Origin of the sequence: Serratia odorifera, assembly GCF_041448735.1 — a bacterium.
GTDB classification, from domain to species: domain Bacteria; phylum Pseudomonadota; class Gammaproteobacteria; order Enterobacterales; family Enterobacteriaceae; genus Serratia_F; species Serratia_F odorifera.
Window position 1 is genome coordinate 55,702 of the sequence record NZ_JBGMUT010000005.1, and the last position, 57,671, is coordinate 113,372.

General features: G+C 56.2%; 52 protein-coding genes (2 of these 52 only partly in view). 28 read left to right on the forward strand and 24 right to left on the reverse strand.

The window, feature by feature from the left end; all coding sequences use genetic code 11:
- From ACCC84_RS14445 to ppnP, 4 genes are all read left to right on the forward strand, one after another.
- A protein-coding gene (locus ACCC84_RS14445) for an OPT/YSL family transporter (protein WP_004954749.1) crosses the window boundary here: on the forward strand, nucleotides 1–889 show its 3' portion. The gene continues 680 nt to the left of window position 1, outside the view; the window shows 889 of its 1,569 coding nt (coding positions 681–1,569); its start codon lies off the left edge, out of view; the stop codon is at nucleotides 887–889.
- Nucleotides 890–925: 36 nt separating this feature from the next.
- Nucleotides 926–1,855 carry a DUF1177 domain-containing protein gene (locus tag ACCC84_RS14450; RefSeq protein WP_004954747.1) on the forward strand — a complete coding sequence of 310 codons (930 nt, stop codon included), beginning with the start codon at nucleotides 926–928 and terminating at the stop codon, nucleotides 1,853–1,855.
- 2 nt (nucleotides 1,856–1,857) lie between these two features.
- Nucleotides 1,858–2,535, forward strand: coding sequence for an AroM family protein (locus ACCC84_RS14455; RefSeq protein WP_371902017.1), 678 nt, complete (start codon nucleotides 1,858–1,860; stop codon nucleotides 2,533–2,535).
- A 211-nt stretch (nucleotides 2,536–2,746) separates the two neighbouring features.
- Nucleotides 2,747–3,037, forward strand: a complete 291-nt coding sequence (gene ppnP, locus ACCC84_RS14460; RefSeq protein ID WP_004954742.1) for a pyrimidine/purine nucleoside phosphorylase — start codon at nucleotides 2,747–2,749, stop codon at nucleotides 3,035–3,037.
- Between the two features lie 64 nt (nucleotides 3,038–3,101).
- Here the strand turns inward: ppnP and rdgC are convergent, their stop codons facing one another.
- Complete coding sequence (gene rdgC / locus ACCC84_RS14465) at nucleotides 3,102–4,013, reverse strand: recombination-associated protein RdgC (RefSeq protein ID WP_004954739.1); 912 nt, start codon at nucleotides 4,011–4,013, stop codon at nucleotides 3,102–3,104.
- A gap of 174 nt (nucleotides 4,014–4,187) precedes the next feature.
- Between rdgC and mak the strand changes: the two genes are divergently transcribed.
- A complete protein-coding gene (gene mak, locus ACCC84_RS14470; RefSeq protein ID WP_198773373.1) occupies nucleotides 4,188–5,096 on the forward strand; it encodes a fructokinase in 909 nt (302 codons plus the stop codon).
- A gap of 34 nt (nucleotides 5,097–5,130) precedes the next feature.
- On the opposite strand, the gene licT is transcribed toward mak, so the two are convergent.
- The 3 genes from licT to sbcD form a co-directional block, all read right to left on the reverse strand.
- The gene (gene licT, locus ACCC84_RS14475) at nucleotides 5,131–5,973 is read right to left on the reverse strand and encodes a BglG family transcription antiterminator LicT (protein ID WP_039991063.1); all 843 of its coding nucleotides are present in this window, start codon (nucleotides 5,971–5,973) and stop codon (nucleotides 5,131–5,133) included.
- 183 nt (nucleotides 5,974–6,156) lie between these two features.
- Nucleotides 6,157–9,414, reverse strand: coding sequence for an exonuclease subunit SbcC (gene sbcC, locus ACCC84_RS14480; protein ID WP_198773372.1), 3,258 nt, complete (start codon nucleotides 9,412–9,414; stop codon nucleotides 6,157–6,159).
- Nucleotides 9,411–10,637: an exonuclease subunit SbcD gene (sbcD, locus tag ACCC84_RS14485; protein ID WP_004954729.1), complete on the reverse strand. Its 1,227-nt coding sequence runs from the start codon at nucleotides 10,635–10,637 to the stop codon at nucleotides 9,411–9,413. The genes sbcC and sbcD overlap by 4 nt, the downstream gene beginning before the upstream one ends.
- A 211-nt stretch (nucleotides 10,638–10,848) precedes the next feature.
- Here sbcD and phoB point away from each other — a divergent pair, with 211 nt between their 5' ends.
- The 6 genes from phoB (at nucleotide 10,849) to proY (ending at nucleotide 18,443) form a co-directional block, all read left to right on the forward strand.
- Nucleotides 10,849–11,538, forward strand: coding sequence for a phosphate response regulator transcription factor PhoB (gene phoB, locus ACCC84_RS14490; RefSeq protein WP_004954725.1), 690 nt, complete (start codon nucleotides 10,849–10,851; stop codon nucleotides 11,536–11,538).
- Nucleotides 11,539–11,562: 24 nt separating this feature from the next.
- Nucleotides 11,563–12,879 carry a phosphate regulon sensor histidine kinase PhoR gene (gene phoR, locus ACCC84_RS14495; protein WP_004954723.1) on the forward strand — a complete coding sequence of 439 codons (1,317 nt, stop codon included), beginning with the start codon at nucleotides 11,563–11,565 and terminating at the stop codon, nucleotides 12,877–12,879.
- 16 nt (nucleotides 12,880–12,895) lie between these two features.
- Nucleotides 12,896–13,831: a PstS family phosphate ABC transporter substrate-binding protein gene (locus ACCC84_RS14500; protein WP_004954720.1), complete on the forward strand. Its 936-nt coding sequence runs from the start codon at nucleotides 12,896–12,898 to the stop codon at nucleotides 13,829–13,831.
- 266 nt (nucleotides 13,832–14,097) lie between these two features.
- Nucleotides 14,098–15,204, forward strand: a complete 1,107-nt coding sequence (locus tag ACCC84_RS14505) for a cobalamin-independent methionine synthase II family protein (protein WP_004954716.1) — start codon at nucleotides 14,098–14,100, stop codon at nucleotides 15,202–15,204.
- Nucleotides 15,205–15,652: 448 nt separating this feature from the next.
- A complete protein-coding gene (gene brnQ / locus ACCC84_RS14510; protein WP_039991061.1) occupies nucleotides 15,653–16,972 on the forward strand; it encodes a branched-chain amino acid transport system II carrier protein in 1,320 nt (439 codons plus the stop codon).
- Between the two features lie 70 nt (nucleotides 16,973–17,042).
- Complete coding sequence (gene proY, locus ACCC84_RS14515) at nucleotides 17,043–18,443, forward strand: proline-specific permease ProY (protein WP_039991060.1); 1,401 nt, start codon at nucleotides 17,043–17,045, stop codon at nucleotides 18,441–18,443.
- A 32-nt stretch (nucleotides 18,444–18,475) separates the two neighbouring features.
- Here the strand turns inward: proY and ACCC84_RS14520 are convergent, their stop codons facing one another.
- Nucleotides 18,476–18,745 carry a hypothetical protein gene (locus ACCC84_RS14520; RefSeq protein ID WP_371902018.1) on the reverse strand — a complete coding sequence of 90 codons (270 nt, stop codon included), beginning with the start codon at nucleotides 18,743–18,745 and terminating at the stop codon, nucleotides 18,476–18,478.
- Between the two features lie 132 nt (nucleotides 18,746–18,877).
- Nucleotides 18,878–20,143, reverse strand: coding sequence for a mechanosensitive ion channel family protein (locus ACCC84_RS14525; RefSeq protein WP_371902019.1), 1,266 nt, complete (start codon nucleotides 20,141–20,143; stop codon nucleotides 18,878–18,880).
- Between the two features lie 249 nt (nucleotides 20,144–20,392).
- Between ACCC84_RS14525 and malZ the strand changes: the two genes are divergently transcribed.
- The gene (gene malZ, locus ACCC84_RS14530; protein ID WP_371902020.1) at nucleotides 20,393–22,213 is read left to right on the forward strand and encodes a maltodextrin glucosidase; all 1,821 of its coding nucleotides are present in this window, start codon (nucleotides 20,393–20,395) and stop codon (nucleotides 22,211–22,213) included.
- Between the two features lie 47 nt (nucleotides 22,214–22,260).
- On the opposite strand, the gene ggt is transcribed toward malZ, so the two are convergent.
- From ggt to ACCC84_RS14545, 3 genes are all read right to left on the reverse strand, one after another.
- Nucleotides 22,261–24,024, reverse strand: a complete 1,764-nt coding sequence (ggt, locus tag ACCC84_RS14535) for a gamma-glutamyltransferase (protein WP_004954702.1) — start codon at nucleotides 24,022–24,024, stop codon at nucleotides 22,261–22,263.
- Nucleotides 24,025–24,280: 256 nt separating this feature from the next.
- On the reverse strand, nucleotides 24,281–24,883 hold the full coding sequence (locus tag ACCC84_RS14540; protein ID WP_198773369.1) for a peroxiredoxin C: 603 nt from the start codon (nucleotides 24,881–24,883) through the stop codon (nucleotides 24,281–24,283).
- Nucleotides 24,884–25,129: 246 nt separating this feature from the next.
- A complete protein-coding gene (locus ACCC84_RS14545) occupies nucleotides 25,130–25,711 on the reverse strand; it encodes an ACP phosphodiesterase (RefSeq protein ID WP_371902021.1) in 582 nt (193 codons plus the stop codon).
- Nucleotides 25,712–25,815: 104 nt separating this feature from the next.
- Here ACCC84_RS14545 and queA point away from each other — a divergent pair, with 104 nt between their 5' ends.
- The 5 genes from queA (at nucleotide 25,816) to secF (ending at nucleotide 31,403) form a co-directional block, all read left to right on the forward strand.
- A complete protein-coding gene (gene queA / locus ACCC84_RS14550) occupies nucleotides 25,816–26,886 on the forward strand; it encodes a tRNA preQ1(34) S-adenosylmethionine ribosyltransferase-isomerase QueA (RefSeq protein WP_004954694.1) in 1,071 nt (356 codons plus the stop codon).
- 174 nt (nucleotides 26,887–27,060) lie between these two features.
- Entirely contained in the window at nucleotides 27,061–28,185 is a 1,125-nt protein-coding gene (tgt, locus tag ACCC84_RS14555) for a tRNA guanosine(34) transglycosylase Tgt (protein WP_039991058.1), read from the forward strand.
- A gap of 33 nt (nucleotides 28,186–28,218) precedes the next feature.
- Nucleotides 28,219–28,551, forward strand: a complete 333-nt coding sequence (yajC, locus tag ACCC84_RS14560; protein WP_004949246.1) for a preprotein translocase subunit YajC — start codon at nucleotides 28,219–28,221, stop codon at nucleotides 28,549–28,551.
- Nucleotides 28,552–28,576: 25 nt separating this feature from the next.
- Entirely contained in the window at nucleotides 28,577–30,424 is a 1,848-nt protein-coding gene (secD, locus tag ACCC84_RS14565) for a protein translocase subunit SecD (protein WP_071586624.1), read from the forward strand.
- A 10-nt stretch (nucleotides 30,425–30,434) separates the two neighbouring features.
- Nucleotides 30,435–31,403, forward strand: coding sequence for a protein translocase subunit SecF (gene secF, locus ACCC84_RS14570; RefSeq protein ID WP_004954684.1), 969 nt, complete (start codon nucleotides 30,435–30,437; stop codon nucleotides 31,401–31,403).
- Nucleotides 31,404–31,513: 110 nt separating this feature from the next.
- On the opposite strand, the gene ACCC84_RS14575 is transcribed toward secF, so the two are convergent.
- A complete protein-coding gene (locus ACCC84_RS14575; protein WP_004954678.1) occupies nucleotides 31,514–32,062 on the reverse strand; it encodes a SadB/YajI family lipoprotein in 549 nt (182 codons plus the stop codon).
- Nucleotides 32,063–32,249: 187 nt separating this feature from the next.
- Between ACCC84_RS14575 and nrdR the strand changes: the two genes are divergently transcribed.
- From nrdR to pgpA, 6 genes are all read left to right on the forward strand, one after another.
- Entirely contained in the window at nucleotides 32,250–32,699 is a 450-nt protein-coding gene (nrdR, locus tag ACCC84_RS14580; RefSeq protein WP_004954675.1) for a transcriptional regulator NrdR, read from the forward strand.
- 11 nt (nucleotides 32,700–32,710) lie between these two features.
- The gene (gene ribD / locus ACCC84_RS14585; protein WP_004954672.1) at nucleotides 32,711–33,823 is read left to right on the forward strand and encodes a bifunctional diaminohydroxyphosphoribosylaminopyrimidine deaminase/5-amino-6-(5-phosphoribosylamino)uracil reductase RibD; all 1,113 of its coding nucleotides are present in this window, start codon (nucleotides 32,711–32,713) and stop codon (nucleotides 33,821–33,823) included.
- A 116-nt stretch (nucleotides 33,824–33,939) separates the two neighbouring features.
- Nucleotides 33,940–34,410 (forward strand): 6,7-dimethyl-8-ribityllumazine synthase, encoded by a 471-nt coding sequence (gene ribH, locus ACCC84_RS14590; RefSeq protein WP_004954670.1) that lies wholly within the window; start codon nucleotides 33,940–33,942, stop codon nucleotides 34,408–34,410.
- Nucleotides 34,411–34,430: 20 nt separating this feature from the next.
- On the forward strand, nucleotides 34,431–34,847 hold the full coding sequence (nusB, locus tag ACCC84_RS14595) for a transcription antitermination factor NusB (protein WP_039991056.1): 417 nt from the start codon (nucleotides 34,431–34,433) through the stop codon (nucleotides 34,845–34,847).
- A gap of 157 nt (nucleotides 34,848–35,004) precedes the next feature.
- Nucleotides 35,005–35,982: a thiamine-phosphate kinase gene (gene thiL / locus ACCC84_RS14600; protein WP_039991055.1), complete on the forward strand. Its 978-nt coding sequence runs from the start codon at nucleotides 35,005–35,007 to the stop codon at nucleotides 35,980–35,982.
- 8 nt (nucleotides 35,983–35,990) lie between these two features.
- Nucleotides 35,991–36,485 (forward strand): phosphatidylglycerophosphatase A, encoded by a 495-nt coding sequence (gene pgpA / locus ACCC84_RS14605; RefSeq protein ID WP_198773365.1) that lies wholly within the window; start codon nucleotides 35,991–35,993, stop codon nucleotides 36,483–36,485.
- Nucleotides 36,486–36,519: 34 nt separating this feature from the next.
- On the opposite strand, the gene ACCC84_RS14610 is transcribed toward pgpA, so the two are convergent.
- The 4 genes from ACCC84_RS14610 to xseB all read right to left on the reverse strand — a co-directional run bounded on the left by ACCC84_RS14610 (nucleotide 36,520) and on the right by xseB (nucleotide 40,715).
- Complete coding sequence (locus ACCC84_RS14610) at nucleotides 36,520–37,494, reverse strand: aldo/keto reductase (RefSeq protein WP_004954661.1); 975 nt, start codon at nucleotides 37,492–37,494, stop codon at nucleotides 36,520–36,522.
- Nucleotides 37,495–37,594: 100 nt separating this feature from the next.
- Nucleotides 37,595–39,460 carry a 1-deoxy-D-xylulose-5-phosphate synthase gene (gene dxs, locus ACCC84_RS14615; RefSeq protein ID WP_004954659.1) on the reverse strand — a complete coding sequence of 622 codons (1,866 nt, stop codon included), beginning with the start codon at nucleotides 39,458–39,460 and terminating at the stop codon, nucleotides 37,595–37,597.
- 82 nt (nucleotides 39,461–39,542) lie between these two features.
- Nucleotides 39,543–40,445 carry a (2E,6E)-farnesyl diphosphate synthase gene (gene ispA / locus ACCC84_RS14620; RefSeq protein ID WP_004954657.1) on the reverse strand — a complete coding sequence of 301 codons (903 nt, stop codon included), beginning with the start codon at nucleotides 40,443–40,445 and terminating at the stop codon, nucleotides 39,543–39,545.
- Nucleotides 40,446–40,451: 6 nt separating this feature from the next.
- Complete coding sequence (gene xseB / locus ACCC84_RS14625; RefSeq protein ID WP_004954655.1) at nucleotides 40,452–40,715, reverse strand: exodeoxyribonuclease VII small subunit; 264 nt, start codon at nucleotides 40,713–40,715, stop codon at nucleotides 40,452–40,454.
- 160 nt (nucleotides 40,716–40,875) lie between these two features.
- Between xseB and thiI the strand changes: the two genes are divergently transcribed.
- From thiI to ACCC84_RS14640, 3 genes are all read left to right on the forward strand, one after another.
- Nucleotides 40,876–42,324: a tRNA uracil 4-sulfurtransferase ThiI gene (gene thiI / locus ACCC84_RS14630; RefSeq protein ID WP_004954653.1), complete on the forward strand. Its 1,449-nt coding sequence runs from the start codon at nucleotides 40,876–40,878 to the stop codon at nucleotides 42,322–42,324.
- 456 nt (nucleotides 42,325–42,780) lie between these two features.
- Nucleotides 42,781–44,244: a filamentous hemagglutinin N-terminal domain-containing protein gene (locus tag ACCC84_RS14635; RefSeq protein ID WP_371902022.1), complete on the forward strand. Its 1,464-nt coding sequence runs from the start codon at nucleotides 42,781–42,783 to the stop codon at nucleotides 44,242–44,244.
- Between the two features lie 49 nt (nucleotides 44,245–44,293).
- Entirely contained in the window at nucleotides 44,294–45,907 is a 1,614-nt protein-coding gene (locus tag ACCC84_RS14640; protein ID WP_371902023.1) for a ShlB/FhaC/HecB family hemolysin secretion/activation protein, read from the forward strand.
- Nucleotides 45,908–45,943: 36 nt separating this feature from the next.
- On the opposite strand, the gene yajL is transcribed toward ACCC84_RS14640, so the two are convergent.
- Nucleotides 45,944–46,540 (reverse strand): protein deglycase YajL, encoded by a 597-nt coding sequence (gene yajL, locus ACCC84_RS14645; RefSeq protein ID WP_233092331.1) that lies wholly within the window; start codon nucleotides 46,538–46,540, stop codon nucleotides 45,944–45,946.
- Nucleotides 46,509–47,414, reverse strand: a complete 906-nt coding sequence (panE, locus tag ACCC84_RS14650) for a 2-dehydropantoate 2-reductase (protein ID WP_039991051.1) — start codon at nucleotides 47,412–47,414, stop codon at nucleotides 46,509–46,511. Before panE ends, yajL begins: the two co-directional genes overlap by 32 nt.
- A gap of 179 nt (nucleotides 47,415–47,593) precedes the next feature.
- Here panE and ACCC84_RS14655 point away from each other — a divergent pair, with 179 nt between their 5' ends.
- Nucleotides 47,594–48,085: a YajQ family cyclic di-GMP-binding protein gene (locus ACCC84_RS14655; RefSeq protein WP_004954641.1), complete on the forward strand. Its 492-nt coding sequence runs from the start codon at nucleotides 47,594–47,596 to the stop codon at nucleotides 48,083–48,085.
- A 68-nt stretch (nucleotides 48,086–48,153) separates the two neighbouring features.
- Here ACCC84_RS14655 and ACCC84_RS14660 read toward each other — a convergent pair whose 3' ends face one another.
- The 8 genes from ACCC84_RS14660 to ACCC84_RS14695 form a co-directional block, all read right to left on the reverse strand.
- Nucleotides 48,154–49,518 carry an MFS transporter gene (locus tag ACCC84_RS14660; RefSeq protein ID WP_371902024.1) on the reverse strand — a complete coding sequence of 455 codons (1,365 nt, stop codon included), beginning with the start codon at nucleotides 49,516–49,518 and terminating at the stop codon, nucleotides 48,154–48,156.
- Nucleotides 49,519–49,709: 191 nt separating this feature from the next.
- Nucleotides 49,710–50,600, reverse strand: coding sequence for a heme o synthase (cyoE, locus tag ACCC84_RS14665; protein ID WP_004954635.1), 891 nt, complete (start codon nucleotides 50,598–50,600; stop codon nucleotides 49,710–49,712).
- Nucleotides 50,601–50,617: 17 nt separating this feature from the next.
- Nucleotides 50,618–50,956, reverse strand: coding sequence for a cytochrome o ubiquinol oxidase subunit IV (locus ACCC84_RS14670; protein ID WP_004954632.1), 339 nt, complete (start codon nucleotides 50,954–50,956; stop codon nucleotides 50,618–50,620).
- On the reverse strand, nucleotides 50,956–51,570 hold the full coding sequence (locus tag ACCC84_RS14675) for a cytochrome o ubiquinol oxidase subunit III (RefSeq protein WP_004954628.1): 615 nt from the start codon (nucleotides 51,568–51,570) through the stop codon (nucleotides 50,956–50,958). The genes ACCC84_RS14670 and ACCC84_RS14675 overlap by 1 nt, the downstream gene beginning before the upstream one ends.
- Nucleotides 51,560–53,551 (reverse strand): cytochrome o ubiquinol oxidase subunit I, encoded by a 1,992-nt coding sequence (gene cyoB, locus ACCC84_RS14680; RefSeq protein ID WP_039991049.1) that lies wholly within the window; start codon nucleotides 53,549–53,551, stop codon nucleotides 51,560–51,562. Before cyoB ends, ACCC84_RS14675 begins: the two co-directional genes overlap by 11 nt.
- A gap of 4 nt (nucleotides 53,552–53,555) precedes the next feature.
- Nucleotides 53,556–54,509 (reverse strand): cytochrome o ubiquinol oxidase subunit II, encoded by a 954-nt coding sequence (gene cyoA / locus ACCC84_RS14685; RefSeq protein WP_004954621.1) that lies wholly within the window; start codon nucleotides 54,507–54,509, stop codon nucleotides 53,556–53,558.
- A gap of 439 nt (nucleotides 54,510–54,948) precedes the next feature.
- Entirely contained in the window at nucleotides 54,949–56,427 is a 1,479-nt protein-coding gene (gene ampG / locus ACCC84_RS14690) for a muropeptide MFS transporter AmpG (protein WP_004954618.1), read from the reverse strand.
- A 53-nt stretch (nucleotides 56,428–56,480) separates the two neighbouring features.
- Nucleotides 56,481–57,059 carry a lipoprotein gene (locus tag ACCC84_RS14695; protein WP_004954616.1) on the reverse strand — a complete coding sequence of 193 codons (579 nt, stop codon included), beginning with the start codon at nucleotides 57,057–57,059 and terminating at the stop codon, nucleotides 56,481–56,483.
- Between the two features lie 312 nt (nucleotides 57,060–57,371).
- Here ACCC84_RS14695 and bolA point away from each other — a divergent pair, with 312 nt between their 5' ends.
- Nucleotides 57,372–57,671: the 5' portion of a transcriptional regulator BolA gene (gene bolA, locus ACCC84_RS14700; protein WP_004954613.1), read on the forward strand. 15 nt of this gene lie beyond the right edge of the window; 300 of the gene's 315 nt are visible here — the first part of the coding sequence; it begins with the start codon at nucleotides 57,372–57,374; the stop codon falls past the right edge of the window.

Sequence of the window (57,671 nt, forward strand, 5' to 3'; positions counted from 1 at the left end):
GCTGGTGGCGTTGATCCAGGTGATCCAGGTGATTCGCAACAAGCGTCTCGACGCCGGCTCCAGCCACACGCAGCCGGATAGCGAGGTGCGCAAGGCGCTGGGCCTCGGCGCGGTGGGCTACGTGGCGATCGCCGCGCTGCTGGCGCTGGCGGGTGGATTGTACAGCGAAATGTCACTGACCCTGCTGGTGCTGTTTGTGATTTATGCCGCCTTTGCCGCCTTTGTACATGAATTGATTGTCGGCATTGCGGCGATGCACTCCGGCTGGTTCCCGGCGTTTGCCGTGGCGCTGATAACCCTGATTATCGGCATTTTGATCGGTTTCCCGCCGTTGGCGCTGTGTATTCTGACCGGCTTCACCGCCGCAACCGGGCCGGCGTTTGCGGATATGGGCTTCGATCTCAAGGCCGGTTTTATCCTGCGCGGGCATGGCAAAGACCTGCAGCAGGAGCTGTTGGGGCGGCGTATTCAATTGGGCGCGGCGTTGATTGCCTTTGTGGTGGCCATTCCGGTGGTGTACTTCTCCTACAGCAGCTATTTCTTGCAGGATCTGGTGCCGCCGGTGGCGCGGGTGTATGCCAAAACCATCGAGGCCGGTGCCCAGCCAGGGATCGCCTGGAGCCTGCTGGTATGGGCGATTCCGGGCGCCATCGTACAGTGGATCGGCGGGCCGAAGCGCCAGCTTGGCGTACTGTTGGCCACCGGCTTGCTGATCAACAACGCATTGGCCGGCTGGGCGGTGATCGTCGGGATCGCGCTGCGCATCCTGATTATCAAGCGCTGGGGAGACAAAGGCCGTACGCCGATGGAAATCATGGCCGCCGGTTTTATTGCCGGCGACGCCCTGTACAGCTTCTTTAACTCGCTGTTTTCCAGCAAGGGTAAATAACTCGCCCGTTACATCACTAGGTGAAAGGTTGACATTATGAGCTTGCAACAAACCCTACAGGTTTTTGAATTAATTGATAATGCTTTCGTCAGCGGCCAGGACGTGGTCGATCTGTTTGCCGGCTATCCCGGCGTTACGGCTACCACCCGGCGCGCCAGCGGGCCGAAAGGCTCGACCGACTTCGTACGTATCGACATCCCCGGCAGCGCCGGCAAGAGCCAGGGAGGCGATGCGCCAACCCTGGGTATTGTCGGGCGTTTGGGGGGCATTGGCGCCCGGCCGACGCGCATTGGGCTGGTTTCCGACGGCGACGGCGCGATTGCCGCCATCAGCAGCGCGTTGAAGCTGGCCGAGATGCAGCGCAAGGGCGATGTGCTGGCGGGCGACGTGGTGGTTACCACCCATATTTGTCCGAATGCACCGACCCGGCCGCACGATCCGGTGGATTTTATGGATTCGCCGATCGATGACGTCACGATGAACGACAATGAAGTGGTGGCGCAAGCCGATGCGATCCTGTCGATCGATACCACCAAAGGCAACCGTATTATCAATCACAAAGGCTACGCGTTGTCGCCAACGGTGAAAGAGGGCTATATCCTGCGGGTTGCGGAAGATCTGCTGCGTATTATGGAAATGACCAGCGGTCGCCCGGCGGTGACCTTCCCGATCACCACGCAGGACATTACGCCATACGGCAACGGCGTACACCATCTCAACAGCATTCTGCAACCGTCGACCGCCACTGGCGCGCCGGTGGTCGGCGTGGCGATTTGCAGCGAATCGGTGGTGCCTGGCTGCGGTACCGGCGCCAGCCATGAAGTGGACATTGCGTTGACCGTCAAGTTTGCGGTGGAGGTGGCGAAGGAATTTGGCCGCGGAACCTGCCGTTTTTATGACGTCGATGAATATGCCCGGCTACTGTCGCTGTACGGTAGCCTGAGCCACCTGCAAACAAGGAAATAATCATGAGCGCTTCGTTTGCCACCCTGACTATCGGCCAGGCGCCGCGCAGTGACATCATGCCGCTGCTTTCTGCCTACCTGCCCGAATCCTCGACGACGCACATTGGGCTGTTGGATGGCCTGACTGCGGATCAGGTGGCGGCGCGTTATGCTCCGCTGCCGGGAGAGAAACGGCTGGTGACGCGCTTGCTGGACGGTTCACAGGTCACACTGGCAGCAGCGCGTGTGGAGCAGGGGCTGCAGCAGAAGATCCGCGAGCTGGAACAACGGGGGTGTGAGGTGATCCTGCTGCTGTGCACCGGCGAGTTTGGCCATTTGCAGGCCGAACAGGCGCTATTGCTGGAGCCGGATCGCATCATCCCCCCGCTGATCGCCGCGATTGTCAGCCAACATCGGGTGGGCATTGTGGTTCCGGTGGCGGAGCAAATCAACGAACAGGCCGGAAAATGGCAGCAGTTGGCGACGCCGCCGTGCTTTGCCGTTGCCAGCCCCTATCTGGCCGACGAGGCGCGGCTGGAACAGGCGGCCAACGCCTTGCAGCAGCAGGGGGCCGAGGTGGTGGTGCTGGATTGTATTGGCTATCACCAGCGGCACCGGGACTTTCTGCAGGCCCGGCTGGATATTCCGGTATTGCTGTCCAACGTACTGGTCGCCAAGCTGGCGGCAGAGCTAATTGACTGATTCAAAAAATAATAAAATCGCATTCTATCATCCGTCCGGGGCCGTCAGGCCCCGTTTTTTCATCTCGGGCCACAGGCTTTGTCGAGCGGTTTGCCAATCACAGCATTTTCCTCTGCGCAGCGATCGCATTTCACGTTGAAAACCAGTGACAGCATAGGCGCGATGCCCCAATATGGTTGTTCCACAAAGATAATTACGCGGGTGCAAGTCTATGCTGAATGTGAATGAGTATTTTGCCGGAAAAGTAAAATCAATCGGTTTCGACAGTAGCAGCATCGGTCGTACCAGCGTCGGAGTGATGGAAGAAGGGGAATATACCTTTGGCACCGCCCAGCCGGAAGAAATGACGGTGATTACCGGTGCGCTGAAGGTGCTGTTGCCGGGGGCGCCGGACTGGCAGGTGTTTATGCCTGGCGAGAAGTTTTTTGTGCCGGGGCACAGTGAGTTCAACGTGCAGGTTGCCGACGCGACGGCCTATCTGTGCCGTTACTTGAGTAAATAAACCCGCAATCAATGGCAAGGGGCTCGCGATGCAGAGCCCCTGAGTGCCGTTCCTTCAGGTCGGATTAACGCTGCGCTTCACCGCCCAGTGCTTCAATGGTGTTCTGAATCAACGCCGCCAGCTCGCTGGTCATCAAAATAAAATCGGCGTCGAAGCGTTGAGCGAAGTCATCGCGATCGATATCGTCGTTCTGCTCACGCAGCGCGTCGGCGAACTTCAGGCGTTTTAGCGAACCGTCGTCAGCAATCACCAACTGAATACGCTCTTGCCAGTCCACGGCCAGCTTGGTGACCAGTTTACCGGCTTCGATATGCACCGCGATTTCATCGCTGATCAGGTTCTGCTTCTTGCAACGGATCACTCCGCCGTCTTCCAGAATGGCTTTTAACTCGGCTTCATCCTGAATGATAAACCCGGCTGGCAGTTCACCAGAGCGCACCCACTCGGTCAGCGTCAGCTCAATCGGACTTTCCATGGTCAGCGGTACCACCGGCAGAGAACCCAGGCTCTTGCGCAGCAGCGCCAGAGTATCTTCGGCGCGTTTGGCGCTGGCGGCATCAACCATGATCAGACCGTTGACGGTATCGATCCACATATAGGTCTGATTGAAGCGGCTGAATGCGCGCGGCAACAGGCTGTGCAGCACTTCGTCCTTCAGCGCGTCTTTTTCTGTTTTCTTCAGCTTGCGGTGCTGTTCGCCTTCCAGTTTGTCGATTTTTGCCTGCAATTCCTGCTTGATAACCGGCGAAGGCAGAATTTTTTCTTCCTTGCGGGCACAGATCACGATCTGGCCGTTGATCGCATGCGTCAATGCATCACTGTGTGAGCCCATTGGGGAGACCCAGCCGGTTTTTGCCATATCCTGGCTGCCGCACGGCGTAAAGGAAAACGCGCCAAGCTGTTTTTCCATTTCATCCGCGTTTAGCGCAACCTCGCGGCTTAAACGGTAAACCATCAAATTCTTAAACCACAGCATAAAGTTATCCCTGGCTGGGCGTGCTTTCCGCACGCTGATTCATCAAAAGCAGGGCGGCATGATACCCAATTGACGCTGAAAAATCGCCTCATTCCTCTGATTTGCGTGCGCGCAGCTATTGCGGCACACTCGGCGCAATACGATAAATGTCAGCAGCGCATTGAGGAGAAAATCGTGCGGATTGGTATCGATTTGGGTGGAACAAAAGTTGAAGTGATTGCTTTGGCGAACGACGGGCGCGAGCTGTTTCGTCACCGTATCGCCACGCCGCGAGATGATTATCAGCAAACGCTGCGGGCGATAACCGGGCTGGTCAAAATGGCCGAAGACCACACCGGCGAACAGGGTTCGGTGGGCGTTGGCATTCCCGGAACGCTGTCGCCGTTTACCGGGCTGGTGAAAAACTCCAACTCGACCTGGCTCAACGGTACGCGATTGGATAAAGATCTGTCTGCGATGTTGCAGCGTGACGTCAGGCTGGCCAATGACGCCAACTGTCTGGCGGTTTCCGAGGCCACCGACGGCGCCGGCGCCGGCCAGAAAGTGGTGTTTGCGGTGATTGTCGGTACCGGCTGCGGGGCTGGCGTGGCGATTAACGGCCAGGTGCATGCTGGCGGTAACGGTATTTCCGGCGAGTGGGGGCATAACCCGCTGCCGTGGCTGGATGATGATGAACTGCGCTATCGCGCTGAAGTGCCGTGTTATTGCGGTAAGCAGGGCTGCATCGAAACCTTTATATCGGGAACCGGCTTCGCCACCGACTATGCGCGTCTGAGTGGGCAGTCGCTGACGGGGCAGCAAATCATGGCGCTGGCCGAGCAGCAGGATGCGTTGGCGGAACGGGCGATCGCCCGCTATGAAATGCGTCTGGCCAAGTCGCTGGCACAGGCGATCAACCTGTTCGACCCGGACGCTATCGTCCTGGGGGGCGGCATGAGCAACGTGGAACGGCTGTATCAAACCGTACCGCAGTTGGTAAAACCCTGGGTATTCGGCGGCGAATGTGAAACGCCGATCCGCAAGGCGATGCATGGCGATTCCAGCGGCGTGCGCGGCGCAGCCTGGCTGTGGCCGCAACGGTAATCGGGCGTTGGGGGAAGGGCCAGCCCTTTGCCGGTTATGTGCCGCTGATTTCGCTGCGTACCCGTTCAATATGAATGGTCAGAAACATCATCTCTTCACCGGTCAACTGATGCTGATAATTGGCTGCAATATGCTGATTGATTTTCCCGGCACAGGCAAATGACTCGCGGTATTTGGCTTTGACCAGCTGATACAGCGAGTCGTCCTCGCTGTCGACGTAGTTGCTGCCGAGCAGGCGTTGAGCGAAGAATTTCAAATGCGTCACAAACCGGTGGTAACTGAGCGCATCCTCATTGTAATCAAAGCGGAAATGGTATTTGACGATATTCAGTATTTCCTGCATTACGCGGGTGATATGCAAGGTGTTTTTCATTTCGTCGTTAAGCTGCGCATTCACCAGATGTAGGGCGATAAAGCCGGCTTCGTCCTCTGGTAGCTCGGCGTTTAACCTTTGCGCGATCAGCGCCAGCGCCTCTAGCCCGACGGCAAACTCGGCAGGGTAGAGTTTTTTGATTTCCCACAGCAGGACGTTGCGAATGTCCAGCCCCTGCGCATGGCGTTGCAGCGCGAAATGAATGTGATCGGTCAGCGTGATATAAACGATGTTGTGCAGTTTGCCCGGCAGGCGCTGGCGGGCCAGGCTGATGATCTTGTCGGCAGTCGTGATGCAGGTCAGCGGAATTTCAGCCAACAGCGCCTGGTAACGTTCGGTCATCGCGCTGCCGTTGGGGGTGAACACTTTTTCGATCAGGCTTTCATCCAGCCTGTCGCCGATGTTCTTTTTAAAGCCGATCCCTCGCCCCATCACCACCGTTTCTTGTTGGCGATCGTCGAGCGTAATAACGACGTTGTTATTGAGTATTTTCTCTATTTTCATGCATTTTCCGCCGTTACAGACCGTTAAAAAACAAAAAACCTGACGTCCAAGAGCATCCTGGAGGTCAGGTTTTGCCTGCATGCGCAGTAACAATCCTACTGCCAGTCATGATAAACGTTCTTACTGGCGGCTCAACGTATTTCCGCGTGGACTGCCGCCGCGATCACATTTCCATCCGGCCTGTCAGGGATGTTCCACCTGGTATTGCGCCTCGAGGCGGCTTACTCCCAGCCCGTTGACTTTCTTTACCTTGATCTGCACTGGAATACGTTCTTTCATCGCCTCGACGTGGCTGATCACGCCGATGGTTTTGCCGGAGGCGTTCAGGCTGTCGAGTGCATCCAGCGCGGTATCCAGCGTTTCTGCGTCCAGCGTGCCGAAACCTTCGTCCAGGAACAGAGAATCGATGCTGGTTTTATGGCTGACCAGATCGGACAACGCCAGCGCCAGCGCCAGGCTGACCAGGAAGCTTTCGCCGCCGGACAGGGTGCGAGTATCGCGCAACGCGTCGGCCTGCCAGGTATCCACCACCAGCAATTCCAGCGCGTCGCTGGTTTTGCGTTGCAGCAGGTAGCGGCCATGCAGCCGGCCAAGCTGATTATTGGCCAGATACACCAGATGATCGAGCGTTAGCCCTTGCGCAAACTTGCGGAACTTGTCGCCTTCTTTTGACCCAATCAACTGATTGAGCAGGCTCCAGTCATCGTACTGTTGCTGGCTTTGGGCGATCTGCGCCAGTAGTGCCTGCTGGTCGTTGCGGCGTTGGGCATCGCTTGCCAACTGATGGCGCAGCTCGCCCTGGCGGAACTGCAACGTCTTCAGTTGTTGCAGTAATGCCTGATGCTGAGCGGCGAGCGCTTCGCCGTCGCTCCGCGGGTCGGCAAGCGCGTTCGGCTGCTGCTGTTGATGCTGTTCCAGCGTTAGTATCGCCTGTGCCAGCAGCGCGTCAGCCTCGACGCGGCGTTGCTGCAAGTGCTCCTTGTGCTGTTGCAGGCGTTGGCGTTCGGCCTCGTCCAGCAAGGCGGCACTAAAGGCCGTTACATCGCTGAATTCGCTGGCGGCCAATGCCTGTTGCCAGCGCGTCTGCGCATGTTGCAGGCGTTCGGCCAACTGCGCCAGCTGCTGCTGCAACCCGGCCAACTGGCCGGTCAGGCGATCGCGTTGTTCCTGTGCCTGCTGCAAGCGCTCGCTGGCCTGGCTGCTGCTCTGCTCGTCGGCGGCTTGCCGTACCCGCAGGTTTTCGCGCACCTGCGCGACCTGCTGCTCGCCGAACAGCGTCAGCCGTTGCGCACGCAGCGTCGCGTGTTGCTCCTGCGCCTGCTGCCATTGCTGTTGCAACCGTTGTTGCTGGCGTTGTGTTTCAGCGAGGTTTTTTTCCAGCAGGTTGCAACGTTCGTTGAGCAAAGCGCTCTGCTGCTCGGCCTGTTGCTGTTGCGTTTGCAGCGTGACCAACGCGTCCTTGGCCTGCTGTACCGCCAACGCCGCCTGTTCATGCTGGGTCAGCAGTTGGCCGCCTTCACGCTCTTGGTTTTCACATTGTTCCAGCCAGTCGTGCAGACGTTGGCTATCCTGCAAACCGAAACTGAACGCCAGCGTGGCGGTCAATTGCTGCCAGCGCTGCTGATGCGCCGCCAACTGCTGTTCATCCAGGGTGATGGCTTGCTGTTGGCGCTGTAGCTGTTGCCTGAGGCTGTCATGGCGAGCACGCAGCTCAACGCCCTGCTTATAAATGACCTCGGTCTGCGTCTTGATGCCGTCCAGCCGTTGGGCGGTTTCCGACGGTTGCAGCGTTTCATAATGGCCGATCGACGGATGTTTGGTCGAGCCACACAGCGGACAGGGCTCGCCGGGTTGCAGACGACGGCGCTCGGCTTCCAGACTGACGATCTGCTGCTCCAGCCGCAGCGTTTTTTCCACTTCCTGCTCAAGCGATTTTTGCTGTTGATAGAGTAGACGGGCCTGCTCCAGCTGTGGCTCCAACTGGCTCAGTTGCTGCTGACCGTCGTTGAACTCCTGTCGCTGTTGTTGCAGCCGTTGGCTAATCTGTTGGCTCAGCGTCGAGAGGCTATAGAGCTGTTGGCGCGTCGGCCGCAGTTCGCCGAGCTGGCTTAAGCGCTGACGCAGCGTTGCCAGCGGTGTTTGCGCCTCCAGCGCCTGTTGCCGTTGCTGCTGCGCTGCCAGCGCCTGGTTCAGACTAACCGATGTGCCTTGATGCTGTTCCGCCTGCGCCGCCAACTGGCTGCGTTCGGCGTTGATCGTTGCCAGCGTGCGTTGCTGCTGCGCGCACTGCCGTTCGGCATCGTCGAGCGTTTGGCGCAGTTCGTGGCGATTTTTTTCTAGTTGAGCAATCTGGTGATCGAGCGGCACCACCTGCTCATCGATCAGTTGCTGTTGCTGCTGGCGCAGTAACGTCTGTTTTTGTTGCTCGGCTCGCGCTTGCTCCAGCGCCTGCTGCAATGGCGCCAAGGTGGCGTTGTGCTGCTGCCGTTGTTGCTCGAGTTGGGCAATCTGTTGTTGCAGCGTCTGATGCTCGCTGTGACAGCGCTGGTGTTCGTTGAACAGCGGTCGCAGTTTCTCTGCCGGTTCGCTGCGCGCCAGCGCTTGCAGCTGTGGTTCAGCCTGGCGCTGTTGTTGCTGCACCTCGCTCAGCCGTTGCTGATATTCCTGCTGTTTGTTCTGCGCCTGCTGCCACTGTTGCAGCCAGTTCAGCGCCTGTTGAACCTGCAGCGCCTGTTGGTTCAGCGCGGCTTCTTCGCTGCGTAATGCGTTGAGCTGGGTTTCCAGCTGTTGGCGTTGTTCATCGTCCAGCAGTGCTATGCCGCTGGCGCGTTGTTGCAGGGCATCGAGATCCAGCCGTGCCTGTTTATGCTGTTCAAATACCCGTTCTGACAGCTGGCCGTAAATCTCGGTGCCGGTCAGTTCCTCCAGCAGTTCGGCGCGATCGTTGGCATCGGCGTTGAGAAATGCGGCAAACTGCCCTTGCGACAGCATCATTGACTTGGTAAAACGGCCAAAATCCAATCCGGTGATGGCGGCAATCAGCTCCAGCTTGTCGCGCACCTTGTCGGCGACGATCTTGCCGTCGGCCAGCAGTGCCAGCTCCACTTTGGGTGCCTGCAGGTTGCCGTTCGGATCGTTTTTGGCCCGTCGCTGGCTCCAAAAAGCGCGATAGCCGATGCCCTTCACTTCGAATTCCACTTCGGCCAGCGATTCGGCGGTGTGGCGCGTCATCAGTTCGTTTTGGCTGGGGGAAACCTGCAGTCGCGGTGTTTGGTGATACAGCGCCAGGCACACCGCGTCGAGCAGGGTGGTTTTCCCAGCACCGGTCGGGCCGGTAATGGCGAACAGGCCATTGCTGGCAAAGGGTTCGCTGCTGAAATCTATTTTCCATTCACCCTGCAGCGAGTTGAGGTTTTTTAGCCGTAGGCTCAAGATTTTCATGCCGAAGGCTCCTGTTGCTGCACCGCGTCCACCGATTGGCGGAACATTTCACGCATTCGCTCGCGGCGGGGGGCGGCCAACTCGGTTTCCAGCGCTAACCGTCGCTCAAAGACCTCGTTGACGCTCAGTTCGTTCAGCGTCTCTTTGTCCTGGCGGTCAATCACCTGACGGCGCTGTTCTTTGCTGCGTCGCAGCAGCACCACCTCTACCGGCAGTTCATCCGTCAGATGTTGGATGCGCCGCTGGATGTCGCTCAGGTAATCCTGTGTTGCTACCTCGATATCCAGCCATACCGGCAACTCGCCATGATAATCGGCGAACTGCTGCAACTGGCGCTCTATTTGCGGTAAATCTCCCTTGATCAACTGCATCGGCTGAACGCAGGGGATTTCCAGCGGCGTAATTTTACGCAACGCGCCGTCGGCAAAATCTACCATAAACACGCTTTTGGCGTTACCCAACTCGTCGAAACTGAGCGGGATAGGCGAACCGCTGTAGCGGATGTGTTCGCTCTTCGCCACCATTTGCGCGCGGTGAATATGGCCAAGTGCGATATAATCCGCAGGTGGGAAGGCCTGCGCCGGAAAGGCGTCGAGCGTGCCGATATAAATATCGCGCACCGAATCGGAGCTGGTCACGCCAACGGTAGTCAGGTGGCCGGTGGCGACGATCGGCAATGCGCCACCGAGCGCATCACGGCGCGTACAGGCGGCCTGATACAGCGTTTGATAATGCTCGGCAATCGCTTCTTGCAACGCCGCCTGTTTCTGGCTGCCGGATTCACCGGCCCGGCTGAGCAGCAGATCGCGTGGGCGTAAAAAGGGAATCGCGCACAGCACCGCGCCGGGTCGGCCGTCACGTTGATTCAGTATCACGATCTGCCGGTCGAGTTCGCTCTGTGCATTGGCGATCACGGTGGTATTCAAGCAGGATAATAATTCACGCGATTCGTTCAGCGTCGCCACGGAATCATGATTGCCACCCAGCACCACCAATTGGCAGCCGGTGCGCTGCAGTTCCACCACGAAACGGTTATACAGCTCGCGCGCGTAGCTCGGCGGTGAACCGGTATCGAACAGGTCGCCGGCAACGATCAGCGCGTCTACCTGCTGTTGGTCGATCTGTTCAATCAGCCAGCGCAAAAATGCCTGATGTTCGGCGGCGCGGCTTTTGGTGAAGAAGTGTTGGCCAAGATGCCAGTCGGAGGTGTGTATCAGGCGCATGTTTCTACCGTAGCGTAAAAAATGTTGCGATGATTATAAGGGCAGGGAAACAAAAAAGGGTTTTTCTGCACGCTCGAATTTGTCGCTATGCTTAATGGCATTCATAAAGTGACTTTTGCAACGCGGTTTATTTCATAAATCTGTCACAAAACTGACGCATAATGGCGCCCGCAATCAAATTGTGATCGCTAACACATTGGCAGGATTGACGATGGCAAGACGCATACTGGTGGTGGAAGATGAAGCGCCGATCCGTGAGATGGTGTGCTTTGTGTTGGAACAGAATGGTTACCAACCGTTGGAAGCCGAGGATTATGACAGCGCCGTGACGCGCCTGTCTGAGCCGTTCCCTGATTTGGTGTTACTCGACTGGATGCTGCCTGGCGGCTCCGGCATTCAATTTATCAAGCATATGAAGCGCGAAGCGCTGACCCGTGACATTCCGGTAATGATGCTGACCGCGCGCGGCGAAGAAGAAGATCGGGTGCGCGGCCTGGAAGTGGGGGCTGATGACTACATTACCAAACCGTTTTCCCCCAAGGAGCTGGTGGCGCGTATCAAGGCGGTCATGCGTCGCATATCGCCGATGGCGGTAGAAGAGGTGATCGAAATGCAGGGCCTGAGCCTGGATCCTTCTTCACACCGGGTGATGGCCAACGAACTGGCTCTGGATATGGGGCCCACCGAGTTCAAGCTGCTGCATTTCTTTATGACCCATCCAGAGCGTGTTTATAGCCGCGAGCAGTTGCTTAATCACGTCTGGGGCACTAACGTTTATGTGGAAGATCGTACCGTTGACGTGCATATCCGCCGGCTGCGAAAGGCGCTGGAGACCAGTGGTCATGACAAGATGGTTCAAACCGTTCGGGGCACCGGTTACCGGTTCTCAACGCGCTATTAAACGCGCCGTGCTGGAGAACATAACGTGCTAGAACGCCTTTCCTGGAAGAGGCTGGCTTTGGAGCTGGCCCTTTTCTGTTTGCCCGCGCTGTTGCTGGGCCTGATTTTCGGGTATCTGTCCTGGTGGCTGCTGACGGCGGTACTGGCCGCGCTGATGTGGAACTTCTATAACCAGCTCAAGCTTTCGCACTGGCTATGGGTGGATCGCAGCATGACGCCGCCGCCCGGACGTTGGAGCTGGGAGCCGCTGTTCTATGGCCTTTACCAGATGCAGCAACGCAACCGTCGGCGTCGGCGTGAACTGGCCTTGCTGATCAAGCGTTTTCGCAGCGGTGCCGAGTCGTTGCCCGACGCGGTAGTCATGACCACCGAAGAGGGGAATATCTTCTGGTGCAACGGACTGGCTCAGCATTTGCTGGGCTTCCGCTGGCCGGAAGACAATGGCCAGCATATTCTCAACCTGCTGCGTTATCCTGAATTCAGCAGCTATTTGCAACAGCAGGAATTCTCGCGCCCGCTGACGCTGCAACTCAATAATGAACATTACGTTGAGTTTCGCGTCATGCCCTATTCGGAAGGGCAGCTGTTAATGGTTGCCCGCGATGTTACCCAGATGCGTCAGCTCGAAGGCGCCCGACGCAACTTCTTTGCCAACGTCAGCCACGAATTGCGCACGCCGTTAACCGTGCTGCAAGGCTATCTGGAAATGATGAGCGACCAGGAAATGGACGGCTCGCTGCGCAGCAAGGCGCTGAGTACCATGCAGGAGCAGACCCGGCGCATGGACGGGCTGGTGAAACAGTTGCTGACGCTTTCGCGCATCGAGGCGGCGCCGATCGTTGATATGAACGAAAAGGTCGACGTGCCGTTGATGCTGCGGGTGTTGCAGCGCGAGGCCCAGTCGCTGAGCGGAGGTAATCACCAGATTACCTTCCGGGTGAATGACGGATTGAAGGTGTTTGGCAACGAGGATCAACTGCGTAGCGCGGTATCCAACCTGGTGTACAACGCGGTAAATCACACGCCGACCGGCACCCATATCGAAGTCAGCTGGCAACAGACGCCGCATGGCGCGCAGTTCCAGGTCAGCGATAACGGGCCGGGGATTGCCGCCGAGCACATCCCGCGGCTGACCGAACGTTTCTATCGCGTCGACAAGGCGCGTTCCCGCCAGACCGGCGGCAGCGGGTTGGGGCTGGCGATCGTCAAACACGCGCTGGGTCACCACGATGCGCGGCTGGAAGTGCTCAGTGAACCGGGTCTCGGCACACGTTTCATTTTTACCTTGCCTAACCGGTTGATTGTTCCTGCGGCTTTGTCAGAGAATGCGCTGAAACATTAACGCGTGAGGCGAAGTGATGCGATTGTCCCGAGGAGTGTGGCTCTGCCTGGCGCTACTGTTTAGCCAGGGCGTGTCGGCGCAGCCGGGCGGCATGCTGGCGGGCAACCTGTCCAGCGTCGGCTCAGATACGCTGGCCAATCTGATGGCGCTGTGGGGGCAGGATTTCAGTCAACACTATCCCAACGTTAATCTGCAGATACAGGCGGCCGGGTCTTCGACCGCGCCGACGGCGTTGGCTGCCGGGGCCGCGCAACTGGGGCCGATGAGTCGGCCGATGAAGGCAGCCGAGCTGGCAGCCTTCGAACATCGTTACGGCTACGCGCCACTGGCGGTGCCGGTAGCGGTGGATGCGCTGGTGGTCTTGGTGCATCAGGACAACCCGCTACGCGGCCTTAACCTGCGCCAACTCGATCAGATTTTCTCCGCTACCCGTCGCTGTGGTGAAGCTCAGCCGTTGCAACGCTGGGGTCAGCTTGGCCTGAGCGGTGATTGGGCACAGCGCAGCATGCAGCGCTTTGGTCGCAACTCTGCGTCCGGCACTTACGGTTACTTCAAGCTGCGCGCCCTGTGCGGCGGCGATTTTATGGCGCGGGTGAATGAATTGCCCGGCTCCGCATCGGTGGTGCAGGCGGTGGCCGGATCGCTTAACAGCGTGGGGTATGCCAGTATTGGTTTCCGTGCCAGTGGCGTGCGTTTGCTGCCTTTGGCCACCCGCGGCGAGGATTACATTGCGCCGACCGAAGACAACGTGCGCAACGGCAGTTATCCGCTGGCCCGTTATCTCTATATTTACATCAATAAAGCACCTAACCAGCCGCTGGAACCGCTCACCGCCGCGTTTCTCGATCGGGTATTGTCCGAGCAGGGGCAAAACCTGGTGAACCATGACGGCTACCTGCCGTTACCGCCAACCACGTTGCATAAAACGCGTAGCCTGCTGGGGCTGGAATAAGCCTCGATCCGCCGGCGACGATCGTTACGGCGGCGGGCCAGCAATAAACGACGATTCCTCTGCCAATCTCCGATGCGACAAATCAAAGTGAATTTTCTTCAATGCCGATGAAAATTTTTCCGTTGCCGTTCTACTTGGTACGTGACAGGATTAATTCGGAAGTTTAGACGTCTGGATGTCTGTTTGTAACCCGGCGTAATAATTCAATCTGTAAATCATTAAAGCGAGCGGTTGTAAGCGCTTGTCTGTCACTGGGAGTCAAAATCATGTGCGAATGTCACCACGCTTTTCACGCCGACGTCGTCGGTAGCCTGTTGCGCCCTGCGGCGCTAAAAACCGCGCGCCAGCAGTATCAGCGTGGCGAAATCGATGCCGCCGCGCTGCGTACGGTGGAAGACGAGCAGATTCGTCTGGCAGTTGATGCACAGCGGGCACTTGGTTTGGCGGTGGTTACCGACGGTGAGTTTCGCCGGGCATGGTGGCATTTTGATTTTCTGGAAGGTCTGAACGGCGTAGAAGGCTACGATGCCAACCAGGGCATCCAGTTCAACGGAGTGCAAACCAAAGCGCGCAGTATCAAAGTGGTGGGTAAACTGGGCTTTAACCCACAGCACCCGATGTTGGCAGATTTTCGTTATTTGCAGACGATTGCCGGTGACGCAGTACCGAAGATGACCATTCCCAGCCCGAGCGTGCTGCATTTTCGCGGCGGCCGTCAGGCGATCGACAGCCAGGTCTACCCGCAGCTGGATGCGTATTTTGCCGATTTGGCGCAAACCTATCGTGACGCCATCGCGGCATTTTATGCAGCCGGCTGCCGTTATTTGCAGTTGGATGACACGGTGTGGGCGTATTTATGCTCCGAGGATCAACGGCGCCAGATCCGCGAACGTGGCGAAGATCCGGATCAATTGGCGCGGATTTATGCCGATGTGCTGAATGCGGCGATCGCCGACAAGCCGCAGGATCTGACCATTGGTCTGCACGTGTGTCGTGGCAACTTCCGCTCAACCTGGATTTCAGAGGGCGGTTACGAGCCGGTGGCGGAGATCCTGTTCGGCCAGGTGAATATCGATGCCTTCTTCCTGGAATATGACAATCAACGTTCCGGCGGGTTCGAACCGCTACGCTTTATCAAGCCGGGCCGCCAGCAGGTGGTATTGGGGCTTATCACTACCAAAAACGGTGAACTGGAGAACCCTGAGCAGGTGAAGCAACGGCTGGAGGAGGCCGCGCAGTTTGTCGACCGCCGTCAACTGTGCCTCAGCACACAATGCGGCTTTGCCTCGACGGAAGAGGGCAATAGTCTGAGCGAACAGCAGCAGTGGGACAAGCTGCGTAGCGTGGTTAACATTGCCGGGCAGGTTTGGTAAGCGCGGAAAGATGCGTTAACGCCGCGCGAAAAACCGTCATTAAATGGCATTTGCGCGCGGCGAGACGGTATTTGTTTCACGTTTTGTGAGTTGGTTGATTAAAAATGATACAAATCATGTAGGGCATATTTCCATATGACCGACATGATCGACTGGCGGTGAAAGATTGTCTGGTCAATAGCTCTGCTTTTTATCGTACGTATTGCCTTTTGGCGCTATAAACGATTTACTTACCCTCCGTTGTTGGATGAATCCTCCATTTTATAACTTCTAAAACTCGCCAAACATCAACAGTGGTTACTTCTGCATTAAGGATGAAACGCCGGGAGTTGTGCGTTTTTCGACCTTGTTGCGCTGTGATGTCATGGCATGCCGACAACCGGATGGGGGCGCTACGCCGCCATGCTAGCGAACTTTTTTTTCATTTGAACAGGCAACACGACATCGTATGAGTCATCGTTTAACGTCAAGAGATATTCTGGCATTGGGGTTTATGACCTTTGCCTTATTCGTCGGCGCCGGGAATATCATTTTCCCGCCGATGGTAGGTTTGCAGTCTGGTGAACACGTCTGGACCGCGGCACTCGGCTTCCTGATTACCGCCGTGGGCCTACCGGTGATGACGGTGATCGCGTTGGCGCGGGTTGGCGGCGGTATTGACGCCCTCAGCTCGCCAATCGGTCGCAAAGCCGGTTTACTGTTGGCCACCGTCTGCTATCTGGCCGTCGGCCCGCTATTCGCCATTCCGCGTACCGCAACCGTTTCTTTCGAAGTGGGCATCGCACCGTTGACCGGTGACGGCGCTACGCCGCTGTTTATCTATAGCGTGGTCTATTTTGCGCTGGTGGTGGCCATCTCTCTCTATCCGGGGCGACTGCTTGATACCGTGGGCCATATTCTGGCGCCGCTGAAGATCGTCGCACTGGGCGCGCTGGGCGTTGCTGCACTGCTGTGGCCGGCAGGCTCGCCGGTTCCCGCTATCGACATCTATCAAAACGTGCCGTTCTCCTCGGGCTTCGTCAATGGCTATCTGACCATGGATACCCTGGGTGCGATGGTCTTCGGTATCGTGATAGTCAACGCCGCGCGTTCGCGTGGGGTGAAGGACGCCGGACTGCTTACCCGTTACACTATTTTCGCCGGTCTGATCGCCGGTATCGGCCTGACGCTGGTTTACCTGAGCCTGTTCAAACTGGGCTCCGGCAGTGGGGTGCTGGTACCTGACGCCACCAACGGCGCGGTGATCCTGCACGCTTACGTGCAAAATACCTTCGGTAGTCTGGGCAGTTTCTTCCTGGCGGCGCTGATTTTCATTGCCTGTATGGTTACCGCGGTGGGCCTGACCTGCGCCTGTGCGGAATTCTTTGCGCAATATCTGCCGTTTTCCTACAAGACGCTGGTGTTCATTTTGGGTCTGTTCTCGATGCTGGTGTCCAACCTCGGTTTGAGCCATCTGATCCAGATTTCCATTCCGGTGCTGACGGCCATCTATCCGCCGTGCATTGTACTGGTGGTGTTGAGCTTCACGCTGCGGATGTGGCACAGTGCACCGCGTATTGTCGCGCCGGTGATGCTCATCAGCCTGTTGTTTGGTATCCTTGACGCCGTGAAGGCATCCAGCTTCCAGCACCTGCTGCCGGCGTGGAGCACGCATCTGCCGCTGGCCGAACAGGGACTGGCCTGGTTGCCGCCGTCGATGTTGATGCTGGTCTTGGCCGCCATTTACGATCGGGTATGTACGCGCGCTGAAGTTACCGTGCATCAATAACCGAGCGGTCAGAATTTTGGGCCACGGACTTGTCCGTGGCTTTTTTGCGTATAAGAAGACAGGTCTTTAAATGCAACAGGAAACACCCTCTACCCCACCGGCCAATAAGCTCAAGCGTGGCCTCAGTACGCGTCACATTCGTTTTATGGCGCTCGGCTCGGCGATTGGCACCGGGCTGTTTTACGGCTCGGCGGACGCTATCCGCATGGCTGGCCCCAGCGTACTGCTGGCGTATCTGATCGGCGGTATTGTCGCGTTCATCATCATGCGCGCGCTGGGCGAGATGTCGGTCAACAATCCGCAGGCCAGTTCGTTTTCGCGCTATGCGCAGGATTATCTTGGCCCGATGGCCGGTTATATCACCGGCTGGACCTACTGTTTTGAAATTCTGATTGTCGCCATTGCCGACGTTACCGCGTTCGGCATTTATATGGGCGTCTGGTTCCCGGAGGTGCAGCACTGGATTTGGGTATTGAGCGTGGTGCTGATCATTGGCGCCATCAACCTGATGAGCGTCAAGGTGTTCGGTGAACTGGAGTTCTGGTTCTCGTTCTTTAAAGTTGCCACCATTATCATCATGATTGCAGCCGGTATCGGCATCATCGTCTGGGGTATCGGCAACGGAGGGCAGGCCACCGGCATCCACAACCTGTGGAGCAATGGCGGCTTCTTCAGCAACGGCTTTATCGGCATGATCCTGTCGCTGCAACTGGTGATGTTTGCCTATGGCGGCATTGAAATTATCGGTATTACCGCCGGGGAAGCCAAGGATCCGAAGAAGTCGATCCCGAAAGCCATCAACTCGGTACCGTGGCGTATTCTGGTGTTCTACGTCGGTACGCTGTTCGTGATCATGTCGATTTACCCGTGGAACCAGGTGGGAACCAACGGCAGCCCGTTCGTGCTGACCTTCCAGCACATGGGGATCACCGTGGCTGCCGGCATCCTCAATTTTGTGGTGATCACCGCCTCGCTGTCGGCGATTAACAGCGATGTGTTTGGCGTGGGCCGCATGCTGCACGGCATGGCCGAACAGGGCCATGCGCCGAAAATGTTCAGCAAGGTGTCCAAACGCGGCATTCCGTGGGTCACGGTGGTGGTGATGATGGCGGCGCTGCTGATTGCGGTCTATCTCAACTACATCATGCCGGAAAGCGTATTCCTGGTAATTGCATCGCTGGCCACCTTTGCCACCGTCTGGGTCTGGATCATGATCCTGTGTTCGCAGATCGCTTTTCGTCGCAGTTTGAGCAAAGAGCAGGTCAAGAAGCTGGAGTTTCCGCTGCGTGGTGGGGTGTTCACCGCGGTGATCGCCATCGTGTTCCTGGTGTTCATCATTGGTCTGATCGGCTACTTCCCAACCACCCGCGTGTCGCTGTACGCCGGCCTGGTGTGGGTGGCGTTGCTATTGGCTGGCTACTACTTCAAGGTCAACCGCCAGAAAAAGCGCGCGCAGTTGGCGCAGGACTAACTCTCAAACACCGGCCTTGTGCCGGTGTTTTTTTAGCGCTGCCGTTCTGCCTCGTCGTCACTGCCAGAGATGTGTGCTTCGGTCGCCAGTGCGCCATCATACAGGCTGCTTTCTTCTTCGTCGTCGCGCGCACAGCGCGACAACGCTTCGCGGATATCCTGCATATTGCTGCTTAACGCGCTCAGCGCCGGCTGCAAGGCGCTGCTCATACGGGCTTCGTCCAGCCTGGCGCTGTGCAGACAGCCGACAAACAGCAGGGTTGACAGCATGATCAATAAACGGTGTTTAAGGCGTTTCAGCATTGGCGTATCTCCTGCAATGGGCTTGCCTGCCCGCATTAACGCCGTTTTAATCGTAGATGGGAAGAGGTGGGAGATATTTACTGGCAATCAGAGCAGAATAATTACCAGTGGAAATTATTTCGTCAGTTGAGGTCAGGAAACGTCGCTGCCTGTATGCCGTGGATTCAGCATGCTGCGCATATCGTTGCCGGTCGGCGTTTGGTGAATGCGCAGATCAAACTCACCGATCACCGCCAGAATATGGTCAAAGATATCCGCCTGAATACTTTCGTATTTTGCCCAGACCGTGGTGTTGGTAAACGCGTAAATCTCCAGTGGCAAACCTTCCGGGGTCGGTGCCAGTTGGCGAACCATCAGCGTCATTTCCTGGTGAATATCCGGATGGGCGCGTAAATAGGCTTCCAGATAGGCGCGCAGCGTGCCGAGGTTGGTCAAGCGGCGGCCGTTAAGCGGCGAGCTGAGATCCCACTGTTTTTGCCGATTGTATTCATTCAGTTCCTGCGCCTTGCCGTTCAGGTACTGTAGCAGCAGCGGGTTGCGGTTAAGCCGTTGCTGCTCCTGTTCAGACAGGAAATGTACGCTGGTGGTGTCGATATTAATGCTGCGCTTGATGCGGCGCCCGCCGGACTCAGACATCGAGCGCCAGTTTTTGAACGAATCCGAAATCAGTGCGTAGGTGGGGATGGTGGTGATGGTATTGTCCCAGTTGCGCACTTTCACCGTGGTCAGACCGATGTCGATGACCGCGCCGTCGGCGCCGTATTTAGGCATCTCCAGCCAGTCACCGATCTTCAGCATATCGTTGGCAGACAGTTGAATGCCCGCCACCAGACCGAGGATCGGATCCTTGAACACCAACATCAGTACGGCGGTCATCGCACCCAGGCCGCTTAACAGTAACAGCGGCGATTTGCCCATCAGCAGTGACACAATCGCGATGCCGATCAGGATAGCCGCAACCAGTTTGATCCCTTGGAAAATCCCGCGCAACGGCAGTTGATTGGCAACTGGGCTCTGGCGCAGCATCGCCAGCAGGGTATCGAGCAGCGAAAACAGCGTCAGCAGCACAAAAGCCAGTATCCATACCTGGGCGGCGGTAACGATGAACGCCTGCGTCTGGCTACCGTTATGCAGCCACAAAATAGCCTGCAGGTTGATGATCACCCCTTGCAGCAACAGCGCCGCACGCTGAAACAGTTTGTGCTGCGTTAGCGCCTGTTGCCAGACTCGCTGCGACTGCTGGCCGCGGCGTTGAATGGCCGCCAGCACCACCCGGTGCAGCACCAGATGAATAACTACCGAGATCAGGACGATCAGCCCCAGTACCATAACCAATGACATTACATCGGTGAACTCGATGCCAAATTTCCCCAGCCATTGGGCAATCCGCTGTTGCATTCCCGCTCCTTAAAACATGTCCGAAAAAAATCCAATACACTTATAAGACGTTAGCCTAAGGGCCATCAGAACCAATGTGTAGCTGTTTACCTTTTTTTACATTGGGTTAGGTTAACACAACTCGGGCTCCACCCCCCGGCTCCACCCTGATTTTAGGCTGAAAAGAGGAGGGGGAATTGCACTCAACGTGGCATTGTTCGCGCCAGTGGACAATGTCGTCGATTTCGTTTGGTACAGTAGGAGAACAGTATGCTTGACGCCTGGCATCAACCGGTTCCACCTTTTGTGGTCAAAAAGGGACAACGCCTGGATATTACCCTGTGGTTACAGGGTGACGATCTGCCTAAACAGGTGTTTCTGCGGGCCGAACCTGACAATGAAGAATGGCTGCTGGAGATGAAAGCGCGTGCGGTGGATGGCCGGCAGCGCTATCAGGCCAGCCTGCCGCTGAACGAGGGGGAGGCGACGCGCCGTTATTGCTTCAAATTGCTGTGGCAGGATCGCCAGCGGTGGTTTGGACCACTTGGCTGGTCGCTGATGCCGATCGGTCAGTTGACGCAATTCGCGCTGGAGGAACCGGACAGCGGCGCAGGCTGGGTGGCCGATCAGCTGTTTTATCAGATTTTCCCCGATCGGTTTGCCAGCAGCGGCGCCGCGTATAACCTGCAGAGCGGCAGTTATTACCATCATGCGGCGGGTACCGAGGTCATTCGCCGTGACTGGCAGCATCCGCTAGAAGCACAGCATGATGCGTCAACCTTTTACGGCGGCGATCTGGACGGTATCGTTCAGCGGTTGCCCTACCTGAAACGCCTGGGGGTTACCGCGCTGTACCTTAACCCGATTTTCAAGGCGCCGAGTGTGCACAAGTACGACACCGAAGACTATTATCAGGTTGATCCCCATTTCGGCGGCAATGCCGCGTTTCGCCGCCTGCGAGTAAGCACTCACAAGGTGGGAATGAAACTGCTCCTGGATGGGGTGTTTAATCACACCGGCGACTCGCATCCGTGGTTCGATCGCCATCAGCAAACGGAGCAGGGAGCCTGCCATCACCCTGACTCTCCCTACCGTAACTGGTTTAACTTTTACCCGGACGGTACCGCGTTGACCTGGAAAGGTAACGCCAGTCTGCCGAAGCTGAACTATGCCGAACCTGCGGTGGCACGCGCAATTTATGGCGATGAAGACAGCGTGGTACGCCATTGGCTGAAACCGCCGTACCGCATTGACGGCTGGCGTTTGGACGTGGTGCACATGCTGGGGGAAAACGGCGGTGCCTGCGGTAATCTGCAGCACCTGGCTGGCATCCATCGGGCCGCTCGCGAGGTGAACCCTCATGCCTACATCATGGGCGAGCATTTTGGTGACGCTCGCCGCTGGCTGCATGCCGGGGTGGAAGATGCGGCGATGAACTACATGGGCTTTGCGTTACCACTGCGCGGATTTCTCGCGGGTCTGGACGTCGCATTGCAGCCACTGAAGCTGGACGCGGCTGAAACCGCCCACTGGATGGATAGCTACCGTGCCGGCCTGCCGCATAATCGCCAGTTGATTATGTTTAACCAGCTAGACAGTCACGATACGCCGCGTTTCCTGACCCTGTTGGGCGGTAATCTGCCACGTATGCAGATGGCGGCGGTCTGGCTGATGAGCTGGATAGGGGTGCCTTGCCTGTATTACGGCGACGAAATTGGTTTGGACGGTGATAATGACCCATTCTGCCGTAAACCGTTCCCGTGGGATGAGAGCCAGTGGAACTACGCACTGCTGAATCTGTTCCAGCGGATGGCGGCATTGCGTAAAAAGAGCAAGGCGCTGCGTCGTGGAGGTTGTCAGGTGCTGTTCGCGCACGGCGAAACGCTGGTGTTTGTACGTACTTACCAGCATGAACGGGTATTGGTGGCGCTGCAGCGCGACGCCAGCAACCATGAAATAGCGCTGCCCTACAGTCCGCTGTTGCCGCCGGGAGATTGGCAGCGGCAGGAAGGACTGGGGGATATGCAGTCTTGCGACGACGGCGTGGTGCTGCGATTGGCTGAGCAGTCGGTGACGCTGTGGACCTTATAGCATCAGGCGCTGCGTCAGGGGCCGTTTGACCGGCCCCATCATGGTGCTCAGTAGCCTACGGCGGAGCCGGCCGGGCGGCGAACGTCGTTGGCACCGTACAGGTAGCCTTCGCGTACTTTGCCTGACACCGCCGAGTCGTTGCCGGAGTTGGCCGGCGTCACGCCCGCAGCTCCCGGCAAGCCTACCAGAATCAGCTCGGCGGCGCCCCACGGCGTTTGTTCCACCATTTTATAGCCCATGTCGTGCAAGATGTTCAGCGTATCGGCCGATACGCCGCGCTGTTCGTAATACACTTCGTCTGGCAGCCACTGGTGGTGAATGCGCGCGGCGTCGACTGCTTCTTGTGGCGCCATGCCGTGGTCTATCACGTTCAACGCGGTTTGTAGCGTGATAGTGATGATGCGCGAACCGCCCGGCGAGCCGAGAACCATAAATATTTTATTGTCCTTGGTCACCAGCGTCGGGCTCATTGACGATAGTGGGCGCTTACCGGGGGCGATGGAGTTGGCGGTGCCCTGTACCAGGCCGTACAGGTTTTTCTCGCCGACCTTAACGGTGAAGTCGTCCATTTCATCGTTCAGGAAGAAACCGGTGCCCGGCGCGATCACCACTGCACCAAAGCGGCCATTGACGGTATAGGTGGTGGACACCGCGTTGCCCTGATGATCGACAATCGAGTAATGGGTAGTTTCCGGTTTTTCATGCGGTTCCATGCCTGGCTGCACGTTTTCAGACGGCGTTGCCTTGCCGGCGACGATTTTCTTGCGGATCTGTTCGGCGTAACTTTTGCTGACCAGCCGGTCGATAGGATTCTTGATAAATTCCGGATCGCCGAGATAGGTGTTGCGATCCATATAGGCATGACGCATGGCTTCGGTCATGGTATGGATCGCGGCGGCTGAATTGAAGCCCATGCTTTTCAGATCGTAGCCTTCCAGCACGTTCAGCGTCTCACACAGCGTCACCCCGCCAGAGCTGGGCGGCGGTGATGAAACGAACTTATAGCCGCGGTAGCTGCAAACGATCGGCGGCGTTTCGGTCACTTTATAGTTGGCAAAATCGGCAGCGGTCAAAATACCGCCACCCTGTTTTGCCGCTGCCTCAACCGCCTGCGGAATTTTACCGTGGTAGAACGCATCCGGCCCGTTTTTGGCAATGGCCTCCAGCGTATTGGCCAGATCGCTTTGCACCAGACGATCGCCCGGTTGCAGCGCAGATCCGTCCTTGCGCAGGAAAATCCTGGCCGCCTCCGCATCCTGCTTGAAGCGGGCTACGGTGGTATCAAGAATATCGGTATCGGCGCGGGTCAGTACGAAGCCCTCGCGCGCCAGTTTGATTGCTGGCGCCATCACCTGTTCACGGCTCAGCTTGCCGTATTTTTTACGGGCGGTTTCCATCCCGAGTACCGTGCCCGGCACGCCGGCCGCCAGGTAGCCATACAGGCTGGCGTCTTTCCTGACCTTGCCGTCGGCGTCCAGATACATGTTGGCGCTGGCCGCCGCCGGGGCGGTTTCACGGAAGTTGATAAAGGTGTCGCTGCCGTCGGCTAAATGAATGGTCATAAAACCGCCGCCGCCGATATTGCCGCAGCAGGGGTTGACCACCGCCTGAGCGTAGCCGACCGCGACGGCCGCATCCACGGCGTTACCGCCCATCTTGAGAATATCCACGCCAATCTGCGAGGCGAGATGCTGTGATGTGACCACCATACCATTCCGGGCTTCTACCGCCGGGTTTGACGCGGCGTACAGGCTGCCGCTGACCAGCAGCGCCGCCACGGTCAGGGGCTTACTCCATTTTTGCAAACGCATAGTTCTTCCTACCCTGTCAGTTTTTATTGTGATGCCCCCGTCATGGTGCGGGGGTACTGTGATGCTCTGCAAACAGCAGGCCAGCGATTACAGCGTAGCGCTACAGTCGCGTCCGTGCTGAAAATAGAGGGTGGAATGTGAGCGGAAACAAGGAATTATTAGGTTGGCAGGCCCGAAAAAAGGGCAGCGTGCACGATAAAAGGGCAAAAAAAAACCGGCCAGCGAGGCTGACCGGTTGTCTGCTTGGCTGTGGAAATTACAGCTTGGCAGCGTTTTCAGACAGGTATTTGGCCACGCCGTCTGGGGATGCGCCCATACCCGCTTTGCCTTTTTCCCACTGAGCCGGGCACACTTCGCCGTGCTCTTCGTGGAATTGCAGCGCGTCAACGGTACGGATCATTTCGTCGATGTTACGGCCGATTGGCAGGTCGTTAACGACCTGTGCACGCACGATGCCGTCTTTGTCGATCAGGAAAGAGCCGCGCAGCGCAACGCCGGCTTCTGGGTGCTCGATGCCGTAAGCTTTTTGGATTTCACGCTTCACGTCAGCAACCATTGCGTATTTCACTTCGCCGATGCCGCCTTTGTCGACAGGGGTTTTACGCCATGCGTTGTGGACGAATTCTGAATCGAAGGAAACGCCAACAACTTCAACGCCACGCTTCTGGAATTCTTCATAACGGTGATCGAAAGCGATCAGTTCGGAAGGACAGACGAAGGTGAAGTCCATCGGCCAGAAGAACAGTACGGCAGGCTTGCCGTTCAGGTGCTTCTTCAGGTTGAAGTTTTCAACGATTTCGCCATTGCCGAGTACGGCAGCAGCAGTGAAGTCAGGGGCTTGACGAGTTACCAGGACCATGATTACTCCTGTAATAGTTGTTAAGGGTTGATGTATACCCATCGGCGTGTAAACCACCAGCCGTTGGGTAAAAACTTGAGCCAGTATAGGGGCCTTGGTGCGGTGAATAAAGGGCAAACTACCAATCAATGAGATAGCTTTCGCCTATTAAATTCATCGTTTAAATTTAGCAAGCTTTAAAAATAACCTTTTCGCAAAAAAGGGCAAGCGCTAAAAACATTTTCTTGTCGTAGCGATACGTGGCGGTCATAGCGCTTTGGCTTTTGCCTTCTGCATCATCTGCGGGTAAAACTGCCAGAACTGTGTTTCAAGTTGATGATAATGGCGTTCAACGTCGTCAAACGAGCCCGCCAGCGCCGCCAATCGCGGGCGGCGGTTGGCCATGCCCTGCAATACCGTGGCGATGAACGGCAGTTCGGCATAGCGTTCCAGCCAGCGTTCCGGCCACAGGTAGTTATTCAGGTTCTGAAAACGCGCCGGGGTCAGCGGCAGATGCGGCACAATCTGGCTGCGCGCTTCCTGAGTGAAACGTTCCAGGCTGCGCGACGGCTCTATCTGTTGCCAATGGCGTGCCAGAAAGTGATCCCACACCACATCGAGCGTAATCGGCGCGACGCGGCGGTGCCGATCGCTGAAAAAATCGCGACAGGCCTTGACCTGCGGCAACGAGTCGGTGAGCACGTCGATGCGCCGGTGCAGCATGATGCCGGCCACCACCTCGGGTGCATAGTCGGCTGCGGGGTTGCCGCGTACGAAGTCGGCCAACAGGTTGCCCAGCAGCGAGCTGTCCGCCAACTGGGCCAAATGGAGATGAGCGAGAAAATTCATCCGTCAACTATACCCGAACTGCGGCGAATCCTCCTTATTTCTTGCTGCCGGCGGCCGGCGGCTTTAGACTAGGCCGCCTGTTTTTTTAGCTGAAGTGATTATCCATGCGCGTCGCCGATTTTTCTTTTGATCTTCCCGAGTCGTTAATTGCACGTTATCCACAACCTCAACGCAGCGGTTGCCGCTTGTTGCAACTGGATGGACCGACGGGGAAGTTGACGCACGGCGTATTCACCGATCTGCTGGATCAACTGGAGGCCGGCGATCTGCTGGTGTTCAACAATACCCGGGTGATCCCGGCGCGTATCTTTGGCCGCAAGGCCAGTGGCGGGAAAATCGAAGTGCTGGTCGAGCGGGTGCTCGACGATCATCGGGTGTTGGCGCATGTCCGCGCATCCAAGGCGCCAAAACCGGGCGCTGCGCTGTTGCTGGGTGACGACGACAGCATTCCTGCCACCATGGTGGCGCGTCACGATACGCTGTTTGAACTGCGCTTTGACGATCCGCGCGACGTGTTTACCATTCTCAATGCGGTGGGGCATATGCCGCTGCCGCCGTATATCGATCGGCCGGACGAAGACGCCGATCGCGAACTGTATCAGACCGTTTACAGCCAGAAGCCGGGCGCGGTTGCGGCGCCAACCGCCGGGCTGCACTTTGACGAGCCGCTGCTGGCGGCGCTGCGTGAGAAGGGCGTCGAAATGGCGTTCGTTACCCTGCACGTCGGCGCAGGCACCTTCCAGCCGGTGCGGGTCGAAACCATCGAAGAACATGTGATGCACGCCGAATACGCCGAAGTGCCGCAAGAGGTGGTTGATGCGGTATTGGCCTGCAAGGCGCGCGGCAAGCGCGTGGTCGCCGTCGGCACCACCTCGGTGCGCTCACTGGAAAGCGCCGCCAAGGCCAGCCAGGATGCACCGATCGCGCCATTCTTCGGCGATACCCGTATTTTCATCTATCCGGGATATCACTATCAGGTCATTGATGCGCTGATCACCAATTTCCACCTGCCGGAATCGACGCTGATCATGCTGGTTTCGGCCTTTGCCGGCTATCAGAACACCATGAATGCCTATCGACAGGCGGTGGCCGAGCAATACCGTTTCTTCAGTTATGGTGATGCGATGTTTATCAGTCGTAATCCGCAGGCGGAAAACGAGTCCGTCGGCAAATAAATTTTCGAGGTATACCCAAAATAATTGAAACGGCGTCAAGGCAGTATGTGAGCGACCCCCGACGGGCTTGCGAGAGTCAATGATTCGGGTGAGTGAACGCCGCCAATACAGAGGCCGTTTCAAGCATGACAGGTATTTATGACGTCAGACTGTTTCTCTGACGCTGGAGGCATTGTGAAGTACGAATTACAGACAACCGATGGTCGCGCTCGCCGTGGCCGCCTGGTATTTGAACGCGGTGTGGTAGAAACACCGGCCTTTATGCCGGTCGGCACTTACGGCACGGTAAAAGGCATGACGCCGGAAGAAGTCAAAGAGACCGGTGCACAGATTTTGCTGGGTAATACCTTCCACCTGTGGCTGCGTCCGGGGCAGGAAATCATGAAGCTGCACGGCGATCTGCATGACTTTATGCAATGGCACGGGCCGATTCTGACCGATTCCGGTGGTTTTCAGGTGTTTAGCCTCGGCGCGATGCGCAAGATCAAAGAGGAAGGCGTATACTTCCGCAATCCGATCAACGGCGACAAAGTGTTCCTCAGTCCGGAAAAGTCGATGGAAATCCAGTATGACCTGGGTTCCGATATCGTGATGATCTTTGATGAATGCACGCCGTACCCGGCCGATTGGGATTATGCCAAACGGTCGATGGAAATGTCCCTGCGCTGGGCGCAGCGCAGTCGCGCACGGTTTGACGAGCTGAATAACAAAAATGCGCTGTTTGGCATTATTCAGGGCGGCGTTTACGAAGATTTACGTGATGTTTCAGTAAAAGGGCTGGTGGAGATCGGCTTTGATGGTTACGCTGTGGGCGGCCTGGCGGTTGGTGAGCCGAAAGAAGACATGCATCGCATTCTCGAACATGTTTGTCCGCAAATTCCGGAAGATAAGCCACGCTATCTGATGGGGGTGGGTAAACCGGAAGATCTGGTGGAAGGCGTGCGTCGCGGTATCGATATGTTCGATTGCGTGATGCCGACGCGTAACGCCCGTAACGGCCATCTGTTCGTGACCGACGGTGTGGTAAAAATCCGTAATGCCAAGCACAAGGATGATACTTCTCCGCTGGATAACGAGTGTGATTGCTACACATGTCGCAATTACAGTCGCGCCTACTTGCATCATCTCGACCGTTGCAACGAAATACTCGGTGCCCGTTTGAATACGATTCATAACCTGCGCTACTACCAGCGTGTGATGGCGGGTTTACGCCAGGCTATTGAAGAGGGTAAATTAGAGACGTTTGTTGCGGACTTCTATGGTCGGATCGGCAAGCCGGTTCCACCTTTAACTGTTTGAATTAATAATTGATAACTTAATGAGGGAATTTCAATGAGCTTTTTCATTTCTGACGCCGTCGCATCCGCAGGGGCTCCGGCTCAGGGAAGCCCGTACTCTCTGATCATTATGCTGGTGGTGTTTGGTCTGATCTTCTATTTCATGATCCTGCGCCCACAGCAGAAACGCGCCAAAGAGCATAAGAAGCTGATGGACTCCATCGGCAAGGGCGATGAAGTGCTGACCACCGGCGGTCTGATCGGTCGCGTCACCAAAGTGGCCGACACCGGCATTATCGCTATTGCGCTGAACGACACCACGGAAGTGATGATCAAGCGTGACTTCGTGGCGGCCGTTCTGCCGAAAGGTACCATGAAGGCCCTGTAATTTTGTTTTCCCGAAGGGAATTGCCGTGCTAAACCGTTATCCTTTGTGGAAGTATCTGATGCTGATCGTGGTGATCATCGTCGGTCTGCTTTATGCGCTTCCCAACCTTTATGGTGAGGATCCGGCTGTACAAATCACTGGCGCGCGCGGTGTCGCCGCCAGTGAAGCTACGCTGGACCAAGTCCGTACCGTATTAGAAAAAGACCAGATCGCGAGCAAGTCGATTGCACTGGAAGAAGGCGCAATCCTGGCTCGCTTTTCCGATCCCGACGTTCAGCTGCGTGCCCGCGAAGCCCTGATGGCCGCGATGGGCGACAAATACGTCGTTGCGCTGAACCTGGCTCCGGCTACGCCGCGCTGGCTGACCATGCTGGGTGCCGAGCCGATGAAACTGGGCCTCGATTTACGTGGTGGCGTGCACTTCCTGATGGAAGTCGACATGGATACCGCGCTTGGCAAGTTGCAAGAGCAGACCATGGATACCCTGCGCAGCGATCTGCGTGAAAAGGGCATTGCTTATGCGTCAATCCGTAAACTGGACAAATATGGCGTTGAGGTCCGTTTCCGTGACAATGCCGCGCGCGATCAGGCCATCAGCTATCTGACGCCGCGTCAACGCGATCTGGTGCTGTCGTCCAATGGCAACAACACGCTGAAGGCTACCCTGACCGATGCGCGTTTGAGTGAAGCGCGTGAATATGCCGTTCAGCAGAACATCACTATTCTGCGTAACCGTGTTAACCAGCTCGGCGTAGCCGAACCGCTGGTGCAGCGCCAGGGTTCTGACCGTATCGTGGTCGAACTGCCAGGGATTCAGGATACTGCGCGCGCGAAAGAGATCCTTGGCGCGACCGCAACGCTGGAGTTCCGCCTGGTGAACACCAACGTGGATGCCACGGCGGCAGCGAACGGCCGCGTGCCGGGCGACTCCGAAGTGAAAGACACCCGTGAAGGCCAGCCGATTGTGCTGTACAAGCGGGTGATCCTGACCGGCGATCATATCACCGACTCGACCTCGACCATGGACGAGTACAACCAGCCGCAGGTTAACATCTCGCTGGACAGCGCTGGCGGCAACGCCATGTCCAACTTCACCAAGGACAACATCGGCAAACCGATGGCGACCCTGTTCGTGGAGTACAAGGACAGCGGCAAGAAAGACGCCAACGGCCGCTCGGTACTGGTTAAGCAGGAAGAAGTCATCAACGTTGCCAACATTCAATCGCGTCTGGGCAACAGCTTCCGTATTACCGGCATCGGTAATCCGAATGAAGCACGTCAACTGTCGCTGCTGCTGCGCGCCGGTGCGCTGATTGCACCAATCCAGATCGTGGAAGAGCGTACCATCGGTCCAACCCTGGGGATGCAAAACATCACTCAAGGTCTGGAAGCCTGTCTGTGGGGCCTGGTCGCGTCGATCGTGTTCATGGTGGTCTGGTACCGTAAATTCGGTGTGATTGCGACCAGCGCGCTGGTCGCCAACCTGGTGCTGATTGTCGGCGTCATGTCGCTGTTGCCAGGGGCAACGCTGACCATGCCGGGCATTGCCGGTATCGTGCTGACGCTGGCGGTGGCGGTTGATGCCAACGTGCTGATCAACGAACGTATCAAGGAAGAGCTGAAGAACGGACGCTCCGTTCAGCAAGCGATCCATGAGGGCTATAAGGGCGCGTTCTCCAGTATCATCGATGCCAACATCACCACGCTTATCACCGCGATTATTCTGTACGCAGTGGGCACCGGTTCGATTAAAGGCTTTGCGATTACCACCGCGATCGGTGTGGCGACGTCCATGTTCACCGCGATCGTCGGTACCCGTGCCATCGTCAACCTGCTTTACGGCGGCAAACGCATTAACAAGCTGTCTATCTGAGGAGTGCGTTGTGGCACAGGATTATACTGTTGAACAACTCAACTACGGCCGTAAAGTGTATGACTTTATGCGCTGGGATTACGTGGCCTTCGGCATCTCATTGCTGCTGTTGATCGCGTCGATTACCGTAATGTCGGTTCGTGGCTTTAACTGGGGTCTGGATTTCACCGGCGGTACGGTGATTGAAATCAACCTGGAACAGCCGGCGAACCTGGATCTGATGCGCGATACGCTGGAAAAGGCCGGGTTCAAGGATCCGGTTCTGCAGAACTTTGGCAGCAGCCGCGACATCATGGTGCGTATGCCTCCGGTGACCGGCCCTGCCGGTCAGGAGCTGGGCAACAAGGTGATCAGCGTGATTAACGCGTCAGTGGATAAAAACGCCACCGTCAAGCGCGTTGAGTTCGTTGGCCCGAGCGTGGGTAGTGAATTGGCGCAAAACGGCGGCATGGCGCTGCTGGTGGCGTTGATCTGTATCTTGATTTACGTTGGTTTCCGCTTTGAATGGCGTCTGGCGGCTGGGGCGGTTATTGCGCTGGCACACGACGTGGTGATCACCCTCGGGGTGCTGTCACTGTTCCATATCGAAGTCGATCTGACCATCGTGGCGTCCTTGATGTCGGTCATCGGCTACTCGTTGAACGACAGCATCGTGGTTTCCGACCGTATTCGTGAGAACTTCCGCAAGATCCGTCGCGGTACCTCTTACGAAATTATCAACGTGTCGCTGACCCAGACGCTGAGCCGTACATTGATGACCTCCGGGACCACCCTGATGGTGGTACTGATGCTGTACATCTTTGGCGGTGCGATGCTGCATGGCTTCTCGCTGGCGATGCTGATCGGCGTGTCCATCGGTACCGTATCCTCCATCTACGTCGCGTCTGCGCTGGCGTTGAAGCTGGGTATGAAGCGTGAACACATGCTGCAGCAGAAAGTAGAGAAAGAAGGCGCCGATCAGCCTTCAATTCTGCCCTGATTGCGGTAGGTCAAGCTGAAAAAAGAGCGCCGATTGGCGCTCTTTTTTTATTTTGATGACGCAGTCGGCATTGGTGTAGGCCGAGGGAGCCGGCAGCGTGGTGAACGGGGTTATTTTGCCACGTCAGCGCCGAGCGGCTCGACCTCGTGCAGGCGAATGTAACCCAGCTGTTGCGGAGTTACGCCGCTGAAACGCAGCTCAAAGCTCTGCTCGGTTTTCGACAGCAGAGATTCACCGCTCTGGATAGGTTGCGAAAGCGCTCCGGCGCTCTGCAACTGGCCGTTGGCGTCCAGTTGACCCCATTCCACCATGGCCTTGAAGGCTGGCAGCGATTTACCGGAGAGCGTGCGTATATGCAGTATTGCCTGGGTACCGTTAGCTTCGGTCTTCACATGGCTAAGTGATACGCTCAGTTCGCCGAGTGCGCTTTGCAAACGTGCGCCAGTATTGGCGGTCGGCAGCAGATACACGCCGCTGGCGGAGTTGCTGTTCAACTGATTCTGGCGCTCCAGCGCCGTGGCCTGGTCGGTTAGCGTATTCAGCTTTTGGTTCAGCTCGACCATCTGGTTCTGCAATTTCGGCACTTCGCGATTCTGCGCGCAGCCAGCCAGCGTAACCAGGGCGCCAAGCAAGAGAACTTTACGATAACTAATTGTCATGGCAGTGATTTCCTATTCAATAACTCCTGTTATCAGCTTAGTCGCAATCGCGATGAAAGTCATGCGCACACCGGTACAATGCCGCGTCAAGCGGCGTGGCGTCGCAACAAATGCCCCATGCCCTTTGTTGTAACCAAACTTCGCGGTAAACTATTCTCAACTATGAGAACGCTTGTCAGGACGTGTTATGCATTGCCCTTTTTGCGCTGCTGTTGATACCAAAGTGATTGATTCCCGTCTGGTAGGCGATGGCTCACAGGTGCGCCGTCGTCGTCAGTGTCTGGTTTGTAACGAACGCTTTACCACCTTTGAGGTGGCGGAACTGGTGATGCCGCGCGTGATCAAAAGTGACGAGGTACGTGAGCCTTTCAATGAGGACAAGCTGCGTCGCGGCATGCTGAAAGCGCTGGAAAAGCGCCCGGTCAGCTCCGATGATGTGGAAAACGCCATCAACCATATAAAATCCCAGTTGCGGGCCACCGGCGAGCGTGAAGTGCCGACGAAAATGGTCGGCAATCTGGTAATGGACGCGCTGAAGAAACTGGACAAGGTGGCTTACATCCGCTTTGCTTCGGTTTATCGCAGTTTTGAAGATATCCGCGAGTTCGGCGAAGAGATCGCCAGGCTCCAGGACTGACAGGTTTCGAAATGCACAACGACGAATTGTATATGGCGCGCGCCTTTGAACTGGCGCGGTTAGGGCGATTTACTACCGCGCCGAACCCCAACGTCGGCTGCGTCATTGTGCGCGATGGCCAGATCGTTGGTGAGGGGTATCATCTGCGCGCCGGTGAACCGCATGCCGAAGTGCATGCGCTGCGCATGGCCGGTAAGCGAGCACGCGGTGCCACCGCCTACGTTACGCTGGAACCCTGTAGCCATCATGGCCGCACGCCGCCGTGTGCCGACGCCCTGATCGATGCCGGCGTCAGCCGCGTGGTGGCGGCGATGCAGGATCCCAATCCGCAGGTCGCCGGGCGCGGGCTGTACAAACTGCAGCAGGCGGGCATCGAGGTGCGGCATGGCCTGATGCTGGCCGAAGCCGAAGCGGTCAACCTGGGGTTCCTCAAGCGCATGCGTACCGGTTTCCCCTATGTGCAACTCAAACTGGGGGCTTCACTCGATGGCTGCACCGCGATGGCTTCCGGTGAAAGCCAGTGGATTACCTCCCCCCAGGCGCGTCAGGACGTACAGCGTTTACGCGCCGAAAGTGCGGCGATACTCAGTACCAGCGCCACCGTGCTGGCGGACGATCCATCGCTGACGGTGCGTTGGGATGAACTGGACGCAGAAACTCAGCGTAGCTATCCGCGTGAAAACCTGCGCCAGCCGCTGCGGATCATTCTCGACGGTCACAACCGCGTCACGCCTCAGCATAAGTTGATCCAGCAACCCGGCACCACCTGGCTGGCGCGTTTGCAGCCGGACCAGGGTTTATGGCCACAAAACGTCGAACAGTTGCAATTCCCGGCGCACGGCGGCGGTATCGATCTGGTAGTGATGATGATGCAGTTGGCGAAACGTCAGGTGAATTCGATCTGGGTGGAAGCGGGCGCCCGGCTGTCCGGTGCATTATTGCAGGCCGGCCTGGTGGACGAGCTCATTTTGTACATCGCGCCAAAACTGTTGGGGGATAATGGCCGTGGCCTTTGTCACCTGCCGGGACTGGAACAACTGATCGATGCACCGGAGTTCGTCTTCAGCGAGGTGCGGCAGGTCGGGCCGGATTTACGCTTGCGCCTGAAAGCCAAACACCCGTAATCAGCCCTGCAGCACGGTAGCCCGTCGGGTTTTACAAAACCGCCGCGCAGGCGTGCAAAGAATATGATAGAATCCGCCCCCCTGCGGGGTATTGAACCCATTTTTAAGGAAAGCCCATGAACGTTATCGAAGGTGTTGTTGCTACTCCAAATGCCCGTGTGGCGATCGCAATTGCACGTTTTAACAATTTCATCAACGACAGCCTGCTGGAAGGCGCCATCGATGCGCTGAAACGCATTGGCCAGGTTGCAGACGACAATATCACCGTTGTCTGGGTACCGGGTGCCTATGAGCTGCCGTTGACCGCTCGCGTGTTGGCCAATACTGGCAAGTACGACGCCGTTATCGCGCTGGGCACGGTGATCCGCGGGGGAACCGCGCACTTTGAATATGTGGCAGGCGAAGCCAGTTCTGGCCTGGGCAGCGTTTCTCTGAACGCTGAAATCCCGGTTGCCTTTGGCGTTCTGACCACCGAAAGCATCGAACAAGCGATCGAGCGTGCCGGCACCAAAGCGGGCAACAAAGGCGCAGAAGCTGCCCTGACCGCACTTGAAATGATTAATGTTATCAAAGCTATTAAAGCCTGAATTTAGTTAAGGGGAATTCCGTGAAACCTGCTGCTCGTCGCCGCGCTCGTGAGTGCGCTGTTCAAGCGCTTTACTCTTGGCAGTTGTCAAAAAATGACATTGCCGATGTTGAATTACAGTTCCTGACGGAGCAGGATGTCAAAGACGTTGACATCGCCTATTTTCGCGAGCTGCTGTCCGGCGTGGCAGTGAATGCAGGTACGTTGGATGCTCTGATGGCGCCTTACCTGTCTCGTCAGCTCGAAGAGCTGGGCCAGGTAGAAAAAGCGGTGCTGCGCATTGCGCTGTTTGAACTGAAAATGCGTGAAGATGTCCCTTACAAAGTGGCAATCAATGAAGCAATCGAACTGGCGAAAACCTTCGGTGCCGAAGATAGCCACAAGTTTGTGAATGGCGTGCTGGATAAAGCAGCGCCAAGCATCCGCAAGAAGAAATAAATTTTAAGGCCGGTTTACCGGCCTTAAATTCATCTGTACACCACGTCATTCATTTTGCACCGCCCGGTGCAGCGATTCCTGGTTTTGACCAAGTCAATGGCAGGGGACAGGGCCGAGTGGGTAACATGAGCGATGAAAAGTCTATTGGAATATGATTATGGCATGCGGCGAATTTGACCTCATTGCCCGCTATTTTGACCGGTTCAAGAGCGTACGCCGGGACGTACAGTTGGGCATTGGAGATGACTGCGCACTGCTGACAGTGGCAGAAAAACAGCTTTTGGCCGTCAGTACCGATACCCTGGTTGCGGGCGTTCACTTCCTGCCGGATATCGATCCGGCCGATCTTGGCTACAAGGCGCTGGCGGTAAACCTCAGCGATCTGGCGGCGATGGGCGCCGATCCTGCCTGGTTATCGCTGGCATTGACCTTGCCAAGCGTTGATGAGAGCTGGTTGAAGGCCTTTAGCGATAGCCTGTTCGAGCAGCTCAATTATTATGGCATGCAGCTGATTGGCGGTGACACCACCCGTGGCCCGCTCAGCATGACACTGACCATCAATGGCCTGATCCCTGCCGGACGCGCATTAACGCGTGGTGGGGCGCGTATCGGCGACTGGATTTACGTTACCGGTACGCTGGGTGACAGCGCCGCCGGTTTGGCCATTTTACAGGATCGTCTGTCGGTAGCCGATGCCAGCGCGCGCAATTATCTGTTGGGACGTCATTTACGGCCGCAGCCACGGGTATTGCAAGGGCAGGCGTTGCGCGATCTGGCCAGTGCGGCGATCGACCTTTCCGACGGTCTGATTTCCGATCTGAAACACCTGTTGAAAGCCAGTGAGTGCGGCGCGCGTATCGATCTGGGTGAATTGCCGATGTCGCAGGCGCTGACCGGCCATAGCGATGCCGAGCAGGCATTGCGCTGGGCGTTGACCGGCGGCGAGGATTACGAACTATGCTTTACGGTGCCGGAGATCAACCGTGGCGCGCTGGAAGTGGCGCTGAGCCATTTGGGCGCCGATTACACCTGTATTGGCCAGATAGGGCCGCTTTCCGAAGGCCTGCAATTCTTGCGCGACGACAAGGCGGTGGATTTGCCGTGGGCCGGTTTTGATCACTTTAGCGTGGAATAGGGCATTGCATGGATGAAGCGACGCGCCGGTTGCGTTTAAGCAACCCATGGCACCTGCTGGCCACCGGCTTCGGCAGTGGACTCTCGCCGATCATGCCCGGCACCGTCGGGTCATTGGCGGCGATACCGTTCTGGTTGCTGCTGATCCAGTTACCGTGGCAGCTCTATTCGCTGTTGGTGATGTTCAGCATCTGTATCGGTGTCTATCTGTGCCATCAGACGGCGAAAGACATGCGTGTGCACGATCATGGCAGCATCGTCTGGGATGAGTTTGTCGGGATGTGGATCACGCTGATGGCGTTGCCTATCAACGACTGGCGCTGGGTTGCCGCCGGTTTTGTGATTTTCCGCCTGCTGGATATCTGGAAACCGTGGCCGATTCGCTGGTTTGATCGCAACGTGCACGGCGGCATGGGCATCATGATCGACGATATCGTCGCCGGGGTAATTGCCGCCGGGGTGATCTATCTGATAGGCCACCATTGGCCGATCGGACTATTTTGATCGTGTAACGGGGCGCCAGCGAGCGCCCCGTTGGTTATTCAAACCCGGTGACGCGATGCGGCACATAGGCCGTTTCCAATTCGGCAATGTCAAGCGAGCTCAACGTCAGATCGACGGCGGCAATGGCGTCTTCCAGTTGCTCGCTGCGCGAGGCGCCGACAATCGGGGTGGTGACGACCGGTTTACTCAGCAGCCAGGCCAGCGCCACCTGAGCGCGCGAAACGCCGCGCTGTTCGGCGATGGTCGCTACACGTTCGGCAATGATCTGGTCAGTGCCTGCGGTGTCGTCATACAGGCTTTTGCCAAACTCGTCCGAGACCAGACGGGCGGTGCTCTCACCCCACGGACGCGTTAGTCGTCCGCGCGCCAGCGGGCTCCATGGCATGACGGCAATCCCTTCCGCCGCGCACAATGGCAGCATTTCACGCTCTTCTTCCCGCTGAATCAGATTATATTGGTTTTGCATGGTGGCAAAGCGCGTCCAGCCGTGTAAATCGGCGGTGTAAAGCGCTTTGGCAAACTGCCAGGCATACATCGACGAGGCGCCGATATAACGAGCCTTACCGGCCTTGACCACCTCATGCAGCGCTTCCAGTGTTTCTTCGAGCGGCGTCTCGTAATCCCAGCGGTGGATTTGCAGCAGATCGACATAATCGGTGCCCAGTCGCTTCAGGCTATCGTCGATCGATTGCATAATCTTGCCGCGCGACAGGCCACGCTCCAGATTGCTAAGCGGAAAGTACACTTTGGTGGCGATCACCACCTGGTCACGGCGCGCATAATCACGTAGCGCACGGCCGACGATCTCTTCGCTGCTGCCGTCTGAATAGCTGTTGGCGGTGTCAAAAAAGTTGATGCCCGCTTCTAGCGCCTGTTTGAGCAGCGGGCGACTGCTCTCTTCCGGCAGGGTCCAGGCGTGATTGCCACGATTGGGTTCGCCATAGGTCATGCAACCCAGACAGATGCGGGATACGTTAAGATCGGTATTACCCAGTTTTACATACTTCATGCTTGCCTCCGGTTTAGCTCCGACAGTAACTGTAGCGGATTATCGGGGCGCGAGGAGGGGGATATTGAACAAAAGGGGCTTCAGTGAAGCCCCAGAAGGTTTATTCTGCCAGCCAGTTGGTGATTTGGCGTTGAATACCGGCGGCATCAAGGCCCAGATCGTGGCGGATCTCGTCCTGGCCACCCTGCGGTACAAAGGCGTCCGGCAGGCCGATGTTCAGCACCGGTACTACGCGGCGTTTGGCCATTAACAGTTCATTAACGCCGCTGCCGGCACCGCCCATGATGGCGTTTTCCTCCAGCGTCACCAGTGCTTGGTGGCTGGCGGCCATTTCCAGCACCAGCGCTTCATCCAGCGGTTTGACGAAACGCATGTCGACCAGCGTGGCATTGAGCGCCTCGGCGGCCAACTGTGCTTCCGGCAGCAGGGTGCCGAAGTTGAGAATGGCGACTTTCTCGCCTTCGCGGCGTACCACGCCTTTACCCAGCGGCAACGCGGCCAGCGGCTCCAGTGTGGCACCGGTACCGTTGCCACGCGGGTAACGCACCGCGCTTGGGCCGTCGTTGTGGTGATAGCCGGTAAACAGCATTTGACGGCATTCGTTTTCATCGCTCGGCGTCATGATCACCATATTCGGGATACAACGCAGGAAGGAGAGATCGAACGCCCCTTGGTGGGTCTGCCCATCGGCACCGACAATACCGCCGCGATCGATGGCGAACAGCACCGGCAAATTCTGGATCGCCACGTCGTGGATCACCTGATCGTAGGCGCGTTGCAGGAAGGTGGAGTAAATCGCCACCACCGGCTTGTAACCGCCAATCGCCAGGCCGGCGGCAAAGGTGACCGCGTGCTGTTCGGCGATCGCCACGTCGAAGTATTGCTGTGGGTAATCGCGAGAAAATTGCACCATGCCCGAGCCTTCGCGCATCGCGGGCGTGATGGCCATCAGGGCGCTGTCCTTGGCGGCGGTTTCACACAGCCATTCGCCAAATATTTTAGAATAGGTCGGCAGACCGCCGGCGCTCTTCGGCAGAGTGCCGCTGGCCGGATCGAACTTGGGTACCGCATGGAAGCTGATCGGATCCTTTTCTGCCGGCGCATAACCACGGCCTTTCTTGGTCATGATATGCAGCAGCTGTGGCCCTTTCAGATCGCGCATGTTCTTCAGCGTGGCGACCAGTCCCTGTACGTCGTGACCGTCGACCGGGCCGATGTAATTAAAGCCCAGCTCTTCGAACAGCGTGCCCGGAACTACCATACCCTTCAAATGTTCTTCGGTGCGCTTGATCAGTTCCTTGATCGGCGGCAGGCCGGAAAGCACTTTTTTGCCGCCTTCGCGCAGCGTGGAATACAGTTTTCCCGACAGCAATTGCGCCAGATGGTTATTCAACGCGCCGACGTTTTCCGAGATCGACATTTCGTTGTCGTTCAAGACCACCAGCATGTCCGGATCGATGTCGCCGGCGTGATTCATTGCTTCAAATGCCATACCGGCGGTAATCGCGCCGTCGCCAATCACGCATACCGTACGGCGGCCCTTGCCTTCGCGTGCGGCGGCTACGGCCATGCCTAGGCCGGCGCTGATCGACGTCGATGAATGGCCAACCGACAACACGTCGTATTCGCTTTCAGCGCGCCAAGGGAAAGGATGCAAGCCATTCTTTTGGCGAATGGTCGAGATGCGATCGCGGCGACCGGTTAGAATTTTATGCGGGTAAGCCTGGTGACCAACATCCCATACCAGATGATCGAACGGGGTGTTGTAAACGTAGTGCAACGCCACCGTCAGTTCGACGGTACCCAGCCCGGAAGCAAAGTGGCCGCTCGAGCGGCTGACGCTGTCCAGCAAATATTGCCGCAGCTCGTCGCACAGCTTCGGCAGGCTTTCTTTTGGCAACGAGCGGAGTTCCTCGGGGTTATCCGCCAGCGCCAACGTTGGGTATTTGGCTATATCAAGACTCATTCGATACTCATATCAGAGGTATGCCATTAATTGTCCATTGAGCCTGTGGCACAATGACAGCCAATGGCGATAACGTCACACGTTAATTGTCGCGTTCAATAATGAAGCTGGCTAACGCCCTTAATGGCGCGGTATTGTAAGAGTGTGCCGCCAGCGTATCCAGCGCGGCCAAGGCTTCCAGGTGCAAATCGCTGGCTTTGGCTTTGGCGTTTTCCAACCCGAGCAGCGCAGGATAGGTGCTCTTGCCATGCTGCTGGTCGGCCCCTTGGCGCTTTCCTATTTTGGCAGTTTCGCCGATGACGTCGAGAATGTCATCCTGAACCTGGAACGCCAGGCCAATCGCCGCGGCGTAACGATCGAGCTGCACCAGCGCCGCTCGGCCCGGTTCACCCGCTGCCAGCGCGCCCAGGCGCACCGCGGCGCGGATCAATGCCCCGGTTTTAAGCCGGTGGATCTGCTCCAGCGCTTCCAGATTAATCTGACGACCCTCGGCCGCCAGATCCAGAGCCTGACCGCCGCACATGCCGGCAACGCCGCTGGCGCCGGCCAGTTCAGACACCATCGCCAACCTGTCGCGCAGCGCGACGTCGGGCATATCGGCATCGGCCAGGATCGAGAATGCCAGCGTTTGCAGCGCGTCGCCGGCCAGGATGGCATTGGCTTCGCCAAACTTGATGTGGCAGGTCGGCTGGCCACGGCGTAGATCGTCATTGTCCATCGCCGGCAGATCGTCGTGGATCAGCGAATAGGCATGGATGCATTCTATGGCGGCAGCCGGCACATCGAGATTATTCAGCGATACACCGAACATCTCGCCAGTAGCGTAAACCAGGAACGGGCGCAGGCGCTTTCCACCCAATAACGCGCCGTGACGCATGGCTTCGACCATCGCGTCTTTATTAAACGGCAGCGGGGCGATAAACCCCAGTAACGCATCGTCGGCACGTTGACGATAAACCTGCAACTGGCTGTTAAAGTCAGACATCAATAATTACTCGGCATCCGGGGTAAAAGACGTTAATGCGGCATCATCGTTGCTATCGTTCAATAAAATCTGTACGCGCTGCTCCGCCTGCTGCAACTTTTGCTGACCCTGACGCGCCAATTGTACGCCGCGCTCAAATTGATTCAACGCGTCTTCCAGCGGCAGCTCGCCGGATTCCAGGCGTGTCACGATGCTCTCCAGCTCGGTGAGGGAGTTTTCAAAACTGACGTTTTGCTCGGTACTGTCTGATTGCGCGGGTTTTTTAGGCATAATTTTCTTTTTACATCATCATGTGAACAGTGGCGCCAGAGCCTATCCTAGCGGATCTTGATTAGCAAATCATGGCGTGCGCGTGTGGTTTTGTGCGCAGAGCCATACCAGATGGTGATATACTCCGCACCGTTAATTTTATCTGACCATAAAGACCGCCATGAAGTTTATCATTAAATTGTTCCCGGAAATCACCATCAAGAGTCAATCTGTGCGCTTGCGCTTCATTAAGATTCTGACGACCAACATCCGTAACGTTCTGAAGCAGTATGATGAAACCCTGGCGGTTGTTCGTCATTGGGACTTCATCGAAGTCCGCGCCAAGGACGAAAACCAGCGTCCGGTGATTGCCGATGCGCTGACGCGTATCCCCGGTATTCACCATATTCTGGAAGTGGAAGATCGTGAATACACCGATATCCACCACATTTTTGAACAAACGCTGGAGGCCTATCGCCAACAGCTGGAAGGTAAGACCTTCTGCGTGCGGGTAAAACGTCGCGGCAAGCAGGATTTCAATTCGCAGGACGTGGAACGTTACGTTGGCGGCGGCCTGAATCAGCATATTGAGAGCGCGCGCGTCAATCTGACGCGTCCCCAGGTAACGGTTAACCTGGAGATCGAAGACGACAAGCTGATGCTGGTGAAGGCGCGTCGCGAAGGTATCGGCGGTTATCCGATCGGTACCCAGGAAGACGTGATGTCGCTGATTTCCGGTGGCTTCGACTCCGGCGTCTCCAGCTATATGCTGATGCGTCGCGGCTGTCGGGTACATTATTGTTTCTTCAACCTCGGCGGCTCGGCGCATGAAATCGGCGTCAAGCAGGTGGCGCACTATTTGTGGAACCGTTTCGGCAGTTCGCACAAGGTGCGTTTCGTGGCGATTGATTTTGAACCGGTGGTCGGTGAGATCCTGGAAAAGGTCGATGACGGCCAGATGGGCGTGGTGCTGAAACGCATGATGGTGCGCGCAGCGTCTAAAGTGGCGGAGCGCTACGGCGTGCAGGCATTGGTGACCGGCGAAGCGCTGGGACAGGTTTCCAGCCAGACGCTGACCAACCTGCGCCTGATTGACAACGCCTCCGACACGTTGATCCTGCGGCCGCTGATTTCGCACGACAAAGAGCACATCATTAACGTCGCGCGGCAGATCGGTACCGAAGATTTCGCCAAAACCATGCCGGAATACTGTGGCGTGATCTCCAAAAATCCAACGGTAAAAGCGGTCAAAGAGAAAATCGAAGAAGAAGAAGGGCATTTCGACTTCGAGATCCTCGAGCGTGTGGTGCGCGAAGCCAAGAACGTCGATATCCGTACCATCGCCAGCGATATGCAACAGCAGGTCACCGAAGTGGAAACCGTGGCGGCATTTGGCGCCGACGAGGTGATACTGGATATTCGTGCGATTGACGAACAGGATGAGCGACCATTGCAACTGCAGCAGGTCGAGGTGAAGTCGCTGCCGTTTTATAAGCTTGGCAGCCAGTTTGCCGATCTGGATCAGAGTAAAACCTATCTGCTGTACTGTGAGCGTGGCGTAATGAGCCGCTTGCAGGCGCTGTACCTGATTGAGCAGGGCTACGGCAATATCAAGGTCTACCGCCCGTAGTCCTACCGACCAAGCATTGCCGGCGTTGTCTGACGCCGGCTTGCTTATCCCTTCATTGTCCTGCTGCGGTGTCCGCCAGCGTTACTTCCCATTATACGGCTTCGAATATATAAATATATTTACTGAAGTTTCTTTATTATTTTCATATTAAATATATTAAGAAATAATTGATTTTTTAATTTACGACTATCGTTATAGTTGATTTCTGTCGCAATGATTGAGCGACTGCCTGTTATTCACTGCTAGGTAATTGTCGCGGATCTGATGCTTTTAATCATAATTAATTTATGTATTTTTCGTCGTGTTTATCGGTCGTGTGAATTATTTTCGTAAGTTGTTAGCTTACGTTTTTTATAAAGGAATAATCCGCTGGCGCACCGGCTGTTTTGAACGTCAAGCTGGCGAGTGGGTTATATGAAAATAATGGATGAGTTATTTTATGCAAGGAGAAGGCCAATGGAAATCACAAGGGTAACGCTGCTTTCTGCATTGACGCTGCTGGGGTCGAGTCTGTCCGCCCAGGCGGAAATCACCCCGCAAGCAGCGGGTGCAGTGAGCCAGGTCAATCAGGTACCGGTAGTGAACATCAACGCGCCGAGTCAGGATGGCGTATCCCATAACCGCTATTCGCAATTTGACGTCGGGGCGCAGGGCGCGATCCTGAATAACAGCCTTGCCGGTGCACAAACCACGCTGGCTGGCGCGGTAGCGGGAAATAGTCAATTTAACGGTCGTGCCGCGACGGTTATTCTCAATGAGGTTGATTCAGCCAATAAAAGTATTCTTAATGGTATGGTGGAAGTGGCCGGGCAGCGCGCCGACGTGGTGATTGCCAATAAAACAGGTATCACCTGTAACGGCTGCGGGTTTATTAACGCCAGCAACGGCGTATTAACCACAGGGGAATTACAGTTCAGCAATGGCACCTTTAGCGGTTATCGGGTCGAGCAAGGGAATATCCTGGTGGATGGCCAGGGCATGAAAAAGGGTGACGTCGACTACACGGCGATCATTGCTCGCACCGCCAACGTCAACGCCGCGATACATGCCGATGCGCTGTTTGTCTCCGCCGGCAAGAAAACGCTCACTGCGGATTTGTCTGGTGCCAGCAATGCCGCGTTTTCTCGCGACAGGCCTGAGGTGTTGATTGATGTTTCCGAGCTGGGCGGAATGTATGCCGGCAAGATCAGGCTGGTGGCCAATGAAAACGGCGTTGGCGTCAATAGCGCCAATGCCAATGCGGCGCAGCAACGCTCCGGCGGCGCATTCAACCATATCAGCGTTGCCAACCGTGGTCAGATTTTTGCCAAGGGCGGCAGTGCCAGCATCAGCGCGACGACGCTATACAATCAGCGTGATATCGGCGCGGATCGGCTGAGCATTAGCGCGACCCAGTTGCAAAACGACGGCAACATCCTCGGGCCGAACGTATCGGTGACGGCGACCGAATTGCAAAACAACGCTCTGTTCCACGCTAATCGGCTGCAGGTCGCCGCTACCCGCCTGACTAACCGCGGCAAGATGCAGTCGCTGAACGCCCCGTTGTCGCTCAATGCCACCACGCTGCGTAATGACGGACAACTGTTGTCCGGCAGCAGGTTGCAGATCGGTAGCAGCAATATGCTGAACGGCAAAAACGGCGTAATTAAAGCGAACGGCAAGGTCAATATCCAAGGCACCACTCTCAATAACGCTGGCAAAATTTCCTCGCTGAATTCATCGGTGAGTCTTAGCGACACCACTTTCCGCAATAGCGGCAGCGTGACCGCAGCGAGCACCGTCAGCCACGTTGGCACCAGTTTCCGCAACGAGGGCACCATGACCGCCGGCAACGGGGTGGTGACCAATAACGGGCGGGATATCAATAAGCCGTTGCCGCCGCGCAAACGTCCAACATACGGTTGGCCGTTTAGCTGGTAGAACAGGGGCAATTGCCTCCGCCAGCGTGCGGAGGCGTTGGCGGGCAAAAATGAAAAAATCGCTTCTTATCGGATTGCTGGCTGCCGCGATCGGCATTGACGCTCATGCTGAGCAGTACCCGCCACAGCTTAAAGAGGTCATCGCTCAGGAAAGCATTATCAGCGATACGCAGCGCAAGCTGTTGCCGTCGGCGCCTGCCAGCCTGATGGCGGAATCGGAGCATCCGCCGTCGTTCGATCCGCTTATTGTTGAGTCGCCCTGTGTGGTGATTCATCACGTCGCGCTGCCGACAGAGCGGCAGAATCCACGCGCTTTCAACCGGCTGGCACAATCCGCTGTTGGGCACTGCCTGGGTAGTCAGGGGCTGGCGCATATGCAAAGACAACTGCAAAATCAACTGATTGCCAGAGGTTACATCACTTCGCGGGTACGCCTGGTCAGCGAGGGGCATGCAGCGGAAAGGTTGACGGTTGATGTGGATTACGGCCGCATTGGGCAGTTGAACATGCGTGCTGGCAGTAGCCCGCATTTTCATCCGGCGTTCACCTTTCCTCTGGCACCAGGCGAGGTGCTGGATCTGCGGCGTGTGGAACAAGGGCTGGAGAACATCGGGCTGATACCCGGTGTGCTCAGCGATATCCGCATTGTTCCGGGAGCCCGTCCCGGAGAGAGCGACATCGAGATCTTTCGCCGCCAGGATAAATATTGGCGCGTAACCGCCTGGCTGGATGATGCGGGCACGCGCTCAACCGGCCGTTACCAGGCCGGTGGCGCGTTATATCTGGATAATCTGGCTGGCGTAAACGACGTGTTGTATGCCTCGGCGGCACGTAGCATTTTTGCGGCCCAAGGCCGAGACAGTGCAAGCCGCGCGTTGTACTACAGTCTGCCGCTTGGTTTTTGGAGCCTCGGCGCGTTGGCGGGCGACAGTCGTTACCAGCAGACCATCAATGGCCATGCAGTAGATTACCGTTATCTCGGCCGCTCCGAGTATTGGGGGATGCAGGCGCGATACACTCTCGCACGCGGCATGAATCAAAAGACCATGCTGAACGGCCAGTTGCTGCAACGCAGCTACCGCTATTATCTGAATGATACCGAGATTGCCCTGCAACGCGCCAGCCTGACCAGCCTGAAGCTGGGGGCAAGCCACTTGCACTACACCGCAGACGCGCAGATCTCCCTGGCCATTGACGCGGTGGTGGGAAGCGGCGCCGACAATCGGCAACCTATGATGCAGTTTGCTGGTAGCGTGCTGCGCCCGTTTACGCTTTCTGACTATCGTCTGCGTTATCTTGGTGAGCTGTCAGGGCAAATCGCCGATGCGATGCAACCGGTACAGGACAAGTGTTTTATTGGCGATCGTTCGACGGTAAGGGGATTTCGCGGTGACAATAAACTGATCGGCAGCAACGGAGGCTATCTACGCAATACGCTGATGCTGGAGCTCAACATGCTACAACCCTACGTTGGGGTTGATTACGGACAACTGCGTCAGCATCAGGGCGATGTCGGCGGCAAACTGGCTGGCGGCGTCTTCGGTATACAAACCGATAAGGGGCCATTTTTCATGGATATTTTTGCCGGCATGCCGTTGATCAAACCGGCAGCGTTGCCAGCCGATCGTCTGGTGCTGGGGTTCTCCAGTCAAATCGGTTTTTGATCGCCTGCCGGCGCAATGTAGCGCCGGCCATCTGGCCTAATTTTCTTCGCCGTCGCGGTAATCGTACATCCCTGGGATCAATACCAGCTGTGCGGCTACTTCAGCCGCTTTGGCTTTCCCCAACAGCAGGTCGATCAATTTCAGGCTGAACTCCATGGCGGTACCGGGACCTTGGCTGGTCAGCAACTTTACCCGTGCGTCATACACCACGCGGCGTTCCATCCATTTATCTTGCGGGATTTGCTGTTTCAAACCAGGAAAGCCGGTCATATTCCCGACCGGGAACAGATCGTGATGCTGTAAAACCAGCGCTGGTGCGGCGCAAATGGCAGCAACGTACTTACCTTGTAAATGCATTTGCCGCACTTTTTCTACCAGTAGCGGGCTGTCACGGAAACACTCCGCGCCTTTGACTCCGCCGGGCAGCACGATAGCGTCAAATGGCTGGTCAACAATAGCCACCAGTGGGGCATCCGCCAGCAGCTTTACACCGCGTGAACAGACAATGGTCAGATCGCCATCGCTGGCTACGCTGGCGGTCGTGACGTCAATGCCGGCGCGAACCAGCAAGTCGATGGCGGTGACGGCTTCGGTTTCTTCGCTACCAGGCGCCAGACAGACCAATACGTTCATAAACACTTTCCTTTCGCTTAATCAAATCAAACAGCCGGGCATTTTCCTCTAGGATAAGGCCGTGGCTGCGCGCCCGACGCAGTAGATAACCGGTAATGTAATCGATCTCGGTGTGCCGTTGGGCGCGGATGTCCTGCAACATCGAAGAAATATTATCCGCTGTACTTTCAATAACCTGCATGACGTAATACTGCAAACCTTCGCATGAGGTATGGTGTCCTTCCATTTCCATTACGCTGGAAACCTCGCGACAAATCGCCGTTATCTGCGCCGGGTATTGCACTAAATCGCCATTGCGGCAGTCATACAGCGCAGTGAGCGGATTAATGACACAGTTTACCGCCAGTTTTTGCCAGTTGGCGGCGGCAATATTATTGTGCCAGGCGACATCTGGCAGCGCCTGATGCAATACTTCCGCCAAATGACTGAGCTGGGTGGCCGCCGGGCTGGTTGGGCCAATATGGGTGGTACCATTGGCGACATGAATAATGGTATTGCCATCGTGGCGTGCGGCGTGGGTGGTGGTGCCTTGCAGCATCGGCTGCTGCGTGGCCGGTAGCTCATCTTGCGTACCCATGCCGTTGTGCAATAACAAAATGGCGCACTGCGGATTCAGCTTGGGCAATAGCGAGCTGACCGCGCCAGAAACCTGCCAGGCTTTGAGCGTCACCAGCAGCAATTCGCTCTGGCTCAGGTGTTCGGGATCGTTGGTAGGCAAATTGCGATTAAAGGAATTGCCCTCTGGCTCGATGACGTTAACCGCGCAAAACGGCTGCGGAACGCGTAACCATCCCTGCACATCATGGCCTTGCTGATAAAGCCGCGCAAGCCACAGTTGCCCGAGTGCACCGCAACCAAGAATTGTTATTTTCATCCAGCCTCCTTGGAGTAACGGCGGTTTTCCCGCGCATATATCAGGTTTATTATAGACTTTTCCGTTGTGATTCGGGGGCTGAGCGTGGCATTGGCGTTTTGCCTGAGCCAGTAAAGCGGGTATCATGCTCGCCATCGAAATCGCCCGCTCAATTGGGCTTTAATTCAGGAGGAAGAAGTATGCCATCTTTCGACATCGTTTCCGAAATTGATATGCAGGAAGTACGCAACGCCGTGGAGAACGCGACCCGCGATCTTGGCACCCGTTGGGATTTTCGCAATGTTCCGGCCAGCTTCGAGCTTAACGAAAAAAATGAAACTATCAAGGTAGCCAGCGAGTCTGATTTCCAAGTGAATCAGCTGGTTGATATTTTACGTGAAAAACTGGCCAAACGCGGTATAGAAGGTGCGGCGCTGGAGATCCCTGAAGAGATGGAGCACAGCGGCAAAACCTATAGCGTTAACGCCAAATTGAAGCAGGGTATTGAAACCACGCTGGCGAAGAAGATCGTGAAACTGATCAAAGACAGCAAGCTGAAGGTTCAGGCGCAGATCCAGGGCGAAGAGGTGCGGGTGACCGGTAAATCGCGTGACGACCTGCAAAGCGTTATGGCACTGGTGCGCGGTGGGGATTTGGGGCAGCCGTTCCAGTTCAAGAATTTCCGCGACTGACATTGTCGCGGCGGTGATTGTACGGCATCAGAAAGCTACAGACCGGCATGGCCCGGTCTGTGTTTGCTCTAGAGCGCGTTGACCAGCGCTTCTAGCCGGCCGCGATCGGTCTGTTTGGTATCAATCTTCACGTAGGCACTGCGTTCCTCTGGCACCACAACCACATCAGCAACTCCCGGCTGAGCTTTCAAACGGCTTTCCAGCGCCGAATCCTTGACGGCCAGTTCGGAGAGCGTAATGCGCAGGCTGCTGACGTAAGGCGGTTCCTTCATGGTGCTGCTGACAACAAACCAGACGGCGGCAATCACCGCGCCAGCGATGAACACCGCGCCAGCGCCCTGTAGCCCGTACAGCCAGCCGCCGAGACTGCCGCCAATCGCCACACCGATAAACTGGCTGGTGGAATATACGCCCATTGCCGTTCCTTTGTAGCCCGCCGGTGATTCCTTGCTGATCAACGACGGCAAAATGGCTTCCATCACGTTAAACGCCATAAAGAACAGCTGCACGCCAGCGATAATGCCCCACAGGTGCTGGCCGGAGAACCACAGTAGCACTTCAGCGCAGAACAGTACCACCACGCAACCCATGAATACCTGTTTCATGCGGCGCTTCATTTCGGCATAAATGATAAACGGCACCACCGCGGCGAACGACACCAACATGGTAACCAGGTACACCATCCAGTGCTGGCTGGCGGCCAATCCGGCTTTTTCCATCGCCAGCGGCAGCGCGACAAAGCTCGACATCAGCAGAATATGCAGGCACATAATGCCAAAATTCAGCTTCAGCAGGCGTGAGTTGCTCAGCACCTTGCTAAAGCTGCCGCGCACGATGCCCGATTCGCGATTCAATATGTGACTGTCAGCCGACGGCACCACCGCCAGCGTGATGACAATGCCGGCCAGCGCCAACGCGGCGATCATCCAGAACAGCGCATGCAGACCCAGCGAATGGGTGACGATCGGGCCGAGCACCATGGCGATAGCGAAGGTAATGCCAAAGCTGATGCCGATAAACGCCATCGCCTTGGTGCGGTTCTGCTCGCGCGTCAGATCCGATAATAATGCCATGACCGCGGCGGCAATCGCCCCCGAGCCTTGCAGCGCACGACCGATAATAATGCCCCAGATCGAATCGCTGACTGCGGCGATCGCGCTGCCCAGCGCGAAGATCAGCAGGCCGCCGACGATCAACGGTTTGCGGCCAATACGGTCGGACACCAAACCGAACGGGATTTGGAAAATGGCCTGCGCCAGGCCATAAATACCGATGGCGATGCCGATCAACGCCTCGCTGGCGCCATTCAGCGCCATGCCGTAGGTGGTGAGAACCGGCAGCACCATAAACATGCCCAGCATGCGTAATGAAAATACTGTCCCTAGTCCCCAAGTCGCTCGGCGTTCCAGCGGCGTCATTGTGTTATCGTTCATGCACCATCAAACCTCAATAAAAACCATTCCGTCAGACTCTGAACGACAGCGTCTGACGGAATGGCCTCTGCAAAGATGCATCATTTTAAAGTGAAGGGCAGGGGGGGTAAACGTATTGTTGTTTAGCAGATATTACAGTTTGATCGATTTTCGACGAGACAAATAAAAAGGGCCGCTAAGCGGCCCTTTCGTTACCAAACGTAAGTCAGTAATGCGTCCGGTGAGGCGGTAGCGCTGAAGTCAATTGACATCATCACGCTCAACGAAGTGATGGCAACGATTGAGAACACAAACAGTTTGCGTGCCCAAATGCTGTCATTTTCGGTTTTGTAACCGCGCAGGGCCATGCCCAGCCACCATACGCTGACGGCTGCCGCCACCACCAGGTATTTATAACCGGCGTAACCGCTCAGGGTCAGCATCAGCGTGGCAATCATAAACGCCAGGATGTAGACCGTGATGTGGTTTTTCGCTACGGAAATACCTTTTACGACCGGCAATACCGGGATGTTGGCCGCCTGGTAATCTTTAAAGCGGAAGATGGCAATCGCATAAGAATGCGGCATCTGCCACAGGCTAAAGATAGCCAGCAGGATCAACGCACCGGCGTCGAACTCGTTGGTCACTGCGCAATAACCGATAACCGGTGGCGCAGCGCCGGACAGGCTGCCGATCAGGGTGCCGTAAACCGAGTGGCGTTTCATGTACAGGCTATAGACGCCGACATAAACTACGAAGCCCATCACCGCCAGCCACATGGCCAGCGGGTTGGCTGCGGTATACAGCAACGCAAAACCAGCAATACCCAGCGCGGTAGCGTAAACCAGAGTGACATTCGGCGCGATCAGGCCCTTTACCAGCACCCGATTCTTCGTTCTCTCCATTTTCTTGTCGATGTCGCGGTCAATGTAGTTGTTAAACACACAGCCCGAGGCGACAACCAACGAGACACCCACCAGGGTAGCGAGAAACAGGGGATAGTCGATGCTTCCTTTGGAAGCCAACAGGAATCCCCCAACGACAGAAATTAAATTGCCGAAAATAATTCCTGGTTTGGTTACTTGCAGGTATTGCTTAATCATCACGTGCAGCTCGGCTCTTAACTGACCATCATATTGATGTTGAGGTTGTACATAATCCAGAGTGAACCCACAACAACGATACCGATGATCATAGCGGTGAACAGCAATGCCACCAGGTTCCAGCGCTCTTCCGATGAGGTATTCATGTGCAGGAAGTAAACCAGGTGAACAATCACCTGGATAACCGCCATGCCGACCACGACCGCCAGGATGGTAGCATGAGAGGCGGTGCCGCTCATGACCATCGAGAATGGAATTACCGTCAGGATGACCGACAGAATAAAGCCGATCACATATGACTTAACGCTGCTGTGGCTTGCGCCGCCGTGAGAGGTTTCATGGGATGAATGGCTCATTACATAACCCCCAGCAGGTAAACAACGGTAAATACGCAGATCCAGACCACGTCCAGGAAGTGCCAGAACAGGCTCAGGCACATCAGGCGAGTCTTGTTGGTTGACGTCAGGCCATGCTTGCTCACCTGAATCATCATGATGATGATCCAGACCAGACCGGCAGACACGTGCAGACCGTGAGTACCGACCAGCGCAAAGAAGCTGGACAGGAATGCACTGTGATCCGGGCCGAAGCCTTCGGCGATCAGGTGATGGAATTCATAGATTTCCATCGCCACGAAGCCGAGACCGAACAGGAAGGTCAGGAACAGCCAGGTATTGACGCTGCCCACTTTCCCTTTGTTCATGCCGATCATCGCCATACCGTAGGTGATGGAGCTGAACAGCAGCAGGAAAGTTTCAACCAGAACAAACTTCAGATCGAAGATGTCTTTGCCTGAGGGACCGCCAGCGGTCCCGTTCACCAGGACTGCATAAGTCGCGAACAAGCTCGCAAACAAAATACAGTCGCTCATCAGGTAGATCCAAAATCCGAAGACTTTGGTTTCTCCTGCATCGTGGTGCCCATGCTCTGCATGGGCTGCGTTATGGTTAGTCAGAGTATCAGTTGACATGTTTCACGCCTGCTTTGCTGATTTGTTCATAGTGTTGGTTTTCAATGTGCTCGATTTCGTCAACCTGCACATAGTAATCAACATCTTGGTCGAAGCTCTTGGCAATCCAGACTACGATCATGCCGATGAAGCCGGCCAGCGCCATCCACCAAATTTCCCAGATCATTGCGAAACCGAATATCAGGCTGAAGAAGGCGATGATAACGCCGGCGCCGGTATTCTTAGGCATATGGATCGGTTCGTATTTCGCCGGTTTCTTATACGCTTCGCCTTTTTCTTTCATGTCCCAGAATGCATCACGGTCGTGAATTTCTGGTACTACAGCGAAGTTATAGAATGGAGGTGGAGACGATGTCGCCCACTCCAGCGTACGGCCGCCCCATGGGTCACCGGTCAGGTCACGGTTCTGATCGCGGTCACGAACGCTGACGAAGATCTGAATCAACTGACACAGGATACCGCAGGCAATCAGTACCGCACCACCTGCAGCCACCAGCAGCAGAGGGTGGAACTCAGGGTTGATGTTCTGGCTGATACGACGGGTCATCCCCATAAAGCCCAGCGCATACAGCGGCATGAAGGCAACGAAGAAGCCGATGATCCAGAACCAGAAGGCACGTTTACCCCAGGTTTCGTTCAGCGTGAAGCCGAAGGATTTCGGGAACCAGTAGGTCAGGCCAGCAAAGCAACCGAACACCACACCGCCGATAATCACGTTATGGAAGTGCGCGATCAGGAACAGGCTGTTGTGCAGTACGAAGTTGGCACCCGGAACGGCCAGCAGTACGCCGGTCATACCACCGATGGAGAAGGTGATGATGAAGCCGATGGTCCACAGCATTGCCGAGTTGAACTGAATGCGACCCTGATACATGGTGAACAGCCAGTTGAAGATTTTCACCCCGGTCGGGATGGAAATGATCATGGTGGCAATACCGAAGAAGGCGTTAACGTTCGCGCCGGACCCCATGGTGAAGAAGTGGTGCAGCCATACGATGAACGACAGCACGGTAATCGCGATGGTTGCCCACACCAGAGAGGTGTAGCCAAACAGGCGTTTCTTCGAGAAGGTCGCGGTAACTTCGGAGAACACACCGAACACCGGCAGAACCAGAATGTACACTTCCGGGTGGCCCCAGGCCCAAATCAGGTTGATGTACATCATCATGTTGCCGCCCATATCATTGGTAAAGAAATGGGTGCCCAGATAGCGATCCAGGGTCAGCAACGCAATGGTGACGGTCAGAATTGGGAATGAAACGATGATCAGCACGTTGGTACACAGCGCTGCCCAGGTGAACACCGGCATTTTCATCAGCGGCATGCCTGGGGCACGCATCTTCAGAATGGTGGCGAAGAAGTTCACACCGGTCAGCAAGGTACCCAGACCGGAAATCTGCAGACTCCAGATCCAGTAATCGACCCCGACGCCAGGACTGTACTCTTTGCCCGACAGTGGCGGATACGCCAACCAGCCGGTCTGTGCGAATTCACCGACCCCCAGGGAGATGTTGATCAGGACGACACCGACCACGAAGAACCAGAAGCTCAGGGAGTTCAGGAACGGGAAGGCAACGTCACGCGCACCGATTTGCAGCGGAACCACCACGTTCATCAGGCCGACCACGAAAGGCATCGCCATGAAGAAGATCATGATCACGCCGTGGGCGGTGAAGATCTGGTCGTAGTGGTGCGGCGGCAGGAATCCGGCCTCGCCGGCGGACGCAAGCGCCTGCTGGCTACGCATCATGATGGCATCGGCAAAACCGCGCAACAGCATGACCATCGCCACGATAATGTACATGATACCAATTTTTTTATGGTCAACGGAGGTCAGCCATTCGCTCCACAACCATTTCCATTTGCCCAAATATGTTAGCAGCGCCAGCAGTGCCAGGCCTCCAACGATAATTGCAGCAACGGTGACCATGATGATCGGTTCATGGTACGGAACCGCATCAAGCGTTAATTTTCCCAACATCAGATTATTCCTCGGCTCCGGCGTGAGCATGTTCGCCCATGTCCATACCCTGGTTCATGTCCATGCCTTCGTGTGCAGTAGTCACTGCGCTCTTGTGCGTGTGCATATCACCCATGAATTTGCCAATTGTTTCCTTGAACAAATTCGGTTTGACAGTGGAGAAGTACTCAACCGGGTTGTTTTCACTCGGCTCAGCCAGTTTGTTAAAGTCGTCGGTGGTATTAAGATTCTTGGAGGATTCTTTCACCTTGGCCACCCACTGATCGAAGTCGCCTTCGGTCGGCGTGACAATGGCGGTGAATTTCATTCCGGAGAACCCGCGACCGCTGAAGCTGCTGGAAATACCGTCGTATTTGCCCGCTTCGTTGCCGATCAGATGCAGTTTGGTCTGCATGCCGGCCATCGCATAAATCTGCCCACCTAACTGAGGAATAAAGAACGAGTTCATTACCGAGTTAGAGGTGATCTTGAATTCGACTGGAACATCCTTCGGGAAGGCCAGTTCATTTACCGTTGCGATACCCTGCTCCGGATAGATGAACAACCATTTCCAGTCCAGCGACACCACTTCAATGGTCATTGGCTTCTTGTCGGTGACAATCGGCTTGAATGGATCCAGTTCGTGGGTGGTTTTCCAGGTAATGGTGCCAAGGATGGCGATGATAATGATAGGAATGGTCCAGACGACCGCTTCGATCTTGTTGGAGTGTGACCAGTTAGGACTGTACTTGGCGTCTTTGTTGGAAGCACGGTACTTCCAGGCAAAGGCGAACGCCATGATAATAACTGGTATCACCACGATCAGCATCAAAGCGATCGCGGTGAGTATCAGTGTCCGTTGCTCAACACCTATTGCTCCTTTGGGATTCATCAGAACCATATCGCAACCACTGAGCATTACAGTGGATGCAATTAATGACAGCATCCCAATACTTTTATTGTATTTCTTAAGTCTCATCTAACGACCTCAATTACAAAGGCTCTATTGTCGTTTCATGTGTGCGGGCATTTTACGGGAAGGTTGCAGTACTGTAAACATGCTTAGGGTTGTGTCAGCGGCTTGTTGACACTTTCTGTTAAGGGGGTCACAGATGTAACGTTGCGTGACAATTTACCAATGGCAACAACGCGTTGGCGCGCTGAATCGTGACGAGTGACCTCTATGTTAAGGAAAAATAAAGGTAAGCTGTTTTAACGAGCAAAAACGGTTTTTTTTAAATGACAGGGAAAGGTTTATTTAATGTAAAATAAATGTGCATCAAAGGTGAATTTAATTTTATTTCCGAGTGCATTAGTCGGATAAAAAAATTATTTGCGCCGCAATTATATTTTTTTTGCAGAATTAATTCATCCTGCTTACGCTTTTTTGACGGCCGGCGGTTACGCCGGCCGTGGCGTCAGGCGAGCTGCGTACGGCGCAGCGCCAGATAGTCCAGCAGACTGCCCATGGCAATACCCAGCAGGCTCAGCGCAGCGCCGAGCTGTAAAACGCCGTCGGTCAGCACTGGCAGCACGCCCCAGCCCAGCGCACCAACGATCAACAGCAACAACCAGATACCCAGCAGTGAGCAACCGAGAGCCAGCAGGCGCAGCGCCCAGCGGTAGAGCTGGCGGAATTCGCTGCGTGGCATGAAGTGGTCGGTTTTTTGCGTGTATTCCAGCGTCTGGCGGCACACCGCCAGCAGCAGCAGTCCTGGCAGGGCGGCGGCAATGGAGAACAGATAGAACAACGGCCAGCCGTGCGCTTCGACAAACCAGCCGGCGATGGGGCCGACATAGACGCGACCGACGGCGGACAGCGCCGACAGCAGCGCAAACTGGGTGGCGGAGAACGATTTGTTGCACAGCGTCATCAGCAGCGCGACGAAGGCTGCGGTACCCATGCCGCCGCACAGGTTTTCCAGGAAGATGGCGCTACCCATGGTGATGATATTCTTGTCGGTAACCGCCAGGATCCAGTAGCCCAGGTTTGAAACGGCCTGCAGCAGGCCGAACAGCATCAGCGCGCGGAACAGGCTGAGGCGCTGCATCAATACGCCGCCAAACAGCGCGCCGACGATGGTGGCAAACAACCCAAGCGTTTTGTTGACCAAACCGACCTCACCGGCATCAAAGCCGACGCCGCGGATCAAAAAGGTGGTGCTGAGACTGCCGGCGAAGGCGTCGCCCATTTTGTACATTACGATCAGCAGCAGGATCAGCCAGGCATTGTTGCGCGCAAAAAAGTCGCGTAGCGGCGCGACCACTGCCTGTTCGAGGGTGCGTGGGGCGGCAATGCTGTCATCTGGCTCCGGCGCCCATAGCGTAGCGGCAATGCCGATCAGCATCAGACCGGCCATCAACCAGTAGGTCGATTGCCAGCCAAAATAGCGATCGGCCAGCCACAGCGCCAATCCACCGGAAACCAGCATCGCCAGCCGATAGCCCAGTACCGAAATCGCTGCGCCGGCACCTCGTTCTTCTGCCGCCAGCAAATCGGTTTTGTAGGCATCGAACACGATGTCCTGCGACGCAGAGCAAAACGCTACCAGTACTGCCAATGTTGCCAGCCACCACAGGTGTTGTGCCGGGTTCATAAAGCCCATCGCCACAATGGCCGCCACCAGCAGTAGCTGGCTGATCAGCAGCCAGCCACGCCGCCGGCCAAGGAACGGCGGCGTGTAGCGATCCATAAACGGCGACCAGAGGAATTTGAATACATAGGCCTGACCCACCAGCGAAAAAATGCCGATGGTCTTGAGATCGATATTCTCGACGGTCATCCAGGCTTGCAGGGTGCCGGAGGTGAGAGCCAGCGGCAAACCCGACGCAAAACCCAGTAGCAGCAGAACCACGGAGTTACGCTGGGTGAAGATATTAAAGTACTGTTTCGACATGAGATCCCTGTCTGTACTGCCCGGTCGCCCGGGCAATACTGGGCACTAACGCATTAACGTGCGTTCTGCTTGATAAAGTCGTTGACGCTGGTGTCTTGCGCCATATCGGCGATGACGTCGCCCAGCACGGTGTTGACCGCATTGGTGATTTTGTCATTGGTCGCGGTGAACGCGCCCTGCACATTATAGGTTGAGCGGTAGTTCTTCACCTGCTTGTTGCCGTTTTTCGCCACTGCAATAATGGAGATGTCGGCTTTGGTGGTGATGTTATAACGCAGATTGCCTTCGGAAACGTCGGCATACAGGTTGTTGACGATGATTTGCAGGTCTACCGCGCCGTCCGGGCCGATCATGTAGCCGCGAGCGCCCATTTGTTTTTCCAGCACTTCTTGCAACAGGAAACGCAGATCGCGTGATGGCGTGAGGGTCACCAATTGGCCGTCGCGGTTCACTTTGGCCAGCGCCTGATCTTTACGCTGGTCAGCGCCGTTGATACTGATGGTCACGCCTTGCAGAGTCGGATCCTGCGTCGGCAGCACAATCTTTGGCGTAACGTTCAGGGTATTGCTGCTGGTAGCGCAACCGGCCAGCAGTAATGCGGCCAGGAAGGGAAGACAAAGTTTCTTTAACATAGTTACTGTCTCATTCTCGATGGAATAGTAATAATCTGAGCGGGATAGCCAACAATATATTGTCGACATCATAGCATCGCCGCCGGCCGGGGGAAGTGCTCAACGCGCCCGAGTGACAATTTTTTACCTACCGTTGATAAAAACATGCTTTTTTGCCGCTCTCAATCAGATAAACCCCAAGCAAAGGCCGGCGTTGGCTGTTTTTTCACCGCAAAGTGCAGAAATTTACGATAGGAATATTCTAACGGGGGCAAAACCGGCTAATATTGAACTAGATGGCATGGTCCTCTGCCGGTGTTGTAAGGAGATCCTATGATTCGCGAGCAAATAGAAGCAAAGTTAAGGGCGGCGTTCGAGCCCGCGTATCTGGAAGTGGTTGATGAAAGCTATCGTCATAACGTTCCGGCGGGTTCAGAAAGTCATTTCAAGGTGGTAATGGTCAGCGATCGCTTTCTCGGCGAACGTTTTCTGACTCGCCATCGTTCCATATATGGCGTATTGGCCGATGAACTGGCTGACGGCGTGCATGCGCTGGCGCTGCATACCTATACCCAGAAGGAATGGGAGGGCCTGCAGGACACCGTTCCTGCTTCGCCACCCTGTCGCGGGGCT

Coding starts and splice junctions, on each gene's coding strand:
- ACCC84_RS14450 (WP_004954747.1), top strand. CDS start 926: ATGAGCTTGCAACAAACCCTACAGGTTTTTGAATTAATTGATAATGCT.
- ACCC84_RS14455 (WP_371902017.1), top strand. CDS start 1,858: ATGAGCGCTTCGTTTGCCACCCTGACTATCGGCCAGGCGCCGCGCAGT.
- ppnP (WP_004954742.1), top strand. CDS start 2,747: ATGCTGAATGTGAATGAGTATTTTGCCGGAAAAGTAAAATCAATCGGT.
- rdgC (WP_004954739.1), bottom strand. CDS start 4,013: ATGCTGTGGTTTAAGAATTTGATGGTTTACCGTTTAAGCCGCGAGGTT.
- licT (WP_039991063.1), bottom strand. CDS start 5,973: ATGAAAATAGAGAAAATACTCAATAACAACGTCGTTATTACGCTCGAC.
- sbcC (WP_198773372.1), bottom strand. CDS start 9,414: ATGAAAATCTTGAGCCTACGGCTAAAAAACCTCAACTCGCTGCAGGGT.
- sbcD (WP_004954729.1), bottom strand. CDS start 10,637: ATGCGCCTGATACACACCTCCGACTGGCATCTTGGCCAACACTTCTTC.
- phoB (WP_004954725.1), top strand. CDS start 10,849: ATGGCAAGACGCATACTGGTGGTGGAAGATGAAGCGCCGATCCGTGAG.
- ACCC84_RS14500 (WP_004954720.1), top strand. CDS start 12,896: ATGCGATTGTCCCGAGGAGTGTGGCTCTGCCTGGCGCTACTGTTTAGC.
- ACCC84_RS14505 (WP_004954716.1), top strand. CDS start 14,098: ATGTGCGAATGTCACCACGCTTTTCACGCCGACGTCGTCGGTAGCCTG.
- brnQ (WP_039991061.1), top strand. CDS start 15,653: ATGAGTCATCGTTTAACGTCAAGAGATATTCTGGCATTGGGGTTTATG.
- proY (WP_039991060.1), top strand. CDS start 17,043: ATGCAACAGGAAACACCCTCTACCCCACCGGCCAATAAGCTCAAGCGT.
- ACCC84_RS14520 (WP_371902018.1), bottom strand. CDS start 18,745: ATGCTGAAACGCCTTAAACACCGTTTATTGATCATGCTGTCAACCCTG.
- ACCC84_RS14525 (WP_371902019.1), bottom strand. CDS start 20,143: ATGCAACAGCGGATTGCCCAATGGCTGGGGAAATTTGGCATCGAGTTC.
- malZ (WP_371902020.1), top strand. CDS start 20,393: ATGCTTGACGCCTGGCATCAACCGGTTCCACCTTTTGTGGTCAAAAAG.
- ggt (WP_004954702.1), bottom strand. CDS start 24,024: ATGCGTTTGCAAAAATGGAGTAAGCCCCTGACCGTGGCGGCGCTGCTG.
- ACCC84_RS14540 (WP_198773369.1), bottom strand. CDS start 24,883: ATGGTCCTGGTAACTCGTCAAGCCCCTGACTTCACTGCTGCTGCCGTA.
- ACCC84_RS14545 (WP_371902021.1), bottom strand. CDS start 25,711: ATGAATTTTCTCGCTCATCTCCATTTGGCCCAGTTGGCGGACAGCTCG.
- queA (WP_004954694.1), top strand. CDS start 25,816: ATGCGCGTCGCCGATTTTTCTTTTGATCTTCCCGAGTCGTTAATTGCA.
- yajC (WP_004949246.1), top strand. CDS start 28,219: ATGAGCTTTTTCATTTCTGACGCCGTCGCATCCGCAGGGGCTCCGGCT.
- ACCC84_RS14575 (WP_004954678.1), bottom strand. CDS start 32,062: ATGACAATTAGTTATCGTAAAGTTCTCTTGCTTGGCGCCCTGGTTACG.
- nrdR (WP_004954675.1), top strand. CDS start 32,250: ATGCATTGCCCTTTTTGCGCTGCTGTTGATACCAAAGTGATTGATTCC.
- ribD (WP_004954672.1), top strand. CDS start 32,711: ATGCACAACGACGAATTGTATATGGCGCGCGCCTTTGAACTGGCGCGG.
- ribH (WP_004954670.1), top strand. CDS start 33,940: ATGAACGTTATCGAAGGTGTTGTTGCTACTCCAAATGCCCGTGTGGCG.
- thiL (WP_039991055.1), top strand. CDS start 35,005: ATGGCATGCGGCGAATTTGACCTCATTGCCCGCTATTTTGACCGGTTC.
- pgpA (WP_198773365.1), top strand. CDS start 35,991: ATGGATGAAGCGACGCGCCGGTTGCGTTTAAGCAACCCATGGCACCTG.
- ACCC84_RS14610 (WP_004954661.1), bottom strand. CDS start 37,494: ATGAAGTATGTAAAACTGGGTAATACCGATCTTAACGTATCCCGCATC.
- dxs (WP_004954659.1), bottom strand. CDS start 39,460: ATGAGTCTTGATATAGCCAAATACCCAACGTTGGCGCTGGCGGATAAC.
- ispA (WP_004954657.1), bottom strand. CDS start 40,445: ATGTCTGACTTTAACAGCCAGTTGCAGGTTTATCGTCAACGTGCCGAC.
- xseB (WP_004954655.1), bottom strand. CDS start 40,715: ATGCCTAAAAAACCCGCGCAATCAGACAGTACCGAGCAAAACGTCAGT.
- thiI (WP_004954653.1), top strand. CDS start 40,876: ATGAAGTTTATCATTAAATTGTTCCCGGAAATCACCATCAAGAGTCAA.
- ACCC84_RS14635 (WP_371902022.1), top strand. CDS start 42,781: ATGGAAATCACAAGGGTAACGCTGCTTTCTGCATTGACGCTGCTGGGG.
- ACCC84_RS14640 (WP_371902023.1), top strand. CDS start 44,294: ATGAAAAAATCGCTTCTTATCGGATTGCTGGCTGCCGCGATCGGCATT.
- yajL (WP_233092331.1), bottom strand. CDS start 46,540: ATGAACGTATTGGTCTGTCTGGCGCCTGGTAGCGAAGAAACCGAAGCC.
- panE (WP_039991051.1), bottom strand. CDS start 47,414: ATGAAAATAACAATTCTTGGTTGCGGTGCACTCGGGCAACTGTGGCTT.
- ACCC84_RS14655 (WP_004954641.1), top strand. CDS start 47,594: ATGCCATCTTTCGACATCGTTTCCGAAATTGATATGCAGGAAGTACGC.
- ACCC84_RS14660 (WP_371902024.1), bottom strand. CDS start 49,518: ATGAACGATAACACAATGACGCCGCTGGAACGCCGAGCGACTTGGGGA.
- cyoE (WP_004954635.1), bottom strand. CDS start 50,600: ATGATTAAGCAATACCTGCAAGTAACCAAACCAGGAATTATTTTCGGC.
- ACCC84_RS14670 (WP_004954632.1), bottom strand. CDS start 50,956: ATGAGCCATTCATCCCATGAAACCTCTCACGGCGGCGCAAGCCACAGC.
- ACCC84_RS14675 (WP_004954628.1), bottom strand. CDS start 51,570: ATGTCAACTGATACTCTGACTAACCATAACGCAGCCCATGCAGAGCAT.
- cyoB (WP_039991049.1), bottom strand. CDS start 53,551: ATGTTGGGAAAATTAACGCTTGATGCGGTTCCGTACCATGAACCGATC.
- cyoA (WP_004954621.1), bottom strand. CDS start 54,509: ATGAGACTTAAGAAATACAATAAAAGTATTGGGATGCTGTCATTAATT.
- ampG (WP_004954618.1), bottom strand. CDS start 56,427: ATGTCGAAACAGTACTTTAATATCTTCACCCAGCGTAACTCCGTGGTT.
- ACCC84_RS14695 (WP_004954616.1), bottom strand. CDS start 57,059: ATGTTAAAGAAACTTTGTCTTCCCTTCCTGGCCGCATTACTGCTGGCC.